Source organism: Streptococcus sp. HMSC062D07 (genome assembly GCF_001814215.1).
Taxonomy (GTDB): domain Bacteria; phylum Bacillota; class Bacilli; order Lactobacillales; family Streptococcaceae; genus Streptococcus; species Streptococcus infantis_I.
Genome location: NZ_KV815330.1, coordinates 70818 through 127103, shown reverse-complemented (window position 1 = coordinate 127103; position 56286 = coordinate 70818). Strand labels below are relative to the sequence as shown.

Below are 56286 nucleotides of genomic sequence, written 5' to 3'. Positions count from 1 at the left end.
TGCGGAAGAGGGAGATGTTGTTCTCCTCAGTCCTGCCAATGCGAGCTGGGATATGTATGCTAACTTTGAAGTACGTGGAGATCTTTTCATCGACACTGTAGCGGAGTTAAAGGGATAATATGAAAAAAATAGTATTTACTGGTGGGGGAACGGTTGGACACGTTACCCTCAACCTTTTGTTAATGCCTAAGTTCATCGAAGATGGCTGGGAAGTTCACTATATTGGTGATAAAAATGGGATTGAGCATCATGAAATTCTCAAGTCAGGTTTAGATATTACCTTCCATTCGATTGCAACAGGGAAATTACGTCGATATTTCTCATGGCAAAATATGGTTGACGTCTTTAAGGTTGCTTTTGGAATTCTTCAATCGCTCTTTATCATGCTTCGAGTTCGTCCACAAGCCCTCTTTTCTAAGGGTGGATTTGTATCTGTTCCGCCTGTTATCGCAGCGCGAGTATGCAGAGTACCAGTCTTCATCCACGAGTCTGATCTCTCTATGGGATTGGCCAATAAAATTGCCTATAAGTTTGCGACTAAGATGTACTCTACTTTCGAGCAAGCGTCTAGTCTCACTAAGGTAGAACATGTAGGAGCTGTGACCAAGGTTTCTGGTCCAGTTATGGAAGAACCTGAAGAAATGGTGGATATCCGAACTTCTTTCAATGATAAGCTACCAACTCTTCTTTTCGTCGGAGGTTCTGCTGGGGCGCGTGTCTTTAACCAACTAGTAACAGACCACAAGGAAGAGCTGACTAGTCGCTATAATATCATTAACCTGACAGGTGATGCTAGTTTAAATGAACTAAGTTCAAACCTCTACCGTGTTGACTATGCGACGGAACTCTATCAACCACTCATGAATATGGCTGATGTGGTCATCACTCGTGGTGGTGCCAATACGATTTTTGAACTCCTTGCTATGGCTAAATTGCACGTCATTGTGCCACTGGGTCGTGAAGCCAGCCGCGGAGATCAGATTGAAAATGCAGCCTATTTTGTGAAGAAAGGCTATGCTGAGGAGTTGCAAGAGAGCGATTTGACTTTGTCAACTTTAGAAGAAAAAGTAAATCAACTCTTGACCAACAAAGAGATTTACCAAAACAAGATGAAGAATTCTCAGGAATTAAAATCTGTGGCAGATTTTTATGAGTTACTAAAAAAAGATTTATCATAAGGAAAATTGATGTCAAAGGATAAAAAGAATCAGCACACTCAAGGCAAGGAATTGTCAGAGTGGCAAAAACGAAATCAAGAATATCTTCAAAAAAAAGCTGAAGAAGAGGCGAAACGTGCCGAAGAAGAAGCACGTGAAAAAGAAGAACAAGTATCAGAGTCTTCTGAAAGCGCTCAAGAAGTGTCAGAATGGCAAAAACAACACCAGGAGTATTTGAGTAAAAGAACGGAAGAAAACTCTACGAGTTCTGAAGAAGTGGACGAAGAATCCGAAAAATCTGAAGAGAAGGATTCGGATACTAGCGATGAGACTTCAAATGAAGAGAAAGATTCGGAGGAAACTCCTCAAGAAGACTCTAAGAGTCAGGATCAAGTAGAGAAAGAAAAAGCTGACGAAAAGGTTAAGAAACAGAAAAAGGTAAAAACCAAGAGTAAACCTCCAAAACCGGCCATTCCTTCTATACATATCTGGCGAGCAGTTACGATCCTCGTCCCTAGTTTTATAATCTTATTCTTGTCTATTTATCTACTAAGTCCTCTAGCTACAATGAAACATATTGAAGTTACAGGGACGGTTCAGACAAGTGCAGACCAAGTCAAAGAAGCTTCTGGCATTCGTGACAGTGACTATACAATCAGCTTGCTCTTAAATAAAGATAAGCATGCGGAAATGGTCAAATCAAATCACTGGATTGAATCGGCTAAGATAACTTATCAATTTCCAGTTCACTTCACCATTGAAGTGAAGGAATTTGAGATTGCGGCCTACTCTGTTTCTGGAGATAGCTATTACCCAATCTTATCTAGTGGAAGCATTGAATCAACTGCCGTTAGTTCTGACAACTTACCTGAGAAATACATATCTGTTTTATTTAACGATGAGGAACAGATTAAAACCCTAATTTCTCAGCTAAATGAAGTTAGTCCAGAAATTAAGCAAGAGATTGAGAAGATTGAACTTGCACCAAGCAAGGTAACAAGTGACCTTCTAAAGATTACCATGTATGATACAGACGAGATTTTGGTGCCATTATCAGAACTAGGTAAGAAATTACCTTACTATAGTAAGATAAAACCACAGTTGACAGTTCCTAGCGGAATTGACATGGAGGTCGGTATCTATAGCTATAGTCTAGTGGATAAGGCTCTGGATGACGAAAGAGTCAAAGCCAAAGAAGAGGAAAAGAAGAAGCAGGAAGAAGAGAAGAAAAAACAAGCTGAGCAAGGAAATCAAGATCAAACAACACAGACGACTCAAACAACACAGAGTCGCTAAGTTTCAGATGATTCGTCCAGTTACTTGTTTTTACTTGACAAGTACCGCTTTAAATAATAGAATAGTAAAAAACCTTTAAAGCAGTCCAGAGAGGCAGCTAAGGTTAGACGGTGAAAGGGTGTAGACTACCCATTTTTCGTGGAACCTTGCTGTAGGCAGGTTCCTTTTTTCATGCTCTCTAGCTTACAAAGGTAAAAGGAGAAAAGTATGCGCGAAGCTCGTCCAGTCATTGCTCTTGATTTTCCTAGTTTTGAGGCAGTCAAGCAGTTTTTAGCTCTTTTTCCAGCAGGAGAGAGCCTCTATCTAAAGGTAGGTATGGAACTCTATTACGCTACAGGACCTGAGATTGTTTCTTATCTGAAAGGTTTGGGACATAGTGTCTTTCTGGATCTTAAACTCCATGATATTCCAAATACAGTCAAATCAGCCATGAAGGTCTTGTCTCATCTGGGCGTTGATATGACCAATGTTCATGCAGCAGGTGGCGTTGAGATGATGAAGGCTGCGCGTGAAGGCTTTGGGAAAGAAGCCAAATTGATTGCTGTCACTCAGTTAACTTCAACCTCTGAGGAACAAATGAGAGAGTTTCAAAATATCCAAACCAGTCTTCAAGAATCTGTCATTCATTATGCTAAGAAAACCGCTGAAGCGGGATTAGATGGTGTGGTTTGTTCAGCTCAAGAAGTAAAACTCATCAAAGAAGCTACCAGTCCAGACTTTATTTGCCTGACACCCGGCATTCGTCCATCAGGCGCTGCAGTAGGAGACCAAAAACGAGTCATGACACCAGCAGATGCTTATCATATTGGTAGTGACTATATCGTTGTTGGACGCCCAATCACTCAAGCCACTGATCCAGTAGCAGCTTATCATGCTATCAAGGATGAATGGACACAAGACTGGAAATAAGAATATAGTTTAAAATACAAAGGAGAATCCCATGACACTTGCTAAAGACATTGCTAGCCATCTATTGAAAATTCAAGCCGTTTACCTCAAACCAGAAGAGCCCTTCACTTGGGCATCAGGTATCAAGTCACCAATTTATACGGACAACCGTGTGACGCTTGCCTACCCAGAAACTCGAACTTTGATTGAGAATGGTTTTGTAGAAGCCATCAAGTCAGAATTCCCAGAGGTAGAAGTGATTGCAGGAACAGCGACTGCGGGTATCCCACACGGTGCCATCATCGCTGACAAGATGAATCTGCCATTTGCTTATATCCGTAGCAAACCAAAAGACCACGGAGCAGGAAACCAAATCGAAGGCCGTGTAGCCCAAGGTCAAAAAATGGTCGTTGTGGAAGATTTGATTTCAACTGGTGGTTCGGTTCTTGAAGCTGTTGCAGCTGCCAAACGTGAAGGAGCGGATGTTCTTGGAGTTGTGGCTATCTTCAGCTATCAATTACCAAAAGCAGATAAAAACTTTGCAGATGCTGGTGTCAAACTGGTGACTCTTTCAAACTACAGTGAGCTTATCCACCTAGCCCAAGAAGAAGGCTACATCACACCAGAAGGACTTGCTCTCCTCAAACGCTTTAAAGAAGACCAAGAAAATTGGCAAAATGCTTAAGGTATATAAAAATCAGGTAACCCTTAGGGTTACCTGATTTCTTTTTGTTACATTTATTAGATGTTAGTCAACTTTTCCACCTTCAACAACTAGGTCATCTGCTTTAGCAGCATCACCGTAAGTTGGGTGAAGTGTTTTTTCATAAGCCTTGTGGAAGAAGTTTTCTTTGCCTAATTTTTCGATTTCTTGGTTGATGTAGTCAAGCAGTTCTTGGTTACCTTTTTGAACTGCGGGTGCAATGGTATCTGGGTTACCTAGAGAAGAAATTCCTACCTCATATCCTTTATTTTCAAGTGCCCAAGCTAGAACTTCAGTATTGTCAGTAGAGAAGGCATCTCCACGTCCATCAAGAAGGGCTTGGTAGGCATCGCTATATTGATCGTATTTTTGGAGTTTTACTTCTGGGTGATTTTTCTCAAAGTAAGTTTCAGCAGTCGTTCCTTTTGTAACAATCAAGGTTTTGCCTTCAAGTTCTTTAACGTCCTTGATGACTTTATCTTTTGGTGACACAACACCGAGAGAAACTTTCATGTAAGGAAGGGCAAAGTCAACTTGTTTCTTACGTTCGTCAGTAACTGTGAAGTTGGCAAGGGTGATATCAACCTTGTTAGAAATCAAGTATTCAGCACGGTTGGCAGCATCAACAGAAACGTATTTGACCTTTACACCAAGGTCTTGTGCTAATTGGTTACCTAGTTCGATATCATAACCTTGGTAAGAACCGTCGTTGTCAACATAACCAAATGGTTTTTTGTCTCCAAATACCGCGATTCGAAGTTCACCACTTTTCTTAATTTCATCAATAGTACGAGCTTTGGCAGTTGCCTTTGTAGATGAAGCATCAGAGCTTCCTCCTGAACTACAAGCTGTGACGAAGATAAGCGCAAATGCTAGAGCAAAAACAGTTAGAATTGGTTTAAGTAGTTTCATAATAATCTCCTTTGTTGATTATAGATATGAGCCAAACTGGCTAAAGTCAAAGACGTTTAAAAATTCTTGTGCTCGTTTCGTTTGTGGATTTGTGAAGAATTCTTGAGCAGTTCCTTCTTCAGCAATTTTTCCTTGGTCTAGAAAGATAATGCGGTCCGCAATAGCTTGGGCAAACTGCATTTCGTGGGTTACCAGAATCATGGTACGACCTTCTTGGGCCAAGTCATTGATGAGTTCTAGAACCTCACGTACCATTTCTGGATCCAGTGAAGCAGTTACTTCGTCAAAGAGGATAATTTCTGGATGCATGAGAAGTGCACGAACGATGGCTACCCGTTGCTTTTGTCCACCAGATAATTGACGAGCAAAGCTATGTTTTTTATCTAGAAGTCCGACACGTTCCAGTAGTTGCAGAGCTTCTTCAGTGACTTCTTTTTTGTCTCTCCCCTGAGCCTTGATAGGTCCTAGGATGAGGTTTTGAAGGACATCTAGGTGAGGAAAGAGTTCATAACTTTGAAAGACCATACCGATCTTTTGGCGAACCAGGTGAAAATCTTTTTTATTTTCAACGATGGACTGACCATCAAGCAGGATATCTCCTCCTTGAATACTTTCTAAACCATTGAGGCAGCGAAGTAGCGTACTTTTACCACAACCAGATGGTCCTAGGATGACGACGACTTCTCCCTTTTTAATATCTAGGGAAAGTCCTTGGAGGATTGGATTATCTCCGAAGGATTTTTTTAGTTCCTTGATTTCTAAAATAGTTTCAGACATTTAGTTCCTCCAATGTTTTTCTAGATGAGTAGATAGTTTGGAAATAGGGAAGCAAACTGCGAAATACAAGACTAGGATGGTTCCATATATCCAAAAGGAAGCGGTTGGGATGGTTAAGCGATTGCTATCAATGATTTGTTGTCCAACCTTGGTAACCTCAACAACTCCAATCAAAACAACCAAGGAAGTCGTTTTGATCATACGAGTGACAAGATTGATGGCTTGCGGTAGAAGCCTTCTCAAAACTTGAGGGATAATGATATGGTAGTAGAGTTGCACTTTAGTTAAGCCAAGCGCTTGTCCGCTCTCAAACTGATGTTTAGGCAAGGAAGTGATAGCGCCACGAACCAAGTCACCCATCTCAGCTGTTCCCCAGAGGGTGAAAACGATAATAGCAGAAGTCTCCCCAGAGATATTGATATTAAAGTTTCGAGCTAAGCCAAAGTAAACGATGAAAAGGAGCACTAGCTGCGGCATAATCCGGATAAATTCTAGATATAAGCGTGTCAATAAGCGAATCACTCTAGAATGAGAGGTCATGATAATTCCCATAACCGTTCCGAAAATCATGGATAAGAAGACAGACAGGATAGAAATCCCAATTGTGACTCCCAATCCCTGTAAAATTCTCAAGAGATTATTTCCCTGAAAGAGTACTTGCATTCCCGAATCCTGCATGACGGAGCCTCCTTTCTATCCAACTAAAGACTAGTGAAATAGGTAGAAGCACGATAAGGTAAGCAACCACCAACATGGCTAGTGCGATATCTGTTTCATAGTAGAGTCCAATCAAATCCTTAGCAACATACATTAGGTCAGCAAGGGCGACTGCCGAAAAGACAGATGTTTCTTTGATGAGGAAAATAACATTTGCGCTAAAGGATGGTAGAGCCACTGCAGTCGCTTGTGGAAGAATCACGTAGCGAAAGACCTGAAAAGGTGTAAGCCCAATGGCTAAACCAATTTCATGCTGGGTTTGACTGACGGCTTCTAGCCCGCTTCGGAAGGATTCTGCCATGTAGGAACCACCTAAGAAAATGAGTCCAACCGTTGCACAGACTTCTGAAGAGAGAACAATCCCTATTCGAGGTAGACCGAAGTAGAGAAAGAAAAGTTGTATCAAAAGGGGTGTATTTCGTGACAATTCTATATAGGCTGTAGCTAATTGTGAGAAAACAGGAACTCGATAATGTCGGATGACGCTGACGATGATCCCCAGCAAAAAAGAACCTAGAATTCCCCAAACTGCAATATGCAAGGTCAGAAAAAAAGCCTTTTGATAGAGTGGTAGATATTGTTCAACAATGGACCAATCCAAAAGTAGAACCTCCTATCTAGGAAAATAATACAGTTATTGTAGCATTAAAACAGAGCTTTGAATAATATGTATTTTTTATCACAATGATAGACAAAATCTATTGGAAAGGGAAATTTTAAAATTTTTAGGAAATTTAGTTGACAAATGTAGATTTTGAGAGTATACTGATAATTGTAATTGACAAATGTAGATTTTGGAGGTGTACTGATGCAGATTTCGGATGCAGAATGGCAGGTCATGAAGATTATCTGGATGCAGGGAGAACAGACTAGTACTGATCTGATAAAAGTATTAGAGAAAAGGTTTAGCTGGTCCAAATCCACGATCCAGACACTCTTGGCTCGTTTGGTGGAGAAAGAATGTTTGACTCGGGAAAAACAGGGCAAGTACTTTGTCTATTCGGCCCTTTTAACGCTAGATGATAGTAGGGGCTTAATGGTTCATGATATCAAAGACAAGCTTTGTTCTCGCAGAATAAAGCTCTTGCTAGCTGATTTGATTGAAGAATGTGATTTTACCCTAGCTGACTTGGAGGGCTTGGAAGAAGTGATTTCAAAGAAAAAAGCAAATGCTGTAACAGAAGTAAAATGTAATTGTATGTAAAGGAGACGCTATGTTAAATCTATTTGTATCTATTGTTGTTTTAGGAATGATTGCTTTTATCCTCTTTTGGTTTTTCAAAAAACCGCAAGAAGATGCTAAGAGAGCCCAACAAAAGAATGGCTATCAGGAGATTCGAGTGGAGGTCATGGGGGGCTACACTCCAGGAACCATTATCCTCAAAAAATCGCAACCTGCTCGCATTATTTTTGATCGAAAAGATCCTTCACCTTGCTTGGACCAAATCGTTTTTCCAGACTTTGGAGTGCATGCAGATCTGCCTATGGGAGACCAATATGTGGTTGAAATCACTCCTGAAGAAGCAGGTGAGTATGGTTTCTCTTGTGGCATGAATATGATGCACGGTAAGATGATTGTAGAATAGGAGAATGATATGACTGAAATTGTAAAAGCAAGTCTTGAAAATGGTGTTCAAAAAATCCGTATCACGGCAGACAAAGGCTACCATCCAGCCCACATTCAACTGCAAAAAGGGATTCCTGCTGAGATTACCTTTCATCGTGTGACACCTTCAAACTGTTATAAAGAGATTCTCTTCGAAGAAGAAGGGATTCTAGAACCGATCGCTCAAGATGAGGAAAAACTCATTCGTTTTACTCCTCAAGACCTGGGTGAGTATGAATTTTCATGCGGCATGAAGATGCAAAAGGGGACCTATACCGTTGTTGAAAAAACTAAAAAGTCTCTAAGTCTTTTACAGCGTTTTTGGATTACTAGTATCTTTACTGTGCCTCTTGTGATTCTCATGATTGGGATGTCTACAGGAGGAATTAGTCACCAAGTCATGCGTTGGGGCACCTTTTTAGCCACAACACCCATTATGCTGGTAGCTGGAGTTCCATATATCAGAAGCGCCTGGGCTAGTTTTAAAAAGCACAATTCCAACATGGATACCTTGGTTGCTCTGGGAACCCTAGTGGCCTATTTCTATAGCTTAGTTGCCCTCTTCACTGGTCTGCCCGTTTACTTTGAAAGTGCTGCATTTATCCTCTTCTTCATTCTTTTGGGAGCAGTTTTTGAGGAAAAAATGCGAAAAAATACTTCGCAGGCAGTCGAAAAATTATTAGACCTACAAGCAAAGACAGCAGAGGTTTTGCGTGATGATGTTTATGTTCAAATACCTCTAGAACAAGTCAAAGTTGGGGATCTCATTCGCGTTCGACCAGGTGAAAAAATTGCCGTTGATGGGACTGTGTTAGAAGGTGAAACGAGTATTGATGAATCAATGGTGACTGGGGAAAGTATTCCAGTCGATAAATCAGTTGGAGATGCTGTCATTGGTTCAACTATCAATAATAGTGGTACGATCATCTTTAGAGCTGAAAAAGTTGGTTCTGAGACTATGCTGGCTCAGATTGTGGACTTTGTGAAGAAAGCGCAAACGAGTCGTGCTCCTATTCAAGATTTGACCGACAAGATTTCAGGGATTTTTGTACCAGCAGTTGTCATTTTAGGACTTCTTACTTTTTGGATCTGGTTTGTTTTCCTTGGAGATAGCTTTGTGACGTCACTTCTCTACGGAGTTGCTGTTTTGATAATTGCCTGTCCTTGTGCACTAGGACTCGCGACACCGACAGCACTCATGGTTGGAACAGGACGAAGTGCCAAGATGGGGATTCTTCTCAAAAATGGTACAGTTTTACAGGAGATCCAAAAAGTCCAAACGGTTGTTTTTGATAAGACAGGAACCTTGACCGAAGGGAAGCCAGTAGTGACAGATGTTATTGGTGATGAAAGAGAAGTGCTAAGTTTGGCTGCTTCACTGGAGGATGTATCTCAACACCCGCTAGCTCAAGCTATTGTTAATCGTGCATCTGAACTAGGAATTAGCCTTTACCCAGTGGAAAACTTCCAAGCCTTGCATGGAAAAGGTGTGACTGGGATTATTAATGGTAAACAAGTCTTGCTTGGGAATGCTAAGCTCTTAGCTGACCTTGCTATTCCACATGATTATCAAGAACGATTTGATTTGCTTGAGAAAGAAGCAAAAACAGTTGTCTTCCTATCCGTAGATGGTGAACTAAAAGGCTTAATTGCCTTGCAGGATGTCCCTAAGGAAAATGCTCGAGAAGCTATTGCTAAATTGAAAAAACGCGGCCTCAGAACGGTTATGCTTACCGGAGATAATGCTGGAGTAGCCCATGCGATTGCAGAGCAAATTGGGATAGAAGAAGTAATCGCAAATGTCTTGCCAGAGGAAAAGGCGCATGAGATTCACAAGCTTCAAAAGAAAGGAAAACTGGCCTTTGTTGGAGATGGTATCAATGATGCGCCGGCCCTAAGTGTAGCTGATGTCGGAATTGCCATGGGTTCTGGAACAGATATTGCCATCGAATCAGCAGACCTTGTCCTTACAACCAACAATTTACTAGGATTGGCACGTGCTTTTGATATGAGTAAGAAGACCTTTAATCGTATTCTACTCAATCTTTTCTGGGCTTCTATCTATAACCTCATTGGTATTCCGATTGCAGCAGGAGTGTTTTCTGGTCTTGGTTTGGTACTCAATCCAGAACTTGCAGGATTGGCCATGGCCTTTAGTTCAGTATCTGTTTTAATCAGCTCTCTCATGCTTAATTTTACTAAAGTCGATTAAAAAGGCGGTCTTAACCGCTTTTTTGCTATTCTAAAACAGATTTTCGAAACGTTTTCAAACTGTACTGTAATAGAGAATGAAAGTTTCTGAGCATATACTTAGAAATCTAAAATCAAATGTGATAAATTAGGATTGTAAATTTACTGAATCGTTTTCAAATAACATATAAAAGCGTTTTTTGTAAATATATGAAATTATTTTGAAGGAGAGTTATCATTATGACTCAAGGGAAAATTACTGCATCTGCAGCAATGCTCAACGTATTGAAAACATGGGGCGTAGATACTATCTACGGTATCCCATCAGGAACACTCAGCTCATTGATGGACGCTTTGGCTGAAGACAAAGATATCCGTTTCTTGCAAGTTCGTCACGAAGAAACAGGTGCTCTTGCAGCGGTTATGCAAGCTAAATTTGGCGGATCTATCGGTGTTGCAGTTGGTTCAGGTGGACCTGGTGCAACTCACTTGATCAACGGTGTTTACGATGCAGCTATGGATAACACTCCATTCCTTGCTATCCTTGGATCACGTCCAGTTAACGAATTGAACATGGATGCCTTCCAAGAATTGAACCAAAACCCAATGTACAACGGTATCGCTGTTTACAACAAACGTGTAGCTTACGCAGAGCAATTACCAAAAGTTATTGACGAAGCTTGCCGTGCTGCCGTTTCTAAAAAAGGTCCAGCTGTCGTTGAAATTCCAGTAAACTTTGGTTTCCAAGAAATCGACGAAAACTCATATTACGGTTCAGGTTCATACGAACGTTCATTCATCGCTCCTGCTTTGAACGAAGTTGAAATTGACAAAGCAGTTGAAATCTTGAACAATGCTGAACGTCCAGTTATCTATGCTGGTTACGGTGGTGTTAAAGCAGGTGAAGTGATTACTGAATTGTCACGTAAAATCAAAGCACCAATCATCACAACTGGTAAAAACTTTGAAGCTTTTGAATGGAACTATGAAGGTTTGACAGGTTCTGCTTACCGTGTTGGTTGGAAACCAGCCAACGAAGTAGTCTTTGAAGCAGACACTGTTCTCTTCCTTGGTTCAAACTTCCCATTTGCTGAAGTTTACGAAGCCTTCAAAAACACTGAAAAATTCATCCAAGTGGATATCGACCCTTACAAACTTGGTAAACGTCATGCCCTAGACGCTTCAATCCTTGGTGATGCAGGTCAAGCAGCGAAAGCAATCCTTGACAAAGTGAATCCAGTTGAATCTACTCCATGGTGGCGTGCAAACGTGAAGAACAACCAAAACTGGCGTGATTACATGAACAAACTCGAAGGTAAAACTGAGGGTGAATTGCAATTGTATCAAGTTTACAATGCAATCAACAAACATGCTGATCAAGACGCTATCTACTCAATCGACGTAGGTGACACTACTCAAACATCTACTCGTCACCTTCACATGACACCTAAGAACATGTGGCGTACATCTCCACTCTTTGCGACAATGGGTATTGCCCTTCCTGGTGGTATCGCTGCTAAGAAAGACAATCCAGATCGCCAAGTATGGAACATCATGGGTGACGGAGCCTTTAACATGTGCTACCCAGACGTTATCACAAACGTTCAATACGACCTTCCAGTTATCAACGTTGTCTTCTCAAATGGTAAATATGCCTTCATCAAGGACAAATACGAAGACACAAACAAACACTTGTTTGGTTGTGACTTCCCTAATGCTGACTATGCGAAAATCGCTGAAGCTCAAGGAGCTGTTGGATTTACAGTTGACCGTATCGAAGACATCGATGCAGTTGTTGCTGAAGCTGTTAAACTCAACAAAGAAGGTAAGACAGTTGTCATCGATGCTCACATCACCCAACACCGTCCACTTCCAGTAGAAGTACTTGAGTTGGATCCAAAACAACACTCAGAAGAAGCTATTAAAGCCTTCAAAGAAAAATACGAAGCTGAAGAGCTTGTACCATTCCGCCTCTTCTTGGAAGAAGAAGGGTTGCAATCACGCGCAATTAAATAATTCCTCTCGTCGAAAATCAAAAAGTAAACTTTGTAGATTTTATGCATTGATTTTCTTAGAGGGAAACTTAAAAGATCGGAGCAATCCGGTCATTTTGTGGAGGACAGTAAATGAATTTAAATCAATTAGATATTATCGTGTCAAATGTTCCCCAAGTCTGTGCTGACTTGGAGCGTATTTTGGATAAAAAGTCAGATTATGTTGATGACAGTTTTGCTCAGTTTACGATTGGCAGTCACTGTCTCATGTTATCTCAAAATCATTTGATTCCTTTGGAAAACTTTCAGTCAGGAATCATTCTTCACATCGAGGTTGAGGACGTAGAACAGAATTACCAGCGATTAAAAGAGATTGGTGTCGAGATTTTACATGGGCCTTGTGAAACGGATTGGGGAACAGAGTCTTTATTAGTTAAAGGTCCTGCTGGTCTAGTGATTGATTTTTATCGTATGAAATAGGTCGCTTAATCATTTGAAGCTAATCATAATGATTCTTAATACAGAATGTGAGAATATGAACTATTGAAAGATCGGAGCAATCCGGTCTTTTTCTTTCATTTCTGTTAAAATAGATTCATCATCATGTTTTAAGGAGAAAAAAGATGCCAACAACCTTCTTTCTATTATTTGGATTAATGATTTTAGGATTTGCTGCCTTCACCTATTTTATGTTTTACTATTTTATATTTAGTAATTATAGAAATGCCAAGAGATGTACCGAAAGAACGGAAGGAGTTATTATCCAATATTCCTATGCTCTTTATAATGGGATTAGTCTCCCAGTTGTTGAATACACTGTTGATGGAAACCAATACAAGGTCGTAGGGCCGAAATTTCTATCTACTATTTCAAATACAATCAGTACTCCCCTAGGTTCAATCGTATCTGATGTCAAAATGGATAATTTTGAAAAAGGTGAAATTCCTCAGGTTTTAAGATACAAAATTTATAGGAACAGTTTCATCTCTTTGACCAAATCACCTTTAGAAGAGTATTTCCCAATGGGTAGTAAGGTTGCTGTTTATTATGACCCTAAAAAACCAAAATATTCTTATGTAGAAAGACCTTTAAAACCAGGTCGTTTTACATGGTTGTTCAAATATTCTGTCTACCTGTTTGTTTTTATGATGATTGCGATGGCATTCTTTACGCTGTTTATTCTTCCAAATCTTATGAACTAAGAGTTTCTGGTAGATTTTTTAAAAGTATGAAATCCATATCGTTACTATTTTTATAAAATCTTCTCCCTACTTTATAAGATAGAAAAAAGAGTTCAATCAGAACTCTTTTTTTGCTATAATGAAGGGAGAAAAATCAGACAGGAGATCAAGATGTCAGAACCGTTATTTTTAAATTCTGTAATGCAAGAAAAAATCTGGGGTGGGACTAAACTACGTGATGAGTTTGGCTACGACATACCAAATGAAAAGATTGGTGAGTATTGGGCAATCTCAGCTCACCCAAATGGTGTGTCTAAGGTAGCCAATGGCCGCTTTGAGGGAATCGACCTAGCTACTTTGTATGCGGAACACCGTGAGTTGTTTGGCAACCGTCCTGAGCCTGTATTTCCACTATTAACCAAAATTCTTGATGCCAATGACTGGCTCAGTGTTCAAGTTCACCCAGATGATGCTTATGGACTAGAGCATGAAGGTGAACTTGGAAAAACAGAGTGCTGGTATATCATCGCAGCAGATGAAGGCTCAGAGATTATCTATGGGCACAATGCTAAGTCAAAAGAAGAACTCCGTCAGCAAATAGAGGATAAGAACTGGGATGCCTTGCTTACAAAAGTACCTGTTAAGGCTGGAGATTTCTTCTATGTACCAAGTGGAACCATGCATGCTATCGGTGCAGGTATCTTAATCCTTGAAACGCAACAGTCTAGTGATACAACTTACCGTGTCTATGACTTTGACCGTAAGGATGATAATGGCAACTTGCGTGAACTTCACCTCGAAAAATCAATCGATGTTTTGAATATTGGTGATCCTGCTAACAGTCGTCCTGTGACTGTCAAAGCAGATGATTTGCGTTCAACTTTACTTGTTTCTAATGATTTCTTTGCTGTTTACAAGTGGGAAATCACAGGAAAAGTTGACTTTGAAAAAACAGCTGATTATAGCTTGTTGAGTGTCTTGGCAGGTCAAGGGAAACTGACTGTAGACGGAAAAGATTATCCAATTAAAAAAGGTAGCCATTTTATCTTGCCGAGTGATGTTGAAGCTTGGACTTTGGAAGGGCAAGGTCTAGAATTGATTGTCAGCCATCCATAAAAAGAAAAGACTTGAGAGATATTCTCAAGTCCTTTTTTTGTATTTACATAAATTGGGCGATAAAGACCACGATGATGATAATTGGAATAATGAAACGAAGAAGGAAGAGCCAGACTTGGAAAAGTCCTTGTTTCCATGGTGTTTTATCAAGATGAAGTTCCTCCATTGCCAGTGTTTTCTTGAAAATATAGCCTGTAAAAAGAGACAAGCAGAGAGCACCGAAAGGCATAAGGAGGTTGGAAACCAAGAAATCCATGGCGTCAAAGAAGGTCTTTCCAAAGATATGGACATCAGCCATCACACCATAGGATAGGGCCGAAGGGATACCAAAGACAAAAGTCAATACCCCTAAAATCATACTCCACTTAGCACGCTTACGATTGTTTTGGTTGGTGATATTTCCAACGTTGATCTCAAGCATGACGACTGAAGAAGTTATCGTCGCAAAGAGGAAAAGCAAGAGAAAGAGAATATAGAAAATAGTACCAAAAGGCATATTGTCAAAGAGTTGTGGCAAAACAATAAAGAGGAGACTTGGTCCACCTTCAGATTGGATATTAAAGGCTGACATAGCAGGGAAAATCGCAAGTCCCGCCATGATAGAAACTGAGATGTTCAAGGCAACGATGGACATTCCTGATTGGATCAGATTGGTTTTCTTGTCTAGGTAGGAAGCGTAAGTCAACATGGCTGTAACTCCAAGGGATAGGGCAAAGAAAGATTGACCCAGTGCATAGAGAAGTCCAGCACTTGTTAGTTTTAAAAAGTCAGGTTTGAGGAAGTAAACGACGCCTTCCATGGCATTTGGCAAGCTAAGAGAACGACCGATAATAATGACAAAGATGATAAAAAGTAGGGGCATCATAACCTTAGAAGCTCTTTCAATTCCTTTTTGAACGCCGTGTGAAACAATGAAAATGTTCAAGAAGATAAAGGCTGCTTGGGCTCCTAAAGCAATAACTGGATTAGAAATGATGGAAGAGAATTGCTGGGCATAATCTCCATTTCCGATTAGGTGGAATAATCTTCCAATCTCGATACCAAGGTATACCAGAATCCAACCCCCAATGACACTATAAAATGAGAGAAGGATGAAAAGAGCAAAGGCACCAATCCAACCAATAAAGTTGTACTTTTGATTGTTTCCAAGTTTGCCAAAGGTTTTGATTGCTGACACGCCAGCGCTTCGACCAAGGGCAAACTCAGCCAGTAGAAGAGGGAAACCAATTAAAATTGTCGAGATAAGAAAGACCAGTAAGAAACCTCCCCCACCATTGGCAGCGGTCATATAAGGGAACTTCCAAACAGCTCCAAGGCCAATAGCAGAACCAGCAGATGCAAGGATGAAACCCAGTTTTGAGCCCCATTGCGATTTTTCAGACATCGTTAAACTCCAATCTATTTTTAAAATAAGAAAAGGCTACTTGAGTTGTCAAATAGCCCTCTCTCAATTGCTCTTTTGAGCTTTTTATTTGATTGATAGACTTGATTATCCTATCATGTTTTCTGAAACCTGTCAAGAAAGCGATTTTCATGTTTTCATAAAAAATATGATAAAATACTTGACTCTGACCTAAGGGAAGGGTGTATACTATCAATGTGAGGAGAAAATCATGTACCATATTAAAGAAGCTGCGCAACTTTCAGGCGTCTCTGTCAAGACCCTGCATCATTACGATAAGATAGGATTCTTGGTTCCTTTAAAGTCGGAAAACGGCTATCGAACCTATAGTCAGGATGATTTGGAACGACTTCAGGTCATTCTTTATTACAAATATCTAGGTTTTTCTTTAGAAAAAATTGCAGAGCTGTTGAAGGAAGAAAAGACGGACTTGTTACCACATTTGGCAAGACAGTTGGACTATTTGACCCAAGAAAGGCAACATCTAGATACCTTGATTTCAACCTTACAAAAAACCATTCAAGAACAAAAAGGAGAAATAAAAATGACCATTCAAGAAAAATTCACTGGATTTAGCTACCAAGACAATCAAAAATACCACCAAGAGGCAGTAGAGAAATATGGGCAAGAAGTCATGGATCAGGCCCTCGAACGCCAAAAAGGTCGTGAAGATGAGTCTACGGCCGCCTTTAACCAAGTTTTTCAATCCTTGGCACAAAACCTTCAAGCTGGTTTACCTGCAACAGCAACCGAAAACCAAGAAGAAGCTGGCAAACTCTTGCAAGCTATTCGTACATATGGATTTGACTGCTCTATGGAAGTCTTCGGTTATATCGGCCAAGGCTATGTCTATAATCCAGAGTTCAAGGAAAACATTGACAAATTTGGACCTGGAACAGCTCAATACACTTCAGATGTTATTGCCCACTATGTTAGAACTCAGACAAAATAAAAATCGGCGGAGTAATCTCTGCCGATTTCTTACTTTAAAGATTAATCATAATGCAGACTTCCTGCCACCCAGCCAGTACAGAGGGCAGAAGTGATGTTAAAGCCACCCGTGTGGGCGTTGATATCTAGGACCTCTCCTGCAAAGTGAAGGCCAGGAACCAGTTTGCTTTCCAGCGTTTTAGGATTGATTTCCTTGAGACTAATACCTCCTTTGGTAACAAAGGATTTAGCAAGGGACATTTTGCCAGTTACGGGAATTTTAAGAACTTTGATAGACTGGACAAGTTGGTCCCGTTCTTTTTCAGTTAGCTGTTTAACTTTTTCAGGGTATCCTTGCACAAAGAATTCTGCTAAGCGTTCTGGCAACAAAGATTTCAAGGCATTTTTTAAGGATTTTTCACGATTTTCTTCTAGAAATGCCACCAAGTCGCTCTCAGAAAGCTGAGGCAAAGTGTCTAAGGAAAGTATCTCACCACCCTTGACAAAGCTTGACATACGCAGGGCAGCAGGGCCTGACAAACCAAAGTGGGTAAAGAGCAAATCATGAGTAATGACGTGCTTGCCATAACTGAGGGTCACATCGTCTAGGGAAATTCCCTGCAAAGCCTTGTGTGGAAAATCTGTCAATAAGGGACTTTCAGCAGCCTCAAGTTCGGTAATGGTGTGTTTGAAATGACGGGCAATCTCGTGACCAAAACCAGTCGAACCAGTCGAAGGATAAGACTTACCACCTGTTGTGACAATGAGTTTATCACAAGTGAAGGTCTGGTCTGCAGACTTAAGGACAAACTGGTCGTCTATCTTTTTAACCGAAACAATCTCTGTTTGAGTGGCGATTTGTCCACCAAGTTCCGTAATTTTCTTCTCCAGAGCCTCGATTATGGTACGAGATTTATCGCTGGCTGGAAAGACACGTCCGTGGTCTTCGACCTTGAGTTTAACACCATTTTCTGTAAAAAAGTTGATGATATCATGGTTGTCAAACTGGGAGAAGACGCTATAAAGAAAGCGCCCATTGCCGGGGATTCCAGCTAGTAGGTCATCTAAAGTGCCGTTGTTGGTTACATTGCAACGACCACCACCAGTTCCAGCTAATTTTTTTCCGGGTTTCCGATTTTTTTCAATGAGAAGGGTTTTCTGCCCGTAAAAGCTACTGGAAATCGTAGCCATCATACCAGCAGGGCCACCTCCGATGACAATAGTATCAAAATGTTTCATAAGAGTATTGTACCATAAAAAAACAAGAGATGATTAGACATCTCTTGTCAGATTTATTAGTTGATTTCGTATCCCATGAGGAGCCCGCCTTCTTCCGCATAGAAACTGCAGAGTCCAGAAGTTGGGATGATTCTAATGTCAGCTTGTGGGTATTTTTCTCGTAAGAGCTCTGAAAGCTGTTGGCAGAATTTGTCATTGCTACGATGAGCCATGACGATACGCCCACCAGCGTAGCCAGCTTTGATTAACTCTTCATAAGCAGCCTGAAGGGATTTTTTAGGACCACGAGCTTTTTGGAGGAGTTCTAAGGTTCCGGTTTCGCTTGCTTCTCCGACCATTCGAATATTTAGGAGCCCGACAACTGTACCGATAAGCTTACTCAATCGACCGTTTTTAACCAGGTTATCCACTTTAGCAAGAACGAACAACAACTTCGTTTTTTCTTGGTAAGTAGTAATCACTTCAACGACTTCTTCAAAAGAAAGTCCTTGGTTGATCAAATCATTAATCTTTTCGACGATTAGGTCAACTTCCCCACCAGCTGATAAGCTATCGATGACATGAATTTGAGTATCAGGGTGTTCTTCGAGATAGATATTCTTAGCTAATTGAGCACTATTGTGGCTACCAGAGAGAGTTCCAGTGATAGTCACTACAAAAATATGTTTTGCACCTTCGAATGCTCGTAAGTAATCATCAGGACTAGGGCAGGCTGATTTTGAAGCTTCAGAAGTCGCATACATAGTTTCCATCATCTTATCGATATCCAGATTGGCATCATCGACAAAGACTTGATCTGCTACCTGAATCTTTAAGGGAACACTGACAAATTCAGTATCAAAAGCAAGGTTTTCCAGCTGGCGATAATCACAACCAGAGTCAGCTACAATCTTCCAAGTCATAGAAATTCTCCATCTTTATCACTTATACATTGACAAAGGTTCTGTCTTTTTTTACAATTATATCATGAAAGCCCTTGAAACAAAAGTAGTACCTCTCTGTTGTCACAAGTAGAAAGAAATTGTTATGTCTGAACGTAAAATATCTGAAAAATCGCTTGAAAACCTTAGAAAATCAAATCAAGAATCTAATTTGCTAACCAGAGAAGCGATTGAAACAGCTCTTTTGCAACTCTTGGAGAAAAAGGAGTTGGCTAAGATTAGCATTTCTGAGTTAGTCAAGCGTGCTGGCGTTTCTCGTGCAGCTTTTTATCGAAATTATGAATCCAAAGAAGAGATTTTAGAAAGTGTCTTTAAACGTAGCGTCCATAACATCATGGAGCAATTGAGTCATTACGATGTTAAAACAGACCTTTATCTTGTATGGGTTCACCTCTTTAGAGAAGCCAAGAAAGAAGCTAAGGTTATTCAGCTTGCCCTAGACTATCACTTAGAAAAAATCTTTGTGCAAGCCATGCAAGAATTTCTAGAAAAATACTATGGGAAGTCAAAAGGTGTCAGTTCTTACCTGCATTCTTTTTGGAGTTCGGCCATCGTATCGGTCTTGCTTAAATGGATCAAGGATGGAATGAAGGTTCCTGCTGAAAAAATCGCAGATCTACGCCTGCCATTTTTCAAAAAATAAAACATGAGGAGAAATGCTATGACAGAAAAAAGACTAGCTTGGGATGAGTATTTTGCTGCTCAAGCTCTATTGATTGCCAATCGCTCAACCTGTAAACGTGCCAAGGTAGGAGCTGTTTTAGTCAAGGATAACAAAGTTATTTCAACAGGCTATAATGGTTCTGTATCAGGAACAGAGCATTGTATAGATCATGACTGTCTGGTGATTGAAGGCCACTGTGTCCGCACTCTTCATGCAGAAGTGAATGCTATCTTACAAGGGTCAGAGCGTGGCGTTCCAAAAGGTTTCACAGCCTATGTCACTCATTTTCCATGCCTTAACTGTACCAAGCAGTTACTACAAGTAGGATGTGAGCGTGTAGTTTATATTAATCAATACCGCATGGACGATTATGCCCAATACCTTTATCAAGAAAAAAAGACAGAATTAACACATTTGCCACTTGAGACAGTTCAAGCAGCTCTCCAAGAGGCTCACCTAATCTAGAAATTATAAAAAAATAAATGGTTTAGAAAGCTTTTTAAACCATTTTTTGATATAATAAGAAGAATAAATTGAAAGAAGGAATTCTGAAAATGGGAAAACTTGAAGTTATTAATCATCCACTGATTCAACACAAATTATCAATCTTGCGTCGCACTGACACTTCTACAAAAGCTTTTCGTGAACTAGTAGACGAGATTGCAATGTTGATGGGATATGAAGTGCTTCGTGATCTTCCACTTGAAGATGTAGAAATCGAAACACCGATCACAAAAACAGTTCAAAAACAGTTGGCTGGTAAAAAATTGGCGATTGTCCCAATCTTGCGTGCAGGTATTGGTATGGTTGATGGACTATTGAGTTTGGTTCCAGCAGCAAAAGTTGGTCACATTGGTATGTACCGTGATGAAGAAACCCTTCAACCAGTAGAATACTTGGTAAAATTACCTGAAGATATTGACCAACGTCAAATTTTTGTAGTTGATCCTATGCTTGCAACAGGTGGATCAGCGATTTTGGCTGTTGACTCCCTCAAAAAACGTGGAGCTTCAAACATCAAGTTTGTCTGCCTTGTATCAGCTCCAGAAGGTGTGAAGGCACTTCAAGCAGCACACCCTGATGTAGAAATCTTTACAGCAGCTTTGGATGAACGCTTGAACGAACATGGTTACATCGTTCCAGGTCTTGGAGACGCTGGAGACCGCTTGTTCGGAACAAAATAAGATTCTAAAGTGATATTGAGACTATAGCCTAGTCTTAGTTTTGAAAGGAGGTTAAATTTTTGTATCTGTTATTAGGATAGAGCAAAAATTTGACCTTTTTTGACCAAGGATATATAATAATCCTATTAACAAAGAAATTAGAAATCAAAAGGAGAAATGAATGATTCCTGTAGTTATTGAACAAACAAGTCGTGGAGAACGCTCGTATGACATTTACTCACGTCTTCTTAAGGACCGTATTATCATGTTGACTGGACCAGTCGAAGACAATATGGCAAACTCAGTTATCGCCCAATTGCTTTTCTTGGATGCCCAAGATAGTACAAAAGATATTTATCTTTATGTAAACACTCCTGGAGGTTCTGTATCAGCTGGTTTGGCAATCGTTGATACTATGAACTTTATCAAGGCAGATGTCCAAACTATCGTTATGGGAATGGCAGCCTCAATGGGTACAATTATTGCTTCAAGTGGAGCAAAGGGCAAACGTTTCATGCTTCCAAATGCAGAATACATGATTCACCAACCAATGGGTGGTACAGGTGGTGGTACTCAGCAGACTGATATGGCCATCGCTGCTGAACACTTACTTAAAACTCGTAAAACTTTGGAGCAAATCCTAGCAGATAACTCTGGCAAATCTGTTGAGCAAATTCATAAAGATGCTGAACGTGATTACTGGATGAGCGCTCAAGAAACTCTTGACTACGGTTTTATTGATGAAATTATGGCTAATAATTCTTTGAATTAAACTACTAAAGCAAGCTCGACTGAGCTTGTTTTTTTTGATATAATAGAAGGAAGATTGTAAGAAGGAAGTTGAATTATGTTTCAAAAAGAGAATCGGTCTGGTCTGATTATCTATTTATACTATAATCGCGATGCTAAAAAACTCGCAAATTATGGTGATATTTGTTACCACTCAAAAAAACATCGTTACCTACAACTTTATGTCCCAACAGAGGAAGTAGAAGAGCTGGTAAACCGTCTAGGAAAAGAGAAATTTATCAAGAAAGTGAGAGTTTGTCATATCCAAGAATTGGAAACTCCTTTCGTTGGGAACCTATATAAAACAAGCGAAAACGTTATCATTTAAAAAGTGAGAGAAACTTGTTGACAATTTTCTGATAATTCGGTATATTCTTAACATGTAATTTAAATTGAACATTAAAAGGAGATAAACATGAAGAAAAAATTTGCATTGTCACTTGTAGCTCTTGCAAGTACAGCTCTTTTAGCAGCTTGTGGGGAAGTGAAGTCAGGAGCTTCAAACACAACTGGTAACCCAATTGATGAAAAAGTTGTAAAAATTGGTTTCAACTTCGAAGAAACTGGTGCTGTAGCATCTTACGGTACTTCTGAGCAAAAGGGTGCTCAACTTGCAGTTGATGAAATCAACGCAGCAGGTGGTATCGATGGAAAACAAATCGAAGTAGTCGACAAAGATAACAAATCTGAAACTGCTGAAGCTGCTTCTGTTTCAACAAACCTTGTGACTCAATCTAAGGTAGCAGCTATCGTAGGACCTGCGACTTCAGGTGCAACTGCAGCGGCAGTAGCAAATGCTACACAAGCTGGAGTTCCATTGATTTCTCCAAGTGCTACTCAAGATGGTTTGACAAAAGGTCAAGATTTCCTCTTCATCGGAACATTCCAAGATAGTTTCCAAGGAAAAATCATCTCAAACTACGTTTCAAACAAATTGAACGCTAAGAAAGTGGTCTTGTATACAGATAACTCAAGTGACTACGCTAAAGGTATTGCAAAATCTTTCCGTGATTCATTCAAAGGTGAAATCGTAGCAGACGAAACATTTGTATCAGGTGATACAGACTTCCAAGCAGCTTTGACAAAAATCAAAGATAAAGACTTTGATGCAATCGTATTGCCAGGTTACTATACAGAAGCTGGTAAGATTGTAAACCAAGCTCGTGGTATGGGAATTGATAAGCCAATCATTGGTGGTGACGGATTTAACGGTGCAGAATTTGTTCAACAAGCAACTGCTGAACGCGCATCAAATATCTACTTCATCTCAGGATTCTCAACTACTGTTGATGTTTCAGATAAAGCAAAAGCCTTCCTTGAAGCTTATCGTGCAAAATATAACGAAGATCCTTCAACATTTGCAGCTCTTGCTTATGACTCAGTTTACCTTGTAGCTAATGCAGCAAAAGGTGCAAAAACTTCAGTTGATATCAAGAACAATCTTGCTAAAACACAAAACTTTGAAGGTGTTACAGGTCAAACAAGCTTTGATGCAGATCATAACACTGTGAAAACAGCCTTCATGATGACCATGAATAATGGTAAAGTAGATGCGGCAGAAGTCGTAAAACCTTAATTTTATAGATATCGTAAATGGGGAATGAGCTTTTACTCACTCCCTGTTTCAGTATTTATAAAGGGATTATTTTTTTTATAAAATCCTAAAAATAAAACTTAGAAAGAGTGAACCATATGCTTCAACAACTTGTCAATGGTTTAATCTTGGGTAGTGTCTATGCCTTGCTAGCCCTGGGTTATACTATGGTTTATGGAATTATCAAGCTTATTAACTTTGCCCATGGTGATATCTATATGATGGGTGCTTTCATGGGTTATTTCTTGATTAATGCCCTCCATTTAAATTTCTTTTTAGCCTTAATTTTGTCCATGATTGGTTCAGCTATTCTCGGTGTTATCATCGAGTTTCTAGCCTACCGTCCACTCCGACATTCAACCCGTATCTCTGTATTGATTACTGCTATCGGGGTATCCTTCTTGCTTGAGTATGGAATGGTATATCTAGTAGGTGCCAATACACGTGCCTTCCCTCAAGCAATCCAAACAGTTCGTTATGACTTGGGTCCAATCAGTCTAACAAATATTCAATTGTTGATTTTGACAGTTTCGATTGTCTTGATGATCCTTTTGCAACTCATCGTGCAAAAAACAAAAATGGGGAAAGCCATGCGTGCCGTATCTGTAGATAGTGATGCAGCTCAATTGATGGGTATCAACGTAAACCGTACAATCAGTTTCACCTTTGCCTTAGGTTCAGCTCTGGCTGGTGCAGCAGGTGTCTTGATTGCCCTTTACTACAACTCTCTTGAACCATTGATGGGAATGACTCCGGGTATTAAATCATTCGTGGCTGCCGTTTTAGGTGGCATCGGTATTATTCCTGGTGCAGCTCTTGGAGGTTTTGTAATCGGACTATTGGAAACTTTTGCAACAGCCTTCGGAATGTCAGATTTCCGTGATGCTATCGTGTACGGAATCTTGCTATTGATCTTGATTGTTCGTCCAGCTGGTATCCTTGGTAAGAATGTGAAAGAGAAGGTGTAAACAATGAAAGAAAATTTAAAAGTTAATATTCTCTGGTTGCTCCTTTTGTTGCTTGGATATGGTGTGATTAGCTTATTAGTTTCGTTTGGTATTTTAAACCTTTTCCATATTCAGATTCTAGAACAAATCGGTATCAATATTATTCTTGCAGTAGGACTTAACCTTATCGTTGGTTTTTCTGGTCAATTTTCTCTTGGACATGCTGGGTTCATGGCTATCGGTGCCTATGCAGCAGCCATTATTGGTTCTAAATCTCCAACTTATGGTGCCTTTTTTGGAGCTATGTTGCTTGGTGCTATCATTGCTGGTTTGGTTGCCTTAGTCGTTGGAATTCCTACCCTTCGTTTGAAGGGGGACTACCTTGCAGTTGCGACACTTGGGGTTGCTGAAATTATCCGTATCCTAATCGTCAATGGTGGTGATTTAACAAACGGAGCTGCTGGTATCCTTGGTATTCCAAACTTTACTAATTGGCAAATGGTATACATTTTTGCCGTGATTACGACAATTGCAACGCTGAATTTCCTTCGTAGTCCAATCGGTCGTTTAACCTTGTCTGTTCGTGAAGATGAAATCGCAGCTGAATCTGTCGGGGTCAATACAACAAAAATCAAAATTATCGCATTTGTCTTTGGAGCTATGACTGCAAGTATTGCAGGTTCCCTTCAAGCAGGATTTATCGGTTCTGTTGTGCCAAAGGATTATAGCTTTATCAACTCTATCAACGTTTTAATTATCGTTGTATTTGGTGGTTTGGGATCAATTACAGGAGCAATTGTCGCTGCGATTGTTCTTGGTATTTTGAATATGTTCCTTCAAGATGTGGCTAGCGTTCGTATGATTATCTATGCTTTGGCCTTGGTACTCGTTATGATTTTCAGACCAGGTGGTCTTCTTGGAACATGGGAATTGAGCCTATCAAGACTCTTTAAAAAAGGTAAGAAGGAGGGACAAAACTAATGGCATTACTTGAAGTAAAACAGTTAACCAAGCATTTTGGTGGTCTGACTGCTGTTGGAGATGTAACTCTAGAATTGAACGAAGGTGAACTTGTTGGCTTGATTGGACCGAATGGAGCTGGGAAAACAACTCTTTTCAACTTGCTGACTGGAGTTTATGAACCAAGCGAAGGAACAGTAACCTTGGATGGCCACTTGTTAAATGGCAAGCAACCCTATAAAATTGCTGCTCTTGGTTTAGGGCGTACCTTCCAAAACATCCGCCTCTTTAAAGACTTGACAGTTTTGGATAACGTTCTTATTGCATTTAGTAACCATCATAAACAACATGTTTTTGCAAGTTTCTTGCGCTTACCAGCTTTTTATAAGAATGAAAAAGAATTAAAAGTTAAAGCCATAGAATTACTAAAAATCTTTGATTTAGATGGTGATGCTGAAACCTTAGCTAAAAACTTAGCCTATGGCCAACAACGTCGTTTGGAAATTGTTCGTGCCCTTGCTACAGAACCTAAAATCCTCTTCTTGGATGAGCCTGCAGCAGGTATGAACCCACAAGAAACTGCAGAATTGACTGAGTTGATCCGTCGCATCAAGGATGAATTCAAGATTACCATCATGCTGATTGAACATGATATGAACTTGGTCATGGAAGTCACTGAACGTATCTATGTTCTAGAGTACGGTCGTTTGATTGCTCATGGGACACCAGATGAAATCAAGAACAATAAACGTGTTATCGAAGCTTATCTTGGAGGTGAAGCCTAATGTCTATGTTAAAAGTTGAAAACCTCTCAGTTCACTACGGTATGATTCAAGCTGTACGTGATGTGAGCTTTGAAGTTAATGAAGGGGAAGTTGTTTCACTTATCGGTGCTAACGGTGCTGGTAAAACAACTATTCTTAGAACATTATCAGGCCTTGTACGTCCAAGTTCTGGTAAGATTGAATTTTTGGGACAAGAAATCCAAAAAATGCCTGCACAGAAGATTGTGGCATCAGGACTTTCTCAAGTACCAGAAGGACGTCATGTCTTCCCTGGTTTGACAGTTTTGGAAAACTTGGAGATGGGAGCCTTTCTTAAGAAAAATCGTGAAGAGAATCAAGCAAATTTGAAGAAAGTCTTCTCTCGTTTCCCTCGTTTGGAAGAACGTAAAAACCAAGATGCGGCTACTTTATCTGGTGGTGAACAGCAGATGCTTGCCATGGGACGTGCACTCATGTCAACGCCTAAACTACTTTTATTAGATGAACCATCAATGGGGCTTGCGCCAATCTTTATCCAAGAAATTTTTGATATCATCCAAGATATTCAAAAACAAGGAACAACTGTTCTCTTAATTGAGCAAAATGCTAATAAAGCACTTGCCATCGCTGACCGAGGATATGTTCTTGAAACAGGAAAGATTGTCCTATCAGGAACAGGAAAAGAACTCGCAGCATCAGATGAAGTCAGAAAAGCATATCTAGGTGGCTAAAAATTGCGGCAGCAATTAACATCTAGTCCGAGAGATTGTTTTAATCGGCGGATAAAGATTGCAAAGCAATCATACAATCTACATAAGTATAAGATTAAGGGCTCTAAGTTGAGCTCTTTTTCGTAAAGTCCTTCAGATTTTTCTGAATCTTGAAAAAGAAATGAAAGCGTTTGATAGCTTTCCGTAAAAAGTGTATAATAAAACTATAAACATAAAGGAGATTTCCTATGGCAGTTAAAGATTTTATGACACGCAAGGTCGTTTATATCAGTCCTGATACAACTGTTGCACACGCAGCAGATTTGATGCGCGAACAAGGCTTGCACCGTCTCCCTGTTATTGAGAATGATAAATTAGTAGGCTTGGTAACAGAAGGGACAATCGCTGAAGCTAGTCCTTCAAAAGCGACTAGTCTTTCAATCTTCGAGATGAATTATCTGCTTAATAAGACAAAAGTAAAAGACGTCATGATTCGAGATGTTGTAACTGTCTCAGGCTATGCAAGTTTAGAAGATGCAACTTATCTCATGCTTAAAAATAAGATTGGTATTTTGCCAGTTGTTGACAACGGACAATTGTATGGAGTCATTACAGATCGTGATGTATTCAGTGCCTTTCTTGAAATCGCTGGTTATGGTGAAGAGGGAATCCGTGTTCGTTTTATCACAGAAAATGAAGTTGGAGTTTTAGGTAAGATTGTTTCTTTAATCGTTGAGGAAAATCTTAATATCTCTCACACTGTTAACATTCCACGTAAGGATGGTAAAATTGTTATTGAAGTACAAATTGAGGGAAGCATTGACCTTTCATCGTTGAAAAAGAAATTCGAGGATGAAAATATTCTCGTAGATGAAATTACAAAAACTTCTGCAAAAAAACTCTAAAAAGAAAAATATAACTTACTTTAAGCTTGCGAAAAAAACTTTTTTCTAGTATAATAGTTTATTGTGAGCAAACCTCACTTACCCCTTGCAAAGGCTTGGGGTCATTAGACCAAAAGGAGGAACATATCAATGGCTAAATACGAAATTCTTTATATCATTCGTCCAAACATTGAAGAAGAAGCGAAAAACGCTTTGGTAGCACGTTTTGACTCTATCTTGACTGACAACGGTGCAACTGTTGTTGAATCAAAAGATTGGGAAAAACGTCGTCTTGCATACGAAATCCAAGATTTCCGTGAAGGACTTTACCACATCGTTAACGTTGAAGCAAACGATGACGTAGCTCTTAAAGAGTTTGACCGTCTTTCAAAAATCAACGCTGACATTCTTCGTCACATGATCGTCAAACTTGACGCATAAGAAGGTAGATTATGATTAACAATGTTGTACTTGTAGGGCGTATGGTACGTGACGCTGAGTTACGTTATACCCCATCAAATGTAGCAGTTGCGACTTTTACTCTTGCAGTAAACCGTACATTCAAGAGTCAAAATGGCGAACGTGAGGCTGATTTTATCAATGTCGTTATGTGGCGCCAACAGGCTGAAAATCTTGCTAACTGGGCTAAAAAAGGCTCTCTTGTCGGGATTACAGGTCGTATTCAGACTCGTAGTTACGATAACCAGCAAGGACAACGTGTCTACGTGACAGAAGTCGTAGCTGAGAATTTCCAAATGTTGGAAAGCCGTAGTGCTCGTGAAGGACAAAGTGGTGGAGCTTATTCTGCACCAACTGCTAGTCATGCAGCAACTACAAATTCAGTACCAGACTTTTCACGTGATGAAAATCCATTTGGATCAACCAATCCTTTGGATATTTCAGATGATGATTTACCATTCTAATGGACAATTAATACTATAAAGGAGAAAAAACATGGCTCAACAACGTCGTGGCGGATTCAAACGCCGTAAAAAAGTTGATTACATCGCAGCAAACAAAATTGAATATGTTGATTACAAAGATACTGAGCTTCTTAGCCGTTTCGTTTCAGAACGTGGGAAAATCCTTCCACGTCGTGTAACTGGAACTTCAGCTAAAAACCAACGTAAAGTAACAACAGCTATCAAACGCGCTCGCGTAATGGCTTTGATGCCTTTCGTAAACGAAGATTAAAGAAAAGACCCTTACGGGTCTTTTTTTTCACGAGCATGGAAATTGGATAGCGAGTTAAGACCCTTACGGGTCTTTTTTACGAGATAGTTTTTTCTGACCTTGGCGTGCTATAATGGTAATAGAAAGAGTAAAGGTGGGTAAGTCAAAGATGAATTGTACGATTAGAAATATGATTAAGTCTGATATTGAATCCTTATCTCATGGATTTATGAATCAGGGTTGGCCTGGTAGAGAGGAAATTTTAGCTAGATATTTTCTGGAACAGGAAAGTGGGGAGAGAGAAGTCTTAGTTGCAGAGATTGATGGTGCTGTAGTGGGCTACGTTACCATTTTGCCCTCTGCTAAACATGGTCCTTTTGCAGAAATCTATCCAGAATTATCAGATTTTAATGTGTTTGAGCCTTTTCGAAATCAAGGGATTGGGAATCAACTGCTAGAAGAAGCAGAAAAACGAATCAAGTTTGTTTCGAGTAAGGTCACTCTTGGTGTAGGTTTGCACTTAGGCTATGGCCCTGCCCAGAGATTATATATCAGACGGGGCTACATTCCAGATGGGACAGGTGTCTGGTATCGAAATCAACCCTTGGAAATGAATGCAACTAGCCAAAATAATGATGATTTGGTTTTGTATCTAGTAAAGGAATTCGGATAAGAGACAAGGATTTTATTGGGGATGTGGGATTTCTCTACTTTATGGTATAATGGAAAGAGTGAATTGAAGGAGGTATTATAATGGATGCCAAGTTAAGATACAAGGCTAAGAAAACTAAAATTATCTTTTTTGATATAGATGATACTTTACGAAATTCAAAGACTGGCTTTATTCCAAGCACTATTCCAACAGCCTTTAAACAATTACGTGATAAAGGAATTTTGACAGGAATTGCGACTGGACGTGGAATTTTTGGTGTCGTCCCAGAGATTAAAGCCCTCAAACCTGATTTCTTTGTAACCTTGAATGGTGCTTATATTGAGGACAAAAAGGGCAATGTCATTTATAGTAACAAAATTGCTAAAGATAAGGTTGAGGAATATATTACTTGGACCAAAGAAGTTGGGATTGATTATGGTTTGGTGGGAAGCCATGCTGCTAAACTATCAAGACGAACAGAGATGATTAGCCAGGCGATAGACCCGATTTATCCTGATTTAGAGGTGGACCCTGATTTTTACCAAAAAGAAGATATTTATCAGATGTGGACCTTTGAGGAGCAGGGTGATGACCTGAAATTGCCTGATACTTTGGCATCGACCTTACGTATGGTTCGTTGGCATCGTAACTCATCTGATGTAGTACCTTTAAATGGTTCTAAGGCAGCTGGAGTTGCCAAAGTGGTAGAGCAATTAGGTCTTAAACCTGAAAACGTGATGGTTTTTGGGGACGGGCTTAACGATTTAGAGCTCTTTGATTATGCAGGCATTAGTGTCGCCATGGGTGTTTCTCATGAAAAAATCAAAGAAAAAGCAGATTATATTACAAAAACATTAGAAGAAGATGGCATCTTTGATGCCTTAGAAGGATTTGGTATGGTAGAAAAAGAATTACATTTTCCACAAGTAGACATTGAAGCAGTAGAAGGTCCAATTGCGACTATTAAGACAAATCATGGGGATATGCGTATCAAACTTTTCCCTAATCACGCACCAAAAACAGTAGCCAACTTTATTGCTCTGTCAAAAGATGGTTACTATGACGGTGTGATTTTCCACCGTATTATTAAAGATTTTATGATTCAAGGTGGAGACCCAACTGGAACCGGTATGGGTGGAGAGTCTATCTATGGAGAATCTTTTGAGGATGAGTTTTCAGAAGAACTTTACAATGTCCGTGGAGCCCTTTCTATGGCTAATGCTGGGCCAAATACAAATGGCAGCCAGTTCTTTATCGTGCAGAACCAACACTTGCCATATTCTAAGAAAGAAATTGCTCGTGGTGGTTGGCCAGAGCCAATTGCTGAGATTTATGCAGAACAAGGTGGAACTCCTCACCTAGACCGTCGTCATACTGTATTCGGTCAACTTGCGGATGAAGCTTCTTATGAAGTTCTGGATGCAATTGCAGGTGTCGAAACAGGTGCAATGGACAAGCCAGTTGAAGATGTCGTAATTGAAACTATTGAAATTGAGGACTAAAATGAAAATCGGTGATAAGCTAAATGGCCGTATTACTGGGATTCAGCCCTATGGTGCTTTTGTTGAGCTAGAGACAGGAGTGACTGGACTGATTCATATCTCAGAGATTCGGACAGGATTTATCGAAAATATCTATGAAGTTTTAAAAATCGGTGATGAAGTCCAGGTACAAGTAGTAGATTTTGATGAATATACTGGGAAAGCTAGCCTTTCCATTCGTACCTTGGAAGAAGAAAAGCATCAACTTCCTAGACGGAGACGTTTTTCGAATGATCGCATCAAACATGGTTTTGCACCGCTTGGTCGCATGATGCCTGTTTGGACTCGAGAAGCCTTGGAGCATTTAAAGAAAAACAGTAATTGATAAATTTCTAACCATCTTTGATGTTATTAAATTTGTGGCAATAGAAGTATGAACGAAGAACAATTATTAAAATCAGGAGAGCGCATTAACCAACTCTTCTCTACAGATATCAAGATTATTCAAAATAGAGAGGTTTTCAGCTATTCGGTGGATAGTGTACTTTTGTCACGTTTTCCTCGCTTTCCTAAAAATGGGTTAATTGTGGATTTTTGTGCAGGTAATGGAGCTGTTGGACTTTTTGCTAGTAGTCGTACCAAGGCTAAAATTCTCTCTGTAGAAATCCAGGAACGCCTCGCAGATATGGCAGAACGCTCAGTCCGATTAAATGGCTTAGAAGAGCAGATGCAGGTTATTTGTGATGATTTGAAGAACATGCCTAGCCACATTCAGGGGAGTAAGGTTGATTTGATTTTGTGCAACCCTCCCTATTTTAAGGTGGACGCAAATTCTAATCTGAACGAAAGCGAACACTACTTATTGGCTCGGCACGAAATTACGACTAATCTAAAAGAAATTTGTCGTAGTGCCCAAAGTATACTCAAATCTAACGGGCGTCTAGCCATGGTTCATCGCCCAGATAGATTATTAGATATCTTAGCTACACTCCAACAGCATAATCTAGCTCCAAAGCGGCTGCAATTTGTCTACCCTAAACGGGAAAAGGAAGCCAATATGCTTTTGATTGAGGCTATCAAAGATGGCTCCACTAGTGGCTTTAAGGTTTTACCACCACTCATTGTTCATAATAGTGATGGCTCCTATACACCAGAAATTCAAGAGATTTATTATGGATCATAAGGCTTATATGTATGTAGTTGAGTGTCGTGATGGTTCTTACTATACAGGCTATACAACAGATGTGAAGAAACGAGTTGCTGTCCACAATAGTGGCAAAGGAGCCAAGTATACACGAGCTCGATTGCCGGTAAAACTCATCTATGCAGAAGGTTTTGATAGTAAGGAAGAAGCAATGTCGGCTGAGGCTCTACTCAAACGGAAGAAGCGTCCTCAGAAGGAAAGCTACCTAAACGATAATCAAAATAAAAATCTAGTGAATGCTTTTAACCTATAAAGAGAAGCCTTTTAGGCTTCTCTTACTTTTGTCAAAAATTGAAAAAAATGCTACAATAAAGAGAATAAAGAAACGAGGTATTATCATGTCTAAGATTCTAGTATTTGGTCACCAAAATCCAGATTCAGATGCTATCGGTTCATCTGTAGCCTTTGCTTATCTTGCGAAAGAGGCTTATGGTTTGGATACAGAAGCAGTGGCTCTTGGTACTCCAAATGAAGAAACAGCTTTCGTATTAGATTATTTTGGTGTTGAAGCACCGCGTGTTATCACTTCAGCTAAGGCAGAAGGTGCAGAACAAGTCATTTTGACGGACCACAATGAATTCCAACAATCAGTGTCAGATATCGCTGAAGTAGAAGTTTATGGTGTGGTGGACCACCACCGTGTGGCTAACTTTGAAACTGCCAGCCCACTTTACATGCGTTTGGAACCAGTAGGATCAGCATCTTCTATCGTATACCGCATGTTCAAAGAACATGGTGTAGCAGTGCCAAAAGAAATCGCAGGTTTGATGCTTTCAGGTTTGGTTTCAGATACTCTTCTTTTGAAATCTCCAACAACTCATCCATCTGATAAAGTGATTGCGCCTGAATTGGCTGAATTGGCTGGTGTGAACTTGGAAGAATACGGTCTTGCAGTGCTTAAGGCTGGTACGAACTTGGCAAGCAAATCAGCAGAAGAATTGATCGACATCGATGCTAAGACTTTTGAATTGAACGGAAACAACGTTCGTGTGGCTCAAGTCAATACAGTTGATATCGCTGAAGTATTGGAACGCCAAGCTGAAATCGAAGCAGCTATCCAAGCAGCAAACGCAGCTAACGGTTACTCTGACTTTGTTTTGATGATTACAGACATCGTCAACTCAAACTCAGAAATTTTGGCTCTTGGTGCTAACATGGACAAAGTTGAAGCAGCCTTCAACTTCAAACTTGAAAACAACCACGCTTTCCTTTCAGGTGCTGTTTCACGTAAGAAACAAGTAGTACCACAATTGACTGAAAGTTTTAATGCATAATGTTCGATGGGGAAACCCATTATTAAAAAGGAGTTTCGGCTCCTTTTTTGCTAGGAGAGAAGTATGTTGGAAAATGGCGATTTGATTTTTGTAAAGGACCTGTCAGATATGGGACAGGCCATCCAGGCATCAACTGGCAACTATAGCCATGTGGCCATCTTTTTGGACGATTCCATTTATCATGCAACGGTGGAAGGTGGCATCCTTGCCCAATCTCCTGAAGATTTCTTTGAAGTTGAGAAAGTCTATGACCTTTATCGCTATCCGAAAATCGATCACAAAGAAATCAAAAAGCAGGCAGAGAGCCTTTTGGGTTCGCCCTACAATGCTTCCTTTTATCCGGATGGAGATGGTTGTTACTGTTCTCAGTTCATTGCTGAACTACTCCCTATTTTTGAGACCATTCCCATGAAGTTTGGGAATGATACACAGGAAATTAGTGATTTCTGGAGTGAATACTATAGAGAACTAGGGCTAGCTGTACCTTTGAATCTGCCTGGTACTAACCCGAGTCAATTAGCAACATCACCACTTTTAATTTGTAAAGAAAGGAATCTTCATGATTCAGATTTTTAATCCATATCGTTTGACACGACAACCATTCTTTAGAAATTTGGTTGACTATCTTGATCAGCATGATGATGTTATTCTTCGTGAAATCAAGGCTCAGTTTCCAGGGGTTGCAGTTGACAAGTACTTGGAGGAATATATTAAAGCGGGATTGATTTTGAGAGAGAACAAACGCTATTATCTCAATCTCCCATTTCTAGAATCTACAAATTCTCTTGAACTAGACCAGGAAGTCTTTGTGAGAGATGATAGTCCTGTTTATCCAGAAATCCTGGAGAAAGATTTTCAGACAGAATTGCGCAATCAAACAAATGCAGCAATTCTAGAAGAGTATACGGATTTTGCTAGGGAAAAGATGACCTTGTCTAATTACTTTTATAAGGTTAAGCACCAGTATCCGCTGACAGAAGATCAGCAGAAACTCTATGATGTTTTGGGGGATGTCAATCCTGAGTATGCCCTTAAGTATATGACAACCTTTTTGCTCAAATTTCTCAAAAAAGACCAGCTTATGCAGAAACGTCGAGATATCTTTGTTGATAGTTTAGTTTTATTGGGCTACATCATTCAAAATGAAGATGGGAAATATGAGTTAGCTGTAGAATTTGATAAAGAAAGACTCATATTTATAAAAAAATAAAGGCTAGGAAATTTCCTAGCCTTCTTTTAATTTATTATAGATAACGTTCTGCGATAGCTGCATCTCCAGGATAGTCTTCTTTCTTACCTTGAATGATTTGGTAGCAGTCAGCTCCTTTTCCAGCGATAATAACAGCATCTTCAGGCTTGCTGGTAGTTGCCATAGCCCGTTGGATGGCTTCTTTGCGATCTGCGATTTTCTCGACAGGGCGCGTGATGAAACTGCTAATCTCTTCAGCGATGGCCATTGGATCTTCATAGTTTGGATCGTCAGCCGTTAGAAATACTTGAATTTCAGGATGTTGATCGAGGAGAAGTCCAAAGTCCTTACGACGGCTTTCTCCCTTGTTTCCAGTAGAACCAAGAACTAGAGCAATTTTTCCAGTCTGATGTGTTTCAACGACTGAGATCAGTTTTTTAAGACTGTCACCATTGTGGGCGTAGTCGATGAAAACTTTAGCGCCATTTTTCTGAGTGAGAACCTCCATGCGACCAGGGACACGAGTAGTAGCAATCCCTTTTTTAATGTCTTCAAGACTAGCACCTAAACGAAGGCAGGCAAGTCCTGCAGCGACTGCATTTTCTTGGTTAAAATGTCCAATCAACTGGATGTCATAATCACCAGCTAATTTACCAGTAGCTGAGAAGCTAAAGGCTTTGGAGTTTTCGATTTGGTTATCAGATTGGCTACCGTAGAAGTCATGCTCTTGGTTCTCAACTTGTTCTTTTAGAACAGAGAAGTGGTCCATATCGCTATTAATGACAACTGCTCGGCTATTTTTCATCAAGAGACGCTTGTGGTAGAAGTAGTCTTCAAAGGTTGGATGCTCAATAGGGCCAATGTGGTCAGGACTGATATTTAGGAACACTCCTACATCAAAAGTGAGGCCGTAGACCCGTTTCACCAAGTAGGCTTGACTAGAAACTTCCATAATCAGGTGGCTTCTTCCATTATCAACTGCCTGCGCCATCATATCAAAGAGGTCGATGCTTTCAGGTGTTGTCAGAGCAGACTTGAAGAAAGTTTTTCCGTCCAAAGTCGTATTCATAGTTGATAACATAGCAGGACGATGTTGCTGATTTAAGATATTGTAGGCGAAGTATGCCGCTGTTGTTTTTCCTTTGGTACCAGTGAAAGCGAGAAGTTTTAGTTTTTCCTGCGGATTGCCATAAAATTCCATGGCAATCAAACTCATAGCCTTCTTAATATCGCTAACAACGATGACAGGAATGCCTACTTCATAATCCTGCTCCGCTACATACCAACCGAGTCCTTGTGAGATTGCCGAAAGAAGAAATTCCTTCTTAAAAGCAGCTCCTTTTACAAAAAAGAGGCTATTATCATTGGCTTTTCGGCTATCGTAGCAAATGCTATCAAAAGTTACATCATTAAAATAATAGTGGTAATGTCCTTGGTCGATAATCTCACGGAAGAGATCGTCTTTCTTTAAAATATCTAATACGGTTTCAATCTTTATCATACTTTCTATTGTAAACTGAAAGTCTGAATTTTACAAGTAACAAGGAAAAGTTTATAATGGAAGATAAGGAACATTTCCTAGTTATTAAAATTGAATGAGGAAGTTATGTCTAACGAAAATAATCATCAGCAGGCCCAGATGTTACGCGGGACTGCCTGGCTTACAGCTAGTAACTTTATCAGTCGCTTGCTCGGGGCTATTTACATCATCCCTTGGTATATTTGGATGGGAACATATGCTGCTAAGGCAAATGGGCTTTTTACCATGGGTTACAATATCTACGCCTGGTTCTTATTGATTTCGACAGCAGGTATTCCAGTGGCGGTCGCTAAGCAGGTCGCTAAATACAATACCATGCATGAGGAAGAGCATAGTTTTGCCCTGATTCGAAGCTTCTTAGGCTTTATGACTGTATTGGGACTTGCCTTTGCTTTGATCTTATATCTCTTTGCACCTTGGTTGGCTGATCTTTCCGGTGTCGGTAAGGATTTGATTCCCATTATGCAGAGTCTAGCTTGGGCTGTCTTGATTTTCCCGTCTATGAGTGTTATCCGTGGATTTTTCCAAGGGATGAATAATCTTAAACCTTATGCCATGAGTCAAATTGCTGAGCAGGTTATCCGTGTGATTTGGATGCTCTTAGCAACCTTTATCATCATGAAGCTCGGTTCAAAAGATTATCTATCAGCAGTTACTCAATCTACTTTTGCTGCTTTTGTGGGAATGGTAGCTAGTTTTGCAGTCTTGCTTTATTTTCTTTATAAGGAAGGATTGCTCCAAAAAGTTTTTGAAACACGAGATAAGATTGATAGTAAGAGTCTTTTGGTTGATACGATTAAGGAAGCTATTCCTTTTATCTTGACTGGTTCGGCTATCCAGCTTTTCCAAATCTTGGACCAAATGACCTTTATCAATAGCATGAAGTGGTTTACCAACTATAGTAATGAAGACTTAGTTGTTATGTTTTCTTATTTCTCTGCCAATCCTAATAAAATTACTATGATTTTGATTTCGGTTGGAGTTTCGATTGGTAGTGTAGGTCTGCCTCTCTTGACGGAGAACTATGTCAAGGGGGATTTACCAGCAGCTTCTCGTCTCGTTCAAGATAGTATCACCATGCTCTTCCTATTCCTCTTACCTGCAACGGTTGGAGTAGTTATGGTAGGTGAACCACTCTATACAGTCTTTTACGGTAAGCCAGATGGCTTGGCTATGGGCTTATTTATCTTTGCGGTCTTGCAATCAACAATTCTAGGCTTGTACATGGTCTTGTCACCAATGCTTCAGGCTATGTTCCGTAACCGTAAGGCAGTCTTGTATTTTGTTTATGGCTCAATTGCTAAGCTCCTTTTACAACTACCATCAATAGCGATTTTCCATAGCTATGGTCCTCTCATTTCAACGACCATCGGTCTTATCATTCCAATTGTTTTAATGTACCGTGAAATCTGTCAGATTACAGGTGTTCGCCGAAAGATTATCTTGAAGAGAACAATCTTAGTTTCTATTTTGACTCTAGTTATGTTTATTCTAGTAGGACTCTTGCAATGGATTATTGGATTTGTCTTCCAACCAACTGGACGTTTCTGGAGTTTCCTATATGTCGCCTTAATTGGTACAATCGGTGGCGGGCTTTACGGAGTTATGTGTCTCTATACTCGACTTTTGGATAAGGTTATTGGGCAGGAAAAAGCAAATCAGTTACGAGCACGATTAAAATTATCATAATAGTTTATAAATAAAACGAACAATTTGAACTTTTTACGTAAAAAAAGTCTAAATTGTTCTTTTTTTCTTGAAAAAATACAAAAAAATATAAAAAATGTAGAAAAATATAAATTTTAGAGCATAATCACTTGACTAAAAAAAACAATAGCTGTATAATGATACAAATATTTAAATTTGGAGGTTCTGTTTATGAAAAAGTCTAAGGCAAAATATCTGACGCTGGCAGGCGTTGCCCTAAGTGCAGGTCTGCTATTGGCGGCTTGTAGCAACTCAGCTAGCTCTACAAAGACATACAACTATGTCTATTCTAGCGATCCGTCTAGTTTGAACTATCTTGCAGAAAACCGTGCAACAACCAATGACATCGTTACCAATTTGGTAGATGGGTTGATGGAAAATGACCAATACGGTAACTACGTTCCATCCTTAGCAGAGGACTGGAGTGTTTCTCAGGACGGTTTGACATACACTTATAAACTTCGTAAAGATGCTAAGTGGTATACCTCTGAAGGTGAAGAATATGCTCCAGTAACTGCCCAAGATTTTGTAACTGGTTTGAAATATGCGGCTGATAAAAAATCCGAAGCTTTGTACCTAGTTCAAGATTCTGTAGCAGGTTTGGATGACTATATCAACGGGAAAACAACTGACTTTTCAACTGTCGGTGTTAAGGCGATTGACGACCAAACAGTTCAGTACACTTTGACACGACCAGAATCTTATTGGAACTCTAAAACAACATCAACCATTCTCTTCCCTGTCAATGCAGACTTCCTGAAATCAAAAGGGGATGATTTTGGTAAGGTGGATCCTTCTAGCATTTTGTACAATGGACCTTTCTTGATGAAATCCTTTGTTTCAAAATCTGTCATCGAATTCAAGAAAAATCCGAACTACTGGGATGAAAAAAATGTCTTTGTAGATGATGTGAAATTAGCCTATTATGATGGTAGTGACCAAGATGCACTGGCTCGTAACTTTGTAGAAGGAGTCTACAGCTACGCACGTCTCTATCCAAATAGCTCAAGCTTTGAAGGAATTAAAGAGAAGAACAAAGATAACATCATTTATAGTATGCAAACCGCAACTTCTTATTATTTGAACTTCAACTTGGACAGAAAATCTTATAACTTCACGTCTAAATCCTCAGATATCGAAAAGAAATCAACTCAAGAAGCAGTTCTGAATAAAAACTTCCGTCAAGCCTTCAACTATGCTTATAACCGTACAGCCTATGGAGCTCAATCTCAAGGGGAAGACGGAGCAACGAAGATTATTCGTAACCTGGTTGTACCTCCTACATTTGTAACCATCAATGGGAAAGACTTTGGAGATGTTGTTTCAGAAAAGATGGTCAACTATGGCCAAGAATGGCAAGGAATCAACTTTGCAGATGCGCAAGACCCATACTACAATCCTGACAAGGCTAAGGCTAAATTTGCGGAAGCCAAGAAAGAATTGGAAGCTAAGGGTGTGCAATTCCCAATCCACTTGGATGTAACAGTTGACCAATCATCTAAAAAAGGTGTACTTGAAGCAAGCTCTTTGAAACAATCCATCGAATCTGTTCTAGGAGCTGAGAATGTGGTGATCGATATCCAACAATTATCAACAGACGATTACGATAATTCTGGCTACCTCGCTCAAACTGCAGCTCAAAAAGACTTTGATATCTATAATGGTGGTTGGAGTGCAGACTACTTAGATCCGTCAAGCTATCTTGATATCTTAAATGTCAATAACGGTGGTATGTTGCAAAACATTGGTCTAGAACCAGGTGAGGTCAATGACAAGGCTAAGGCAGTTGGACTCGATACTTACACTCAAATGTTAGAAGAAGCGAACAAGGAGCAAGATCCAGCGAAACGTTATGAAAAATATGCTGAAGTTCAAGCTTGGCTCGTCGATAGTGCCCTTGCAATTCCAAACGTTTCCCTCGGTGGAACACCGACCTTGAGAAAGACAGTTCCATTCTCATCGCCATTCTCACAAGCTGGAAATAAGGGTGTCGAATCATACAAGTACCTCAAGTTGCAAGATAAGACTGTATCGGCTGCTGAGTATGAAAAAGCTAAAGAAAAATGGCTGAAAGAAAAAGAAGAATCTAATAAAAAAGCCCAAGAAGAATTAGCAAAACACGTTAAATAATCAGTCTATTCAACAGGAAAAACGATAGTTTCTCAGGAAGCTATCGTTTTTGTATAGTTTGAAACTATAACTAGCTCTTGAAAACAAGAAAACGAAGGATACAAAATAAGTGGTACAATAGTTACTATAGATTTGGAGGTATTGTATGAGTAAATCATTTCACATCAACACAATTTTAGCACAAGCAGGGATCAAGTCTGATGAGGCAACAGGTGCTTTGGTTACACCTATTCACTTTTCAACGACTTATCAGCACCCAGAATTTGGTCAATCAACTGGATTTGACTATACCCGCACCAAAAACCCAACTCGTAGCAAGGCAGAGGAAGTTTTGGCAGCTATTGAATCCGCCAAGTATGCTTTGGCGACTAGTTCAGGTATGTCTGCGATTGTGTTAGCCTTTAGCGTTTTTCCAGTAGGAAGCAAGGTTTTGGCTGTCCGTGACCTTTACGGTGGTTCTTTCCGCTGGTTCAATCAAGTTGAGCAAGAAGGACGTTTCCACTTTACCTATGCCAACACAGAAGAAGAGCTGATTGCTGAGATAGAAAAGGATGTGGATGTACTTTATATCGAAACACCAACCAACCCTTTGATGTTGGAATTTGATATTGAAAAATTATCAAAGTTAGCTCATGCTAAGGGTGCTAAAGTTGTCGTCGATAATACCTTCTATAGCCCGATTTACCAACGTCCAATTGAAGATGGAGCAGATATTGTCCTTCATTCAGCGACAAAATACCTTGCAGGCCATAATGATGTTCTAGCTGGTGTAGTTGTGACAGATAATGCTGATTTGTACGAAAAACTCTTTTACAATCTCAACACGACAGGGGCTGTTTTGTCACCATTTGATAGTTATCAATTGATTCGTGGTCTTAAAACATTGTCACTTCGTATGGAGCGCTCAACAGCTAATGCTCAAGAAATCGTAGCCTTTTTGGAACAATCACCTGCAGTCAAAGAAGTTTTGTATACAGGTCGTGGGGGAATGATTTCCTTTAAAGTGGCGGATGAAAAACGAATCCCTCATATTTTGAATACCTTAAAAGTATTCTCTTTTGCTGAAAGCCTGGGTGGTGTTGAAAGTCTGATTACCTACCCAACCACTCAAACCCATGCAGACATTCCTGCAGAGGTTCGTCATTCTTATGGATTAACAGATGACCTCTTGCGCTTGTCTATTGGTATTGAGGATGCTAGGGATTTGATTGAAGATTTGCGTCAAGCCTTGGAAGGATAAGACTATGGGAAAATATGATTTTACGACTTTGCCCAATCGTTTTGGACATCATACCTACAAATGGAAAGAAGCAGAGACTGACCGTCAAGTATTGCCGGCCTGGATTGCTGATATGGACTTTGAAGTCTTACCTGAGATTCGTCAGACTGTCCATGACTATGCTGAGCAATTAGTCTATGGCTATACCTATGCTAGTGATGGCTTGATTGAAGCCGTTCAAAACTGGGAGGAAAAACACCATAGTTATCGCTTTGAAAAGGATGCTCTAGTCTTTATCGAAGGAGTAGTGCCAGCTATTTCAACAGCCATTCAAGCCTTTACCAAAGAAGGTGAAGCGGTTCTGATTAACACACCGGTTTATCCTCCTTTTGCTCGAAGCATTAAGCTCAACAATCGTCGACTAATCACCAACTCTCTAGTAGAAAAAGACGGACTTTTTGAGATTGACTTTGATCAATTGGAGAAAGACTTTGTCGAAGAAGATGTGAAACTCTACGTTCTCTGCAATCCTCATAATCCTGGTGGACGCGTTTGGGAAAAGGAAGTCTTAGAGAAGATTGGACAACTGTGTCAAAAACATGGAGTTTTGCTAGTATCTGATGAGATTCACCAAGATTTAGCTCTATTTGGAAACAAGCACCAGTCATTCAACACTGTAAATGAAGATTTTAAAGAATTTTCACTGATTTTAAGTAGTGCAACTAAGACCTTCAACATTGCTGGGACGAAAAATTCTTACGCTATTATCGAAAATCCTAAGTTGAGACTTGCTTTCCAAAAACGCCAGCTGGCTAATAATCAACATGAAATCTCAGGTCTGGGATATTTGGCAACAGAAACTGCCTATCTATATGGTGAAGATTGGTTGACAGAACTCAAAGAACTGATTGAGAAACACATTGATTATGTAGTGGATGTATTTGGTAGAGAAACCAAAATCAAGGTCATGAAACCTCAAGGGACCTATCTCATTTGGCTTGATTTTTCAGCCTATGATATTAGCGATGAAGAGCTAAGAAAACTCTTGAGAGACGAAGCCAAGGTTATCCTGAATAGGGGCTTGGACTTTGGTGAAGAAGGAGCTCTCCATGCTCGCTTAAATGTAGCTATGCCGACATCTGTCTTGGAAGAAGTTTGCCAACGAATCATTGCCACTTTTTCAAATTATTAAAAAACTAGCCTTTTAGGAGAAAGTACTCCTAGAAGGCTATTTTCATAGACAGAAATGTGGTATAATTAAGAGATAAAGTAAAGGGGACACTATGGCTAAATTGATTCCAGGAAAGCTTCGAATGGAGGGAGTGGAACTCTATGAAACTGGTCAGATTGAAATCATTAAAGAACAAGACCATCGCATCTATGCGCGTGTAGCAGATGAAGAGATTCGCTATAGTTTGGATGATGATTTGATTTTTTGTGCATGTGATTTTTTCAAAAAAAGAGGTTACTGTGTTCATTTGGCGGCATTGGAATATTATCTGAAAAATGACCAACTAGGGCAAGAAATCTTACTCAATCTAGAGGCTAATCAGGAAGAAAAGGAAACTGTTGAGACACAAGTGACTTTCGGAGGGAAATTCTTGGAGTCTATCCAAGCATCTAGTCAGTCTGACCTCTATCAGCTTTCTGCTCAAGGGCAGGTGGAAGCAGGAACCAATCGCATTATCTGGACTTTAAGAATTGGTCTTTCTCAGCAAGATAAGTTTTATGTGATTAGGGATATCCCTCTTTTCTTAAAAGTCATAGAGTTTTCCAAACCTTACATGATAGGAAAGCATTATGAGCCTTCATTAAGACTTGAACAATTTGATAAAGCTAGTCAAGAAGTCTTAAATTTCTTATTAGGTTTGGTTGAAGAGAAGATTGACTACAATATTTTTTTCCCAAATCAAGGACGACATCTCTATTTTCCTAAAACCTTTTTTGAGCAGGGGGCTAGTCTACTGATGGGATTAGTTGCCTTTCAATTTGACCATCAGCTTTCGACATATCATCATCTTCTCTTCCAAGACTTTGATGGCCAAGCAGGTTTGTTTTCATTTAGAATTGAAGAAAAATCCAACTATTTTGAAATGGAAGTCTTCGAACAGGCAGGGCTTAATTTCTTTTACAGGGGACAAGTATTATTCTACAAGGGGAATTTTTTCCTGATGACGAAAAAACAGGCTAGTTTATTAGATGCACTTAGAAAAGTTCCTTTAGACAATGGTGGCAGAAAGATCTTACAGTTTGATACTCGTGATCGAGACCTTTTAGCTTCGAACTTGTCGCAGTTTAAATGCCTAGGAAAAGTAGAAGCTCCTGATTCACTACAAATCCAATCCTTCCGTCCGTCTTTTTACATGGATCGTGAAGAGGATGGTTCTATTCGATTAGATATGCAATTTCAATATGAAACTTGCCTAGTAACCAATCGTAATGAACTAGAGAACCTCCCTTTTGCTAGTGATATTCAACTGGAAAAACAGATTTTTCAGTTGGCCTTATCTGCGGGGTTTGAAGCGGATTTTCGTTCATGGCGTCAAAGTTTGAAAGTTGAAGCAGTCCATACATTCTTTCAGGAAGTATTACCAGCCTTTGCAGCACTTGGAGAATTAAAGATTTCTGAGAGTTTGCAAGATCTTTATCAGGTTCAGAAACCTCAAATTCATATCTCATCCAAGGGAAGTCTTTTAGAAATTCAATTTGATTTTCAGGATATTGATCAAGAAGAAATCAATCGAGCAATGAAAGCTCTCGTTGCCAAGCAGGACTATTATATTAGCTCGTCTGATCAGGTCTATTATTTTGATGAACAGACAAAACGTATTCGACAAGATTTAGAGGAATTAGGAATTGATGAGATAGAGAGTACTGCTTTCCAGGCTCGCAAGTCTTTGGCTTATACCTTATCTCATCTGTTTAAGGACAAGGATCAAGTTACTTTTACTGATGAATTTCGTCATTTGGCGCATCATTTAACGCATCCTGAGGATTTTCCGATGAAGTCCCTAGATATTCGAGCCCAACTCAGGGATTATCAGAAAAAGGGGATTCAATGGCTTCAGATGTTAGACCATTATGGATTTGGTGGAATTTTAGCTGATGATATGGGACTTGGAAAAACCTTACAAGCCATCGCCTTTTTAAGTAGCCAACTTCAGGAGAATAGCCGTGTCTTGATTCTTGCTCCATCTGGCCTCATTTATAATTGGGCTGATGAATTTAAAAAATTTGCACCGAATTTGGATGTGGCTGTCGTACATGGATTGAAACCTTATCGCGAGACTATTTTAGCAGAAAAACATCAGGTCTATGTGACCAGTTATGCCACTTTCCGTCAGGATAGTGAAATCTATCGAAATTTATCTTTTGATTTTCTATTTCTAGATGAAGCCCAAGTGATGAAAAATGCCCAAACCAAAATTGCTAAGATTTTGAGAAAGTTTGTGGTTCCATCGGTTTTTGCTCTTTCCGGAACACCAATTGAAAATAGTTTAGGGGAATTATGGTCTATCTTTCAGATTGTATTGCCAGGACTTTTGCCAGCAAAAAAAGACTTTATGAAATTGCCTGCTGAGAGAGTGGCACAGTTTATCAAACCATTTGTCATGCGTCGAAAAAAAGAGGATGTTCTTACAGAGTTACCTGATCTGATAGAAGTCGTTTATAAAAATGAACTGGAGGACCAGCAAAAAGCTATCTATCTAGCTCAACTTCAACAGATGCAAGAGCGTTTGGGACAAGTGACCGATGCAGAATTTCAACGAAATCGAGTTGAAATTTTAACAGGACTCATGCGTCTTCGCCAGATTTGTGATACTCCAGCTCTATTTATGGAGGATTATAAGGGAGATAGCGGGAAGCTTGATAGTTTACGAGATCTGCTAAGTCAAATTGCTGAGGGAAATCATCGTGTACTCATCTTCTCTCAATTTAGGGGAATGCTTGATCGGATCGAAAAGGAGTTGCCTCAGCTTGGCTTAACTTCCTTTAAGATTACTGGCTCTACACCATCACAGGAGCGTCAAGAAATGACCAAGGCTTTTAACCAAGGTGAGCGCGATGTGTTTTTGATTTCTCTAAAAGCTGGTGGAGTTGGTCTCAATCTTACTGGTGCGGATACAGTTATTCTGGTAGATTTATGGTGGAATCCGGCAGTTGAATCGCAGGCTATTGGCCGGGCCCACCGTATGGGACAAGACCAAGCTGTTGAGGTTTATCGTCTGGTAACCAGAGGCACAATCGAGGAGAAGATTCAAGAGTTGCAGGAACAGAAAAGAAATCTGGTATCAGAAGTATTGGATGGAACAGAGTCTCGTGGAAGTCTCACACTTACTGAAATTCAAGAAATATTAGGAATTTCTGAAGCCAAGACTTGAAAAATCAAGACTTTACGCTATAATGGAGTATTGAAAGGAAATAAAAATGAAGCTAGAACGATTTCCAATAGTGTCAGATGATGAAATTATGCTGACAGAGATGCCATTTATGAATTTATATGATGAGTCGGATCTCATTAGTAATATTAAGGGAGACTACCAAGATAAAAACTACTTGGAATGGTCGCCAATTACTACTGAAAAAAAGTCATCGACTAAGGCGCCAGAGAAACTGACTGAAAATAAGGAAAAATCCTACGCTGAACTTGCTCGTGAGGAAGCTAGAGCTGATTTGAAACGAAAACGTTCAGCAAAGTATTTGACACAAGATGTTAGTTTTACAAAACGCCATAAATCTTCAAATAATGTAGTAAGACAGGCAAATCAGCCAACAGCTCCTTTCCAAAAGGAAAATCCTGGTGAGCTTGCCAAATATAGTGACAAATTAACTCAGAGCCATTATATTTTGGCTGAAATAGCTCCACAGATGCAGGAGACAAGCAAAGAAGAGTATCTTGGACCAAAGAGAAATAATTATGATTTTTTAAAGAAAAGCCAGATTTATAACAAAAAAGAAAATCAATCAGAAAAAGTGCGTAAAATTGCTCAAGAGTTGAACTTGACAAATATGACAGAGTAAAGGGGAAAAAGATGGCAAAAACCTATCATTTTATCGGAATTAAAGGATCAGGGATGAGTGCCTTGGCCTTGATGTTGCACCAAATGGGGCATAAGGTCCAAGGATCTGATGTAGAGAAATACTACTTTACACAACGTGGCTTAGAGCAAGCAGGAATCAAAATTTTGCCTTTTGATGAGAACAATCTTCAAGGGGATATAGAAATTATCGCTGGGAATGCCTTTCGTCCAGATAACAATGTTGAAATTGCTTATGCAGACAAGAATGGACTAAGCTATAAACGTTATCATGAATTTCTTGGTAGCTTTATGCGTGACTTTATCAGCATGGGTGTTGCCGGAGCACACGGTAAGACTTCAACAACAGGTATGCTTTCTCACGTTTTGTCACACATCACTGATACAAGCTATCTAATTGGAGATGGTACAGGTCGTGGTTCTGAGAATGCCAAGTATTTTGTCTTCGAATCAGACGAGTACGAGCGTCATTTCATGCCATATCACCCAGAGTACTCTATTATTACTAATATCGACTTTGACCATCCTGACTATTTCACAAGCTTAGAGGATGTCTTCAACGCCTTCAATGATTATGCTAAACAAATCAGTAAAGGTTTGTTTGTCTATGGTGAAGATGCTGAGTTGCGTAAGATTACATCTGATGCTCCAATTTACTATTATGGTTTTGAAGCAGAAAACAATGACTTTGTAGCAAGTGACTTGCTTCGTTCTACTACTGGTTCAACCTTCACAGTTCACTTCCGTGGTCAAGAATTGGGTCAATTCCACATTCCAACTTTCGGACGCCACAATATCATGAATGCAACAGCAGTGATTGGTTTGCTTTATACTGCTGGCTTTGACTTGAATTTGGTGCGTGAACACTTGAAGACTTTTGGAGGAGTGAAACGTCGCTTTACAGAAAAGATTGTCAATGACACTGTCATCATCGATGATTTTGCGCATCACCCAACTGAAATTATCGCAACTCTAGATGCTGCACGTCAAAAGTACCCAAGCAAGGAAATCGTTGCTATTTTCCAACCGCATACTTTTACTCGTACAATTGCTTTGTTGGATGATTTTGCACAAGCTTTGAACCAGGCTGATGCAGTTTACTTAGCACAAATCTATGGATCTGCTCGTGAAGTTGATCATGGTGATGTTAAGGTTGAAGATTTAGCAGCCAAGATTGATAAAAAACATCAAGTTATCACAGTTGAAAATGTGTCTCCGCTCTTAGACCATGACAATGCTGTATACGTATTTATGGGAGCAGGTGACATTCAATCATATGAATACTCATTCGAACGTCTCTTGTCAAATTTGACAAGTAATGTTCAGTAAGGAACACCATGGAATTTCCAATTAAAATAAGGGAAGTTCAGCAATCTGATATCGAGCAGGTTTGCTTGATACAGGAGAGTACTCAAAACTTCCAAGAAACATTTAATAGAGAAATAATAGAAGAACGTATCCGTAATTTTGCGGATACGTTTCTCTTAGCTAGTTTAGATGATCAGGTGATTGCTTATATTTCAGCGATAGATTTTGCTACATCCTCAGTAAGTAGATGGATAGTAGAGATGGCAGATGGAGAAGCTATTAGTAATGAAAATCTTGTGATTGATGCTTTATCTGTTCATCCGAATTATCAAGGGCAAGGATTTGGAACCTTGTTGCTCGCAGCCATGAAACAAGTTGCTCTTCAACAAAATAGTCCAGCTATTTATCTGGTCTGTAAAGATGAATTGCTATCTTATTTTGAGATGAATGAATTTATAGAGCAAGGAATAGTAGATCTGGGAGTCGGAAATAAAGTTGATTTTCTCATGTGTTGGATGAATCCCTTTTATCAGGAGGAACTATGATTATTCGACAAGCTAGACTGAGTGATTTAGACCGTATTTTAGAGATTGAATTAGAGAATTTTTCAATTGAAGAAGCCATACCTCGATCTGTCTTTGAAGCACATTTAAAGGAAATAAAAACGAGCTTTCTAGTGGCTGAAAAAGAGGGGGAGATACTTGGTTATATCGAAGGACCAGTAGTCCCTCATCGTTATTTACAAGACCAGTCTTTCACTGAAGAAATAAAAGACCACAGTCATAAGGAAGGTGGTTATATATCTGTGACTTGTCTTTCGATAGCAAAAAAAGCTCAATCTCTAGGACTAGGGAAAAAACTCCTGACCGCATTGAAAGAAGTGGCTCTTAAGCACGAACGAGAGGGGATCAATCTGACCTGTCATGACTACCTTATTGAATACTATGAGAAGCATGGTTTTGTCAATGAAGGAAAGTCTAAGTCCCAATTTGCAGGAGAAGAATGGTATGATATGGTCTGGGAAAACAAGAATTAGTGAGTAGAAAGGCTTCTAAGGTTGCTTTTCTTTAGTTTTTAAGATATAATATTAAGGATTATCAACAAGGAGGTAAATACCTTTGAGCGAAAATTCAAATGAAGAAAAGTTGAGTTTTAAAGAGCAAATTTTGCGAGATTTAGAACGACTAAAAAAAGAGGCAAATGAAGTTGAACAAACGGATGATCTTTTTTCAACTTTAGCAAAATCTTCTGAAGCAACTTCAGAAAAAAAGGAACCAAGTATTTCGGAAGAGGAGTTGATTGCAAAATCAGTTGCAGCTGTTGATCAATTGATTGATAATGCCCCAACTGTTCCTGAGCGTCCTGTTCTTGTAGAAGAAGTTCCAGAAGAAGCTGCAGAGGAAGTACAAGAAGAAATTCCAGAAGCAGTACAAGAGGAAGTAGTTGAGTCATCTCAATCAATTCCGGAAAAAGAAGAAAATAATTCAATTCCAACTAGAGTTTCAGTTTCTTATCGTGCATTCGATACTGTTCCAGAAAAAGAAACAGTAAACCTTGCGTCACACAAGGAAGAATTGACAAGTCAAGAAGCTACTGAAGAAGCAGACCTTCCTAGAAGAAGTCGGAGAGAGTCTGCGAAACCAGCTAAGAAAAAGAAAAAATCCCACTTGAAAGGATTTTTAGTCACAGTATTGGTATTGCTGATCCTACTTGGTGCTGGTGGTTTCTTTGGACTTCGCTATGCTGAATCAGCCTTGCAACCAGTGGATCCAAGTTCTAAACAATATATGACTGTTCAGATTCCAGATGGATCTAATGCTCAAGAAATTGGTTCAACGTTGGAAAAATCTGGTGTCATTAAAAATGGTTTGATCTTTACACTTTATGTCAAGTATAAAAACTATAATGAATTAAAATCTGGTTATTATAATCTTCAAAAGAGTATGAGCGTTGAAGATATCATTAAAGAGTTGCAAAAGGGTGGTACACCTGAACCTCAAGAGGTTACACTTGCAAGCTTGACTATTCCAGAGGGATATACTTTAGAGCAAATTGCTCAAACTATTGGGCAACTTCAAGGCAACTTTAAGGAACCTTTGACAGCGGAAGCATTTTTGGCTAAAGTTCAAGATGAGACCTTTATTGCTCAAGAGGTTGCCAAATATCCAAACCTGCTTGCAAGCTTGCCAGCCAAAGATAGTGGTGTTCGTTACCGTTTAGAAGGTTATCTTTTCCCTGCGACTTTTACAATCAAAGAAAGTACAACTGTTGAAAGTTTAATTGATGAAATGCTAGCTGCAATGGATAAAAACCTATCTAGTCACTATGCTACAATCAAAGAAAAGAACTTAACAGTGAATGAACTCTTAACAATTGCCTCTCTTGTTGAGAAAGAAGGAGCAAAAACAGAGGATCGTAAGTTGATTGCTGGTGTATTCTATAATCGTTTGAACCAGGGTATGCCACTTCAAAGTAATATTGCCATCCTTTACGCAGAAGGTAAACTTGGTCAAAATATCAGTCTTGCTGATGATGCAGGTATTGATACAACAATCAATTCCCCATATAATGTTTATACAAACCTTGGCTTAATGCCTGGGCCAGTTGATAGCCCTAGCTTGGATGCTATCGAATCAAGTATCAATCAGACAAAGAGTGACTATCTCTACTTTGTAGCCAATGTTCAAGATGGTAAGGTTTACTATGCCACAACATTGGAAGATCATGACAAAAATGTTCAAGAACATATTAATGGTAAATTAAACAAATCAAATAGCACAAACTAAAATTATGTGGTTTTCCACATAATTTTGCTTTAAGAAAGTAAATTTTATTGAAACAATCAAAAGAAAGTTGAGAAAAATGGTAGAAAAAACTTATCCAATGACATTGGAAGAAAAGGAAAAACTCGAAAAAGAATTAGAAGAATTAAAATTAGTACGTCGTCCAGAAGTCGTAGAACGTATCAAGATTGCTCGTTCATACGGTGATTTGTCAGAAAATAGTGAGTATGAAGCAGCTAAGGATGAACAAGCCTTTGTTGAAGGACAAATATCAAGCTTGGAAACAAAAATCCGTTATGCAGAAATCGTTAATAGCGATGCAGTCGCTCAAGATGAAGTTGCCATTGGAAAAACTGTAACCATCCAAGAAGTTGGAGAAGACGAAGAGGAAGTATACATTATCGTTGGTTCAGCTGGTGCAGATGCTTTTGCAGGTAAAGTATCAAATGAAAGCCCAATTGGTCAAGCCTTGATTGGTAAGAAAACAGGTGATATTGCTACAATCGAAACACCTGCTGGAAGCTATGATGTTAAGATTTTAAAAGTTGAAAAAACAGTTTAATAGGATAGAGAAGAAGGAGTAGATATAGGGAAAACGCTTCCATCGCTCCTTTTCTTCATTTTAAAAACTTGAGGAGACTAGATGAATTCAGAAAATAAACATAAAAAGAAAAGTAAAATGGAGCGTGGATTAACAAACCGCCACGTTCAGGTTATGGCCATTGCGGGAACAATCGGGACTGGACTATTTTTGGGAGCTGGTCGGTCTATCAGTTTAACTGGACCTTCGATTGTCTTGGTATATATGATTACGGGTGGCTTTATGTATCTCATGATGCGTGCTATTGGAGAAATGTTGTACCAGGACCCAGAGCAACACACCTTTATCAATTTTATTACACGCTATCTTGGAAAGGGCTGGGGATATTTCTCGGTTTGGTCTTATTGGTTATCAGTAGTCTTTATTGGTATGGCTGAGATTACAGCAATCGCTCACTATGTTCAGTTTTGGTTTCCGTCTTGGCCATCTTGGTTGATTCAGGTTGTCTTTTTAACAATTTTAGGATTGGTCAATCTGATTGCAGTTAAAATATTTGGTGAAGTGGAATTTTGGTTTGCCATGATTAAAATTGTGGCCATCCTTGCCATGATTGCGACGGGTATTTTTATGGTCTTGACTGGCTTTGAAACTCCTTATGGATCAGCAAGCCTTGTCAATATCAGTGAGCAATTCTCCCTTTTCCCAAATGGAGGAATGAACTTTGTTATGGCCTTTCAAATGGTTTTCTTTGCTTACTTGATGATTGAGTTTATCGGCGTTACCACATCTGAAACCAAAGATCCTCGAAAAGTCTTGCCTAAGGCTGTTAAGGAAATTCCTTTGCGAATTATCTTCTTCTACGGTGGGGCTTTGCTTGCAATCATGTCTATTATTCCTTGGCGTGAGCTTTCTGCGACAGATTCACCATTTGTAACGGTATTTGAACTTGTTGGCCTTAAGTGGGCAGCAGCCTTGATTAACTTTGTTGTTTTGACTTCCGCTGCGTCAGCCTTGAATTCAACCCTTTACTCAACAGGTCGTCACTTGTACCAAATTGCCCATGATTCACAAAATCGTTTCTTGAAAGCTATTAAGGCAGATACACTTTCACGCCACAACGTTCCTCAGAATGCTATCATTGCTTCTGCGGTATTGATTGGTCTTGCAGCCTTTATCAATGTACTTCCTGGCGTATCAGATGCCTTTGCTTTGATTACGGCTTCTTCATCAGGTGTTTATATCGCCATCTACATCTTAATCATGGTGGCCCATCTTAAGTATCGCAAGTCAAAAGACTTTATGGCAGATGGCTATCTCATGCCCCAATATCGCTTGCTAAATCCTCTGACTATGCTCTTCTTCATCTTTGTATTCGGAACTCTCTTTTTACAAGAATCAACTGTAATGGGAGCCAGAGGTTCAGCTATCTGGATTGTTGCTTTTGGTATTTATAGCCAATGGAAATTTAGAAAATAAGTTATAAACTCATCAACTTAGGTTGATGAGTTTTCTAGTTTGACAGCTCTTGGTAATAAGACTATAATCAAGCTATAAGTATCTTCGAGGAGGTTTGGATGCAGGTAAGATTGGAAAATATAGAGTCTCAGAAATCGCAAATTATAGGAGACTTGATTCGCTCCTATAATCGTTCCAAAAGAGAAGTTGCTGAAAGCGAGCCACTTAATCTGTATATTGAAGATGAACATGGTGAGATCATGGCTGGATTAGTAGCAGAGACTTTCGGGAATTGGTTAGAAATTGAGTATTTGTTTGTGAAGGAGGACATACGAGGACAAGGAATCGGATCCCAACTATTGCACCAAGCAGAGAGTGAAGCTAAAAAGAGAAACTGTCGCTTTGCTTTTGTGAATACTTATCAGTTTCAAGCGCCAGCCTTTTATCAAAAGCAGGGCTACAAGGAAGTCTTTACCTTAAAAGATTATCCCTGCACTGGACAAAGGCACTATTATCAAAAAGATTTGTAAACAGAGAACTCTCTATCATGTAAGTGGTAGAGTTTTTTGTAAAAAAAATCCCACAAAATGACAGATATATATTTCATAATGTAAAATATATGATATAATAAAGGTGAAAAAAGAAGCGCGACTTTTAAAATTAAGGAGGAGGTAACAAGTGGCTAAGAATTTAAAATTAAAGTTAGCTCGAGTGGAGCTTGACATGACACAAGGTGATTTGGCAGAAGCTGTGGGTGTCACTAGGCAGACTATCGGTTTGATAGAAGCTGGAAAGTACAATCCTTCGCTTTCACTTTGCCAATCCATTTGCAGGTGTTTAGGTAAAACGCTGGATCAATTATTTTGGGAGGAAGAAGATGAAAAATAAATTTTATTATTATCAATTACTAGACGAAAGAGAAGAACAACTGATGAATAAAGCATGGGCAGAGAGTTTTCATATCTCTATCGGATTGTTGTTTCTAGCTTATATCATATCGGTGTTAGCACCAAGCCTTTTTACTCCCAGCATGCTTCTCGTAATTATCATCATAGGGAATTTTTACTTTTTCAACCGTGCTCGAAGTCTAGGTGTAACCTATTATAGTCGTTTTCATTTTACAATTTTAGGATGCCTATTATTAACTCTAGTGATTACAGCTAGCTTGATGCTACAAAACTATCAGTTCAATATCGAAATTTACCAGCACAACCCTTTACATTTTAAATACATTTATGCTTGGGTCATTACATATCTCCTTTATCTTCCTTGGGTCTTTATTGGTAATCTCGGCCTTAAGAGTTATGGAGAATGGGCTCAGAAAAAGTTTGAACAGGATATGGATGAACTTGAGAGTATGGAATAGCTTGTTAGCTTTTTCTCCATCTTGGTAAAATGTGTTATAATAGTACTAATTTATGAGAAAAGAAGAAATATTTTCTTCTTTTTACAAATAAGGAAGAAGGACAGTATATGTACCCAGATGACAGTTTAACATTGCACACAGATTTGTATCAGATTAACATGATGCAGGTTTACTTCGACCAAGGAATTCATAACAAGAAAGCAGTTTTTGAAGTTTATTTCCGCCAACAACCGTTTAAAAATGGTTATGCTGTTTTTGCAGGTTTGGAACGCATTGTGAACTACCTAGAAAACCTGCGCTTTTCTGATAGCGATATAGCTTATTTGGAGTCACTTGGTTATCATGGTGCCTTCCTGGAATATCTCCGTAATCTCAAGTTAGAGTTGACGGTGCGTTCTGCTCAAGAAGGGGACTTAGTATTTGCTAATGAACCGATTGTTCAAGTGGAAGGACCTTTAGCGCAGTGTCAATTGGTTGAAACAGCTCTTTTGAATATTGTTAATTTTCAAACCTTGATTGCGACCAAGGCAGCTCGTATTCGCTCGGTCATTGAAGATGAGCCTTTGATGGAGTTCGGTACACGTCGTGCGCAAGAGATGGATGCAGCTATCTGGGGAACACGTGCGGCTGTTATTGGTGGTGCCAATGGAACTAGTAATGTACGTGCAGGTAAGCTCTTTGGTATTCCGGTTTTAGGAACTCATGCTCATGCTTTAGTTCAAGTTTATGGCAATGACTATCAGGCTTTCAAGGCTTATGCCTCAACTCACAAAAACTGTGTCTTCCTAGTGGATACCTACGATACTCTTCGCATCGGTGTTCCAGCAGCAATTCAGGTTGCGCGTGAACTCGGTGACAAGATTAATTTCCTTGGTGTTCGTATTGACTCTGGTGATATCGCCTATATTTCTAAAAAGGTTCGTCAACAACTGGACGAGGCAGGATTTACTGATGCTAAGATTTATGCATCCAATGACCTTGATGAAAATACCATCCTTAACCTCAAGATGCAAAAAGCTAAGATTGATGTTTGGGGTGTAGGAACTAAGCTCATTACAGCCTATGACCAACCAGCTCTAGGAGCAGTTTATAAGGTTGTTGCCATTGAAGATGAAAATGGTCAGATGCGCAATACTATCAAACTCTCTAGCAATGCTGAAAAAGTTTCAACTCCAGGTAAGAAACAAGTTTGGCGCATTACCAGTCGTGAAAAAGGAAAATCTGAAGGTGATTATATTACCTATGACGGCGTTGATGTGTCAAGTATGACTGAACTCAAGATGTTCCACCCAACCTATACTTATATCAAGAAAACTGTCCGCAATTTTGATGCAGTTCCTCTCTTGGTGGATATTTTCAAGGATGGAAAACTAATCTATGATTCACCGAGTCTACCTGAAATTCAAGCTTATGCTCGCAAGGAATTTGATAAGCTTTGGGATGAATACAAACGTGTTCTTAACCCACAACATTATCCAGTAGACTTAGCGCATGATATTTGGCAAGATAAGATGGACTTGATTGACAAGATGCGTAAGGCAGCTCTAGGTGAAGGAGAAGAAGAATGAGTTTGCAAGAGACCATTATCCAGCAATTAGGGGTTAAACCTGTCATCGACCCTCAAGAAGAAATCCGTCGTTCCATTGACTTTCTAAAAAGATATTTGAAGAAACATCCCTTCCTTAAAAGTTATGTATTAGGAATTTCTGGTGGTCAAGACTCGACTTTAGCTGGTCGCCTTGCCCAACTAGCTATAGAAGAAATGCGAGCTGAAACCGGTGATGATTCTTATAAATTTATAGCAGTTCGCCTGCCTTATGGAATTCAAGCAGATGAGGATGATGCCCAAAAAGCCCTAGATTTTATCCAGCCAGATGTGAGTTTGGTGGTCAATATCAAGGATTCTGTAGATGCAATGGCAGCGGCAGTAGAGGCTACTGGTAGTCCAATGTTAGACTTTAATAAAGGGAATATCAAGGCTAGAAGCCGGATGATTGCCCAATATGCACTCGCAGGAGCTCATAGCGGAGCAGTTATTGGTACTGACCATGCTGCAGAAAATGTCACAGGTTTCTTTACCAAGTTCGGTGACGGCGGTGCAGATATTCTTCCTCTCTATCGCCTCAATAAACGTCAAGGAAAACAACTATTGATAGAGCTCGGAGCTGATCCTGCTCTCTATGAAAAAGTACCGATTGCCGATCTAGAAGAAGAAAAACCAGGTATTGCAGATGAAGTAGCCTTGGGAGTCACTTACAATGAAATCGATGATTACCTCGAAGGTAAGCAAGTCAGCCCAGAAGCGCAAGCAACCATTGAAAAATGGTGGTACAAAGGCCAACACAAACGCCACCTACCAATCACTGTCTTTGATACGTTTTGGGAGTAAAAACCTCCGGGGGAGGTTTTTATCCCGAGTCTAGAAACAGGAGAACGAGGAAGGTCCGGGACCCTCTCACCTAGAAATAAGAAAGCGAAGAAGGTCCAGTGGACCTTTTTAGCTTGGGCATTCAAATAGAAAGCGAGTTACGATTATGAAACCACTAGGTACACAACCTATAGAAACTGAACGATTGATCTTGAGGAGATTTGTGGAAGGTGATGCTGAAGCCATGTTTGATAATTGGGCTTCACGCTCAGAAAATCTGACTTATGTGACTTGGAATCCACACCTGAATGTCGAACAGACTAGAAATTCTAT

At 39.6% G+C, this 56286-nt stretch carries 61 protein-coding genes (2 of these 61 running past the window's edge); 53 read left to right on the top strand and 8 right to left on the bottom strand.

Going from position 1 to position 56286, the window contains the following annotated elements:
- From murD to pyrE, 5 genes are all read left to right on the top strand, one after another.
- Positions 1 to 118, top strand: the final stretch of a protein-coding gene (gene murD, locus HMPREF2957_RS05550) for a UDP-N-acetylmuramoyl-L-alanine--D-glutamate ligase (protein ID WP_070677992.1). 1235 nt of this gene lie to the left of the window's left edge; the window shows 118 of its 1353 coding nt (coding positions 1236-1353); its start codon lies beyond the left edge, outside the window; the stop codon is at positions 116 to 118.
- Position 119: 1 nt separating this feature from the next.
- Positions 120 to 1178 carry a UDP-N-acetylglucosamine--N-acetylmuramyl-(pentapeptide) pyrophosphoryl-undecaprenol N-acetylglucosamine transferase gene (locus tag HMPREF2957_RS05545; RefSeq protein WP_004252319.1) on the top strand — a complete coding sequence of 353 codons (1059 nt, stop codon included), beginning with the start codon at positions 120 to 122 and terminating at the stop codon, positions 1176 to 1178.
- A gap of 9 nt (positions 1179 to 1187) precedes the next feature.
- On the top strand, positions 1188 to 2453 hold the full coding sequence (locus HMPREF2957_RS05540; protein WP_004252321.1) for a cell division protein FtsQ/DivIB: 1266 nt from the start codon (positions 1188 to 1190) through the stop codon (positions 2451 to 2453).
- A 207-nt stretch (positions 2454 to 2660) separates the two neighbouring features.
- Positions 2661 to 3362: an orotidine-5'-phosphate decarboxylase gene (pyrF, locus tag HMPREF2957_RS05535; RefSeq protein WP_004252322.1), complete on the top strand. Its 702-nt coding sequence runs from the start codon at positions 2661 to 2663 to the stop codon at positions 3360 to 3362.
- Positions 3363 to 3393: 31 nt separating this feature from the next.
- The gene (gene pyrE / locus HMPREF2957_RS05530) at positions 3394 to 4026 is read left to right on the top strand and encodes an orotate phosphoribosyltransferase (protein ID WP_004252330.1); all 633 of its coding nucleotides are present in this window, start codon (positions 3394 to 3396) and stop codon (positions 4024 to 4026) included.
- A 63-nt stretch (positions 4027 to 4089) separates the two neighbouring features.
- On the opposite strand, the gene HMPREF2957_RS05525 is transcribed toward pyrE, so the two are convergent.
- The 4 genes from HMPREF2957_RS05525 to HMPREF2957_RS05510 are packed head-to-tail and all read right to left on the bottom strand — an operon-like array spanning position 4090 to position 7051.
- Positions 4090 to 4956 (bottom strand): cysteine ABC transporter substrate-binding protein, encoded by an 867-nt coding sequence (locus tag HMPREF2957_RS05525; RefSeq protein WP_004252332.1) that lies wholly within the window; start codon positions 4954 to 4956, stop codon positions 4090 to 4092.
- Positions 4957 to 4974: 18 nt separating this feature from the next.
- Positions 4975 to 5733, bottom strand: a complete 759-nt coding sequence (locus HMPREF2957_RS05520; RefSeq protein WP_004252334.1) for an amino acid ABC transporter ATP-binding protein — start codon at positions 5731 to 5733, stop codon at positions 4975 to 4977.
- Positions 5734 to 6411: an amino acid ABC transporter permease gene (locus HMPREF2957_RS05515; protein WP_004252335.1), complete on the bottom strand. Its 678-nt coding sequence runs from the start codon at positions 6409 to 6411 to the stop codon at positions 5734 to 5736. It abuts the gene before it with no gap.
- Positions 6371 to 7051: an amino acid ABC transporter permease gene (locus HMPREF2957_RS05510; RefSeq protein WP_004252341.1), complete on the bottom strand. Its 681-nt coding sequence runs from the start codon at positions 7049 to 7051 to the stop codon at positions 6371 to 6373. The genes HMPREF2957_RS05515 and HMPREF2957_RS05510 overlap by 41 nt, the downstream gene beginning before the upstream one ends.
- A 207-nt stretch (positions 7052 to 7258) precedes the next feature.
- Here HMPREF2957_RS05510 and HMPREF2957_RS05505 point away from each other — a divergent pair, with 207 nt between their 5' ends.
- The 7 genes from HMPREF2957_RS05505 to manA all read left to right on the top strand — a co-directional run bounded on the left by HMPREF2957_RS05505 (position 7259) and on the right by manA (position 14537).
- A complete protein-coding gene (locus HMPREF2957_RS05505; RefSeq protein WP_004252342.1) occupies positions 7259 to 7654 on the top strand; it encodes a CopY/TcrY family copper transport repressor in 396 nt (131 codons plus the stop codon).
- A 10-nt stretch (positions 7655 to 7664) separates the two neighbouring features.
- Positions 7665 to 8036 (top strand): cupredoxin domain-containing protein, encoded by a 372-nt coding sequence (locus HMPREF2957_RS05500; RefSeq protein ID WP_004252344.1) that lies wholly within the window; start codon positions 7665 to 7667, stop codon positions 8034 to 8036.
- 9 nt (positions 8037 to 8045) lie between these two features.
- Entirely contained in the window at positions 8046 to 10268 is a 2223-nt protein-coding gene (locus tag HMPREF2957_RS05495; protein WP_004252345.1) for a heavy metal translocating P-type ATPase, read from the top strand.
- A 218-nt stretch (positions 10269 to 10486) separates the two neighbouring features.
- Positions 10487 to 12262, top strand: coding sequence for a pyruvate oxidase (gene spxB / locus HMPREF2957_RS05490; RefSeq protein WP_000191807.1), 1776 nt, complete (start codon positions 10487 to 10489; stop codon positions 12260 to 12262).
- A gap of 110 nt (positions 12263 to 12372) precedes the next feature.
- Entirely contained in the window at positions 12373 to 12720 is a 348-nt protein-coding gene (locus HMPREF2957_RS05485) for a VOC family protein (RefSeq protein ID WP_070677991.1), read from the top strand.
- A 143-nt stretch (positions 12721 to 12863) separates the two neighbouring features.
- Positions 12864 to 13442: a DUF3592 domain-containing protein gene (locus HMPREF2957_RS05480; protein ID WP_070677988.1), complete on the top strand. Its 579-nt coding sequence runs from the start codon at positions 12864 to 12866 to the stop codon at positions 13440 to 13442.
- Positions 13443 to 13592: 150 nt separating this feature from the next.
- Positions 13593 to 14537, top strand: a complete 945-nt coding sequence (gene manA / locus HMPREF2957_RS05475; protein ID WP_070677986.1) for a mannose-6-phosphate isomerase, class I — start codon at positions 13593 to 13595, stop codon at positions 14535 to 14537.
- A gap of 43 nt (positions 14538 to 14580) precedes the next feature.
- On the opposite strand, the gene HMPREF2957_RS05470 is transcribed toward manA, so the two are convergent.
- The gene (locus HMPREF2957_RS05470; protein WP_070677985.1) at positions 14581 to 15921 is read right to left on the bottom strand and encodes a sodium-dependent transporter; all 1341 of its coding nucleotides are present in this window, start codon (positions 15919 to 15921) and stop codon (positions 14581 to 14583) included.
- A gap of 229 nt (positions 15922 to 16150) precedes the next feature.
- Here HMPREF2957_RS05470 and HMPREF2957_RS05460 point away from each other — a divergent pair, with 229 nt between their 5' ends.
- Complete coding sequence (locus HMPREF2957_RS05460; protein WP_070677983.1) at positions 16151 to 16891, top strand: MerR family transcriptional regulator; 741 nt, start codon at positions 16151 to 16153, stop codon at positions 16889 to 16891.
- A gap of 41 nt (positions 16892 to 16932) precedes the next feature.
- Here the strand turns inward: HMPREF2957_RS05460 and HMPREF2957_RS05455 are convergent, their stop codons facing one another.
- Complete coding sequence (locus HMPREF2957_RS05455) at positions 16933 to 18108, bottom strand: aminoacetone oxidase (protein ID WP_070677981.1); 1176 nt, start codon at positions 18106 to 18108, stop codon at positions 16933 to 16935.
- Positions 18109 to 18164: 56 nt separating this feature from the next.
- Positions 18165 to 19010 (bottom strand): DegV family protein, encoded by an 846-nt coding sequence (locus tag HMPREF2957_RS05450; RefSeq protein ID WP_070677979.1) that lies wholly within the window; start codon positions 19008 to 19010, stop codon positions 18165 to 18167.
- Positions 19011 to 19134: 124 nt separating this feature from the next.
- Between HMPREF2957_RS05450 and HMPREF2957_RS05445 the strand changes: the two genes are divergently transcribed.
- The 22 genes from HMPREF2957_RS05445 to HMPREF2957_RS05340 all read left to right on the top strand — a co-directional run bounded on the left by HMPREF2957_RS05445 (position 19135) and on the right by HMPREF2957_RS05340 (position 34518).
- Positions 19135 to 19692: a TetR/AcrR family transcriptional regulator gene (locus HMPREF2957_RS05445; RefSeq protein ID WP_070677977.1), complete on the top strand. Its 558-nt coding sequence runs from the start codon at positions 19135 to 19137 to the stop codon at positions 19690 to 19692.
- 18 nt (positions 19693 to 19710) lie between these two features.
- Complete coding sequence (locus HMPREF2957_RS05440; protein ID WP_070677975.1) at positions 19711 to 20178, top strand: deoxycytidylate deaminase; 468 nt, start codon at positions 19711 to 19713, stop codon at positions 20176 to 20178.
- 89 nt (positions 20179 to 20267) lie between these two features.
- Positions 20268 to 20897, top strand: a complete 630-nt coding sequence (gene upp, locus HMPREF2957_RS05435) for a uracil phosphoribosyltransferase (RefSeq protein ID WP_004252365.1) — start codon at positions 20268 to 20270, stop codon at positions 20895 to 20897.
- A 160-nt stretch (positions 20898 to 21057) separates the two neighbouring features.
- Positions 21058 to 21648 (top strand): ATP-dependent Clp protease proteolytic subunit ClpP, encoded by a 591-nt coding sequence (gene clpP, locus HMPREF2957_RS05430; protein ID WP_006148124.1) that lies wholly within the window; start codon positions 21058 to 21060, stop codon positions 21646 to 21648.
- Positions 21649 to 21723: 75 nt separating this feature from the next.
- The gene (locus HMPREF2957_RS05425; protein ID WP_004252368.1) at positions 21724 to 21993 is read left to right on the top strand and encodes a YlbG family protein; all 270 of its coding nucleotides are present in this window, start codon (positions 21724 to 21726) and stop codon (positions 21991 to 21993) included.
- 87 nt (positions 21994 to 22080) lie between these two features.
- Entirely contained in the window at positions 22081 to 23241 is a 1161-nt protein-coding gene (locus tag HMPREF2957_RS05420) for an ABC transporter substrate-binding protein (protein WP_004252370.1), read from the top strand.
- Between the two features lie 116 nt (positions 23242 to 23357).
- Positions 23358 to 24227 (top strand): branched-chain amino acid ABC transporter permease, encoded by an 870-nt coding sequence (locus HMPREF2957_RS05415; RefSeq protein ID WP_004252371.1) that lies wholly within the window; start codon positions 23358 to 23360, stop codon positions 24225 to 24227.
- Between the two features lie 3 nt (positions 24228 to 24230).
- On the top strand, positions 24231 to 25187 hold the full coding sequence (locus HMPREF2957_RS05410) for a branched-chain amino acid ABC transporter permease (protein ID WP_004252374.1): 957 nt from the start codon (positions 24231 to 24233) through the stop codon (positions 25185 to 25187).
- Positions 25187 to 25951, top strand: coding sequence for an ABC transporter ATP-binding protein (locus HMPREF2957_RS05405; protein ID WP_070677973.1), 765 nt, complete (start codon positions 25187 to 25189; stop codon positions 25949 to 25951). Before HMPREF2957_RS05410 ends, HMPREF2957_RS05405 begins: the two co-directional genes overlap by 1 nt.
- The gene (locus HMPREF2957_RS05400; protein WP_000062222.1) at positions 25951 to 26661 is read left to right on the top strand and encodes an ABC transporter ATP-binding protein; all 711 of its coding nucleotides are present in this window, start codon (positions 25951 to 25953) and stop codon (positions 26659 to 26661) included. The genes HMPREF2957_RS05405 and HMPREF2957_RS05400 overlap by 1 nt, the downstream gene beginning before the upstream one ends.
- A 227-nt stretch (positions 26662 to 26888) precedes the next feature.
- Positions 26889 to 27545 carry a CBS domain-containing protein gene (locus HMPREF2957_RS05395; RefSeq protein WP_006148127.1) on the top strand — a complete coding sequence of 219 codons (657 nt, stop codon included), beginning with the start codon at positions 26889 to 26891 and terminating at the stop codon, positions 27543 to 27545.
- Positions 27546 to 27674: 129 nt separating this feature from the next.
- Positions 27675 to 27965, top strand: a complete 291-nt coding sequence (gene rpsF, locus HMPREF2957_RS05390; protein ID WP_001151775.1) for a 30S ribosomal protein S6 — start codon at positions 27675 to 27677, stop codon at positions 27963 to 27965.
- A gap of 11 nt (positions 27966 to 27976) precedes the next feature.
- On the top strand, positions 27977 to 28447 hold the full coding sequence (locus tag HMPREF2957_RS05385) for a single-stranded DNA-binding protein (protein WP_070677971.1): 471 nt from the start codon (positions 27977 to 27979) through the stop codon (positions 28445 to 28447).
- 31 nt (positions 28448 to 28478) lie between these two features.
- Positions 28479 to 28718, top strand: a complete 240-nt coding sequence (rpsR, locus tag HMPREF2957_RS05380) for a 30S ribosomal protein S18 (RefSeq protein WP_000068664.1) — start codon at positions 28479 to 28481, stop codon at positions 28716 to 28718.
- Positions 28719 to 28866: 148 nt separating this feature from the next.
- Positions 28867 to 29370: a GNAT family N-acetyltransferase gene (locus HMPREF2957_RS05375; RefSeq protein WP_004252380.1), complete on the top strand. Its 504-nt coding sequence runs from the start codon at positions 28867 to 28869 to the stop codon at positions 29368 to 29370.
- 80 nt (positions 29371 to 29450) lie between these two features.
- Positions 29451 to 30851: a bifunctional Cof-type HAD-IIB family hydrolase/peptidylprolyl isomerase gene (locus HMPREF2957_RS05370; RefSeq protein ID WP_070677969.1), complete on the top strand. Its 1401-nt coding sequence runs from the start codon at positions 29451 to 29453 to the stop codon at positions 30849 to 30851.
- A gap of 1 nt (position 30852) precedes the next feature.
- Complete coding sequence (locus tag HMPREF2957_RS05365; protein WP_004252382.1) at positions 30853 to 31215, top strand: S1 RNA-binding domain-containing protein; 363 nt, start codon at positions 30853 to 30855, stop codon at positions 31213 to 31215.
- 48 nt (positions 31216 to 31263) lie between these two features.
- Positions 31264 to 32013, top strand: coding sequence for a tRNA1(Val) (adenine(37)-N6)-methyltransferase (locus HMPREF2957_RS05360; protein ID WP_070677967.1), 750 nt, complete (start codon positions 31264 to 31266; stop codon positions 32011 to 32013).
- Positions 32003 to 32287: a GIY-YIG nuclease family protein gene (locus HMPREF2957_RS05355; RefSeq protein WP_016466128.1), complete on the top strand. Its 285-nt coding sequence runs from the start codon at positions 32003 to 32005 to the stop codon at positions 32285 to 32287. The genes HMPREF2957_RS05360 and HMPREF2957_RS05355 overlap by 11 nt, the downstream gene beginning before the upstream one ends.
- 85 nt (positions 32288 to 32372) lie before the next feature.
- Entirely contained in the window at positions 32373 to 33308 is a 936-nt protein-coding gene (locus tag HMPREF2957_RS05350) for a manganese-dependent inorganic pyrophosphatase (RefSeq protein ID WP_070677965.1), read from the top strand.
- Positions 33309 to 33371: 63 nt separating this feature from the next.
- Complete coding sequence (locus HMPREF2957_RS05345; protein WP_070677963.1) at positions 33372 to 33884, top strand: YiiX/YebB-like N1pC/P60 family cysteine hydrolase; 513 nt, start codon at positions 33372 to 33374, stop codon at positions 33882 to 33884.
- Positions 33868 to 34518 carry a DUF1803 domain-containing protein gene (locus HMPREF2957_RS05340; RefSeq protein WP_070677961.1) on the top strand — a complete coding sequence of 217 codons (651 nt, stop codon included), beginning with the start codon at positions 33868 to 33870 and terminating at the stop codon, positions 34516 to 34518. The genes HMPREF2957_RS05345 and HMPREF2957_RS05340 overlap by 17 nt, the downstream gene beginning before the upstream one ends.
- 34 nt (positions 34519 to 34552) lie before the next feature.
- On the opposite strand, the gene HMPREF2957_RS05335 is transcribed toward HMPREF2957_RS05340, so the two are convergent.
- Positions 34553 to 35998, bottom strand: a complete 1446-nt coding sequence (locus tag HMPREF2957_RS05335) for a UDP-N-acetylmuramoyl-L-alanyl-D-glutamate--L-lysine ligase (protein ID WP_070677959.1) — start codon at positions 35996 to 35998, stop codon at positions 34553 to 34555.
- Between the two features lie 105 nt (positions 35999 to 36103).
- Here HMPREF2957_RS05335 and HMPREF2957_RS05330 point away from each other — a divergent pair, with 105 nt between their 5' ends.
- From HMPREF2957_RS05330 to HMPREF2957_RS05245, 18 genes are all read left to right on the top strand, one after another.
- Positions 36104 to 37726, top strand: coding sequence for a putative polysaccharide biosynthesis protein (locus HMPREF2957_RS05330; RefSeq protein WP_070677957.1), 1623 nt, complete (start codon positions 36104 to 36106; stop codon positions 37724 to 37726).
- 189 nt (positions 37727 to 37915) lie between these two features.
- Positions 37916 to 39874, top strand: coding sequence for a peptide ABC transporter substrate-binding protein (locus tag HMPREF2957_RS05325; RefSeq protein WP_049495703.1), 1959 nt, complete (start codon positions 37916 to 37918; stop codon positions 39872 to 39874).
- A gap of 145 nt (positions 39875 to 40019) precedes the next feature.
- Positions 40020 to 41114: a cystathionine gamma-synthase gene (locus tag HMPREF2957_RS05320; RefSeq protein WP_070677955.1), complete on the top strand. Its 1095-nt coding sequence runs from the start codon at positions 40020 to 40022 to the stop codon at positions 41112 to 41114.
- Positions 41115 to 41118: 4 nt separating this feature from the next.
- Positions 41119 to 42285: a MalY/PatB family protein gene (locus HMPREF2957_RS05315; RefSeq protein WP_070677953.1), complete on the top strand. Its 1167-nt coding sequence runs from the start codon at positions 41119 to 41121 to the stop codon at positions 42283 to 42285.
- 91 nt (positions 42286 to 42376) lie between these two features.
- Positions 42377 to 45475 (top strand): pilus expression-regulating Snf2 family helicase, encoded by a 3099-nt coding sequence (locus HMPREF2957_RS05310; protein ID WP_070677951.1) that lies wholly within the window; start codon positions 42377 to 42379, stop codon positions 45473 to 45475.
- Positions 45476 to 45521: 46 nt separating this feature from the next.
- The gene (locus tag HMPREF2957_RS05305) at positions 45522 to 46115 is read left to right on the top strand and encodes a divisome accessory protein ZapJ (protein WP_070677949.1); all 594 of its coding nucleotides are present in this window, start codon (positions 45522 to 45524) and stop codon (positions 46113 to 46115) included.
- Positions 46116 to 46126: 11 nt separating this feature from the next.
- Positions 46127 to 47461, top strand: a complete 1335-nt coding sequence (murC, locus tag HMPREF2957_RS05300; protein ID WP_070677946.1) for a UDP-N-acetylmuramate--L-alanine ligase — start codon at positions 46127 to 46129, stop codon at positions 47459 to 47461.
- Positions 47462 to 47469: 8 nt separating this feature from the next.
- Complete coding sequence (locus HMPREF2957_RS05295) at positions 47470 to 47985, top strand: GNAT family N-acetyltransferase (protein ID WP_070677944.1); 516 nt, start codon at positions 47470 to 47472, stop codon at positions 47983 to 47985.
- A complete protein-coding gene (locus HMPREF2957_RS05290) occupies positions 47982 to 48476 on the top strand; it encodes a GNAT family N-acetyltransferase (protein WP_036753537.1) in 495 nt (164 codons plus the stop codon). Before HMPREF2957_RS05295 ends, HMPREF2957_RS05290 begins: the two co-directional genes overlap by 4 nt.
- 82 nt (positions 48477 to 48558) lie before the next feature.
- Positions 48559 to 50226, top strand: a complete 1668-nt coding sequence (gene mltG, locus HMPREF2957_RS05285; protein WP_004252405.1) for an endolytic transglycosylase MltG — start codon at positions 48559 to 48561, stop codon at positions 50224 to 50226.
- A gap of 76 nt (positions 50227 to 50302) precedes the next feature.
- Complete coding sequence (gene greA, locus HMPREF2957_RS05280) at positions 50303 to 50785, top strand: transcription elongation factor GreA (protein WP_004252406.1); 483 nt, start codon at positions 50303 to 50305, stop codon at positions 50783 to 50785.
- Between the two features lie 81 nt (positions 50786 to 50866).
- Positions 50867 to 52240 (top strand): amino acid permease, encoded by a 1374-nt coding sequence (locus HMPREF2957_RS05275; RefSeq protein ID WP_070677942.1) that lies wholly within the window; start codon positions 50867 to 50869, stop codon positions 52238 to 52240.
- Between the two features lie 98 nt (positions 52241 to 52338).
- The gene (locus HMPREF2957_RS05270; RefSeq protein ID WP_070677940.1) at positions 52339 to 52749 is read left to right on the top strand and encodes a GNAT family N-acetyltransferase; all 411 of its coding nucleotides are present in this window, start codon (positions 52339 to 52341) and stop codon (positions 52747 to 52749) included.
- A 148-nt stretch (positions 52750 to 52897) separates the two neighbouring features.
- The gene (locus HMPREF2957_RS05265) at positions 52898 to 53107 is read left to right on the top strand and encodes a helix-turn-helix transcriptional regulator (protein WP_001107501.1); all 210 of its coding nucleotides are present in this window, start codon (positions 52898 to 52900) and stop codon (positions 53105 to 53107) included.
- A complete protein-coding gene (locus tag HMPREF2957_RS05260; protein WP_070677938.1) occupies positions 53097 to 53585 on the top strand; it encodes a DUF6773 family protein in 489 nt (162 codons plus the stop codon). The genes HMPREF2957_RS05265 and HMPREF2957_RS05260 overlap by 11 nt, the downstream gene beginning before the upstream one ends.
- Before the next feature lie 107 nt (positions 53586 to 53692).
- Positions 53693 to 55153, top strand: coding sequence for a nicotinate phosphoribosyltransferase (locus HMPREF2957_RS05255; RefSeq protein ID WP_070677936.1), 1461 nt, complete (start codon positions 53693 to 53695; stop codon positions 55151 to 55153).
- Positions 55150 to 55974, top strand: a complete 825-nt coding sequence (gene nadE, locus HMPREF2957_RS05250; protein WP_070677934.1) for an ammonia-dependent NAD(+) synthetase — start codon at positions 55150 to 55152, stop codon at positions 55972 to 55974. The genes HMPREF2957_RS05255 and nadE overlap by 4 nt, the downstream gene beginning before the upstream one ends.
- A 145-nt stretch (positions 55975 to 56119) precedes the next feature.
- Positions 56120 to 56286 carry the beginning of a GNAT family N-acetyltransferase gene (locus tag HMPREF2957_RS05245; protein ID WP_070677932.1) on the top strand. Its footprint extends 376 nt past the window's final position, so only the first 167 of its 543 coding nucleotides appear in the window; the start codon lies at positions 56120 to 56122; the stop codon falls past the right edge of the window.

What these genes read in the sequence shown, in the direction of transcription:
- manA (WP_070677986.1), top strand. Translation starts at nt 13,593, where the DNA reads ATGTCAGAACCGTTATTTTTAAATTCTGTAATGCAAGAAAAAATCTGG.
- nadE (WP_070677934.1), top strand. Translation starts at nt 55,150, where the DNA reads ATGAGTTTGCAAGAGACCATTATCCAGCAATTAGGGGTTAAACCTGTC.
- HMPREF2957_RS05515 (WP_004252335.1), bottom strand. Translation starts at nt 6,411, where the DNA reads ATGCAGGATTCGGGAATGCAAGTACTCTTTCAGGGAAATAATCTCTTG.
- HMPREF2957_RS05315 (WP_070677953.1), top strand. Translation starts at nt 41,119, where the DNA reads ATGGGAAAATATGATTTTACGACTTTGCCCAATCGTTTTGGACATCAT.
- HMPREF2957_RS05325 (WP_049495703.1), top strand. Translation starts at nt 37,916, where the DNA reads ATGAAAAAGTCTAAGGCAAAATATCTGACGCTGGCAGGCGTTGCCCTA.
- HMPREF2957_RS05340 (WP_070677961.1), top strand. Translation starts at nt 33,868, where the DNA reads ATGATTCAGATTTTTAATCCATATCGTTTGACACGACAACCATTCTTT.
- HMPREF2957_RS05410 (WP_004252374.1), top strand. Translation starts at nt 24,231, where the DNA reads ATGAAAGAAAATTTAAAAGTTAATATTCTCTGGTTGCTCCTTTTGTTG.
- HMPREF2957_RS05345 (WP_070677963.1), top strand. Translation starts at nt 33,372, where the DNA reads ATGTTGGAAAATGGCGATTTGATTTTTGTAAAGGACCTGTCAGATATG.
- HMPREF2957_RS05295 (WP_070677944.1), top strand. Translation starts at nt 47,470, where the DNA reads ATGGAATTTCCAATTAAAATAAGGGAAGTTCAGCAATCTGATATCGAG.
- HMPREF2957_RS05525 (WP_004252332.1), bottom strand. Translation starts at nt 4,956, where the DNA reads ATGAAACTACTTAAACCAATTCTAACTGTTTTTGCTCTAGCATTTGCG.
- HMPREF2957_RS05370 (WP_070677969.1), top strand. Translation starts at nt 29,451, where the DNA reads ATGGATGCCAAGTTAAGATACAAGGCTAAGAAAACTAAAATTATCTTT.
- pyrF (WP_004252322.1), top strand. Translation starts at nt 2,661, where the DNA reads ATGCGCGAAGCTCGTCCAGTCATTGCTCTTGATTTTCCTAGTTTTGAG.
- HMPREF2957_RS05405 (WP_070677973.1), top strand. Translation starts at nt 25,187, where the DNA reads ATGGCATTACTTGAAGTAAAACAGTTAACCAAGCATTTTGGTGGTCTG.
- HMPREF2957_RS05375 (WP_004252380.1), top strand. Translation starts at nt 28,867, where the DNA reads ATGAATTGTACGATTAGAAATATGATTAAGTCTGATATTGAATCCTTA.
- rpsR (WP_000068664.1), top strand. Translation starts at nt 28,479, where the DNA reads ATGGCTCAACAACGTCGTGGCGGATTCAAACGCCGTAAAAAAGTTGAT.
- HMPREF2957_RS05400 (WP_000062222.1), top strand. Translation starts at nt 25,951, where the DNA reads ATGTCTATGTTAAAAGTTGAAAACCTCTCAGTTCACTACGGTATGATT.
- HMPREF2957_RS05505 (WP_004252342.1), top strand. Translation starts at nt 7,259, where the DNA reads ATGCAGATTTCGGATGCAGAATGGCAGGTCATGAAGATTATCTGGATG.
- HMPREF2957_RS05460 (WP_070677983.1), top strand. Translation starts at nt 16,151, where the DNA reads ATGTACCATATTAAAGAAGCTGCGCAACTTTCAGGCGTCTCTGTCAAG.
- HMPREF2957_RS05365 (WP_004252382.1), top strand. Translation starts at nt 30,853, where the DNA reads ATGAAAATCGGTGATAAGCTAAATGGCCGTATTACTGGGATTCAGCCC.
- HMPREF2957_RS05445 (WP_070677977.1), top strand. Translation starts at nt 19,135, where the DNA reads ATGTCTGAACGTAAAATATCTGAAAAATCGCTTGAAAACCTTAGAAAA.
- HMPREF2957_RS05385 (WP_070677971.1), top strand. Translation starts at nt 27,977, where the DNA reads ATGATTAACAATGTTGTACTTGTAGGGCGTATGGTACGTGACGCTGAG.
- HMPREF2957_RS05320 (WP_070677955.1), top strand. Translation starts at nt 40,020, where the DNA reads ATGAGTAAATCATTTCACATCAACACAATTTTAGCACAAGCAGGGATC.
- HMPREF2957_RS05440 (WP_070677975.1), top strand. Translation starts at nt 19,711, where the DNA reads ATGACAGAAAAAAGACTAGCTTGGGATGAGTATTTTGCTGCTCAAGCT.
- murC (WP_070677946.1), top strand. Translation starts at nt 46,127, where the DNA reads ATGGCAAAAACCTATCATTTTATCGGAATTAAAGGATCAGGGATGAGT.
- HMPREF2957_RS05305 (WP_070677949.1), top strand. Translation starts at nt 45,522, where the DNA reads ATGAAGCTAGAACGATTTCCAATAGTGTCAGATGATGAAATTATGCTG.
- HMPREF2957_RS05495 (WP_004252345.1), top strand. Translation starts at nt 8,046, where the DNA reads ATGACTGAAATTGTAAAAGCAAGTCTTGAAAATGGTGTTCAAAAAATC.
- HMPREF2957_RS05310 (WP_070677951.1), top strand. Translation starts at nt 42,377, where the DNA reads ATGGCTAAATTGATTCCAGGAAAGCTTCGAATGGAGGGAGTGGAACTC.
- HMPREF2957_RS05260 (WP_070677938.1), top strand. Translation starts at nt 53,097, where the DNA reads ATGAAAAATAAATTTTATTATTATCAATTACTAGACGAAAGAGAAGAA.
- pyrE (WP_004252330.1), top strand. Translation starts at nt 3,394, where the DNA reads ATGACACTTGCTAAAGACATTGCTAGCCATCTATTGAAAATTCAAGCC.
- HMPREF2957_RS05360 (WP_070677967.1), top strand. Translation starts at nt 31,264, where the DNA reads ATGAACGAAGAACAATTATTAAAATCAGGAGAGCGCATTAACCAACTC.
- HMPREF2957_RS05545 (WP_004252319.1), top strand. Translation starts at nt 120, where the DNA reads ATGAAAAAAATAGTATTTACTGGTGGGGGAACGGTTGGACACGTTACC.
- HMPREF2957_RS05335 (WP_070677959.1), bottom strand. Translation starts at nt 35,998, where the DNA reads ATGATAAAGATTGAAACCGTATTAGATATTTTAAAGAAAGACGATCTC.
- HMPREF2957_RS05540 (WP_004252321.1), top strand. Translation starts at nt 1,188, where the DNA reads ATGTCAAAGGATAAAAAGAATCAGCACACTCAAGGCAAGGAATTGTCA.
- HMPREF2957_RS05275 (WP_070677942.1), top strand. Translation starts at nt 50,867, where the DNA reads ATGAATTCAGAAAATAAACATAAAAAGAAAAGTAAAATGGAGCGTGGA.
- HMPREF2957_RS05455 (WP_070677981.1), bottom strand. Translation starts at nt 18,108, where the DNA reads ATGAAACATTTTGATACTATTGTCATCGGAGGTGGCCCTGCTGGTATG.
- HMPREF2957_RS05290 (WP_036753537.1), top strand. Translation starts at nt 47,982, where the DNA reads ATGATTATTCGACAAGCTAGACTGAGTGATTTAGACCGTATTTTAGAG.
- HMPREF2957_RS05270 (WP_070677940.1), top strand. Translation starts at nt 52,339, where the DNA reads ATGCAGGTAAGATTGGAAAATATAGAGTCTCAGAAATCGCAAATTATA.
- HMPREF2957_RS05450 (WP_070677979.1), bottom strand. Translation starts at nt 19,010, where the DNA reads ATGACTTGGAAGATTGTAGCTGACTCTGGTTGTGATTATCGCCAGCTG.
- clpP (WP_006148124.1), top strand. Translation starts at nt 21,058, where the DNA reads ATGATTCCTGTAGTTATTGAACAAACAAGTCGTGGAGAACGCTCGTAT.
- spxB (WP_000191807.1), top strand. Translation starts at nt 10,487, where the DNA reads ATGACTCAAGGGAAAATTACTGCATCTGCAGCAATGCTCAACGTATTG.
- upp (WP_004252365.1), top strand. Translation starts at nt 20,268, where the DNA reads ATGGGAAAACTTGAAGTTATTAATCATCCACTGATTCAACACAAATTA.
- HMPREF2957_RS05480 (WP_070677988.1), top strand. Translation starts at nt 12,864, where the DNA reads ATGCCAACAACCTTCTTTCTATTATTTGGATTAATGATTTTAGGATTT.
- HMPREF2957_RS05500 (WP_004252344.1), top strand. Translation starts at nt 7,665, where the DNA reads ATGTTAAATCTATTTGTATCTATTGTTGTTTTAGGAATGATTGCTTTT.
- HMPREF2957_RS05520 (WP_004252334.1), bottom strand. Translation starts at nt 5,733, where the DNA reads ATGTCTGAAACTATTTTAGAAATCAAGGAACTAAAAAAATCCTTCGGA.
- rpsF (WP_001151775.1), top strand. Translation starts at nt 27,675, where the DNA reads ATGGCTAAATACGAAATTCTTTATATCATTCGTCCAAACATTGAAGAA.
- greA (WP_004252406.1), top strand. Translation starts at nt 50,303, where the DNA reads ATGGTAGAAAAAACTTATCCAATGACATTGGAAGAAAAGGAAAAACTC.
- HMPREF2957_RS05255 (WP_070677936.1), top strand. Translation starts at nt 53,693, where the DNA reads ATGTACCCAGATGACAGTTTAACATTGCACACAGATTTGTATCAGATT.
- HMPREF2957_RS05420 (WP_004252370.1), top strand. Translation starts at nt 22,081, where the DNA reads ATGAAGAAAAAATTTGCATTGTCACTTGTAGCTCTTGCAAGTACAGCT.
- HMPREF2957_RS05485 (WP_070677991.1), top strand. Translation starts at nt 12,373, where the DNA reads ATGAATTTAAATCAATTAGATATTATCGTGTCAAATGTTCCCCAAGTC.
- HMPREF2957_RS05350 (WP_070677965.1), top strand. Translation starts at nt 32,373, where the DNA reads ATGTCTAAGATTCTAGTATTTGGTCACCAAAATCCAGATTCAGATGCT.
- HMPREF2957_RS05415 (WP_004252371.1), top strand. Translation starts at nt 23,358, where the DNA reads ATGCTTCAACAACTTGTCAATGGTTTAATCTTGGGTAGTGTCTATGCC.
- HMPREF2957_RS05470 (WP_070677985.1), bottom strand. Translation starts at nt 15,921, where the DNA reads ATGTCTGAAAAATCGCAATGGGGCTCAAAACTGGGTTTCATCCTTGCA.
- HMPREF2957_RS05330 (WP_070677957.1), top strand. Translation starts at nt 36,104, where the DNA reads ATGTCTAACGAAAATAATCATCAGCAGGCCCAGATGTTACGCGGGACT.
- HMPREF2957_RS05425 (WP_004252368.1), top strand. Translation starts at nt 21,724, where the DNA reads ATGTTTCAAAAAGAGAATCGGTCTGGTCTGATTATCTATTTATACTAT.
- HMPREF2957_RS05395 (WP_006148127.1), top strand. Translation starts at nt 26,889, where the DNA reads ATGGCAGTTAAAGATTTTATGACACGCAAGGTCGTTTATATCAGTCCT.
- HMPREF2957_RS05355 (WP_016466128.1), top strand. Translation starts at nt 32,003, where the DNA reads ATGGATCATAAGGCTTATATGTATGTAGTTGAGTGTCGTGATGGTTCT.